General features: G+C 66.8%; 40 protein-coding genes and 1 pseudogene. 15 read left to right on the top strand and 26 right to left on the bottom strand.

The features are described 5' to 3' along the window. Nucleotides 1–666 (bottom strand): WXG100-like domain-containing protein (locus LR394_RS39540; RefSeq protein ID WP_231449859.1); only part of this gene is annotated, 666 nt, incomplete at its 3' end. 155 nt (nucleotides 667–821) lie between these two features. On the opposite strand from LR394_RS39540, the gene LR394_RS39535 reads away from it, so the two are divergent. The 8 genes from LR394_RS39535 (at nucleotide 822) to LR394_RS39500 (ending at nucleotide 12,288) form a co-directional block, all read left to right on the top strand. Beyond that, nucleotides 822–1,235, top strand: a complete 414-nt coding sequence (locus LR394_RS39535) for a YbaB/EbfC family nucleoid-associated protein (protein WP_231449858.1) — start codon at nucleotides 822–824, stop codon at nucleotides 1,233–1,235. A gap of 707 nt (nucleotides 1,236–1,942) precedes the next feature. Then, nucleotides 1,943–6,355 carry an AAA domain-containing protein gene (locus tag LR394_RS39530; RefSeq protein ID WP_231449857.1) on the top strand — a complete coding sequence of 1,471 codons (4,413 nt, stop codon included), beginning with the start codon at nucleotides 1,943–1,945 and terminating at the stop codon, nucleotides 6,353–6,355. A gap of 133 nt (nucleotides 6,356–6,488) precedes the next feature. Then, a complete protein-coding gene (locus tag LR394_RS39525) occupies nucleotides 6,489–7,292 on the top strand; it encodes a hypothetical protein (RefSeq protein WP_231449856.1) in 804 nt (267 codons plus the stop codon). A gap of 36 nt (nucleotides 7,293–7,328) precedes the next feature. Continuing rightward, on the top strand, nucleotides 7,329–8,561 hold the full coding sequence (locus LR394_RS39520; RefSeq protein WP_231449855.1) for a hypothetical protein: 1,233 nt from the start codon (nucleotides 7,329–7,331) through the stop codon (nucleotides 8,559–8,561). Next, nucleotides 8,539–8,685 carry a hypothetical protein gene (locus LR394_RS39515; protein WP_231449854.1) on the top strand — a complete coding sequence of 49 codons (147 nt, stop codon included), beginning with the start codon at nucleotides 8,539–8,541 and terminating at the stop codon, nucleotides 8,683–8,685. The genes LR394_RS39520 and LR394_RS39515 overlap by 23 nt, the downstream gene beginning before the upstream one ends. Nucleotides 8,686–8,775: 90 nt before the next feature. After that, nucleotides 8,776–9,351, top strand: coding sequence for a hypothetical protein (locus LR394_RS39510; protein ID WP_231449853.1), 576 nt, complete (start codon nucleotides 8,776–8,778; stop codon nucleotides 9,349–9,351). Between the two features lie 47 nt (nucleotides 9,352–9,398). Continuing rightward, entirely contained in the window at nucleotides 9,399–11,903 is a 2,505-nt protein-coding gene (locus LR394_RS39505; protein WP_231449852.1) for an AAA family ATPase, read from the top strand. Continuing rightward, nucleotides 11,896–12,288 (top strand): hypothetical protein, encoded by a 393-nt coding sequence (locus tag LR394_RS39500; RefSeq protein ID WP_231449851.1) that lies wholly within the window; start codon nucleotides 11,896–11,898, stop codon nucleotides 12,286–12,288. The genes LR394_RS39505 and LR394_RS39500 overlap by 8 nt, the downstream gene beginning before the upstream one ends. A 484-nt stretch (nucleotides 12,289–12,772) precedes the next feature. On the opposite strand, the gene LR394_RS39495 is transcribed toward LR394_RS39500, so the two are convergent. The 7 genes from LR394_RS39495 to LR394_RS39465 form a co-directional block, all read right to left on the bottom strand. Beyond that, on the bottom strand, nucleotides 12,773–14,794 hold the full coding sequence (locus LR394_RS39495) for a glycoside hydrolase family 31 protein (RefSeq protein WP_231449850.1): 2,022 nt from the start codon (nucleotides 14,792–14,794) through the stop codon (nucleotides 12,773–12,775). A 32-nt stretch (nucleotides 14,795–14,826) separates the two neighbouring features. Further along, the gene (locus tag LR394_RS39490; protein ID WP_231449849.1) at nucleotides 14,827–15,654 is read right to left on the bottom strand and encodes a carbohydrate ABC transporter permease; all 828 of its coding nucleotides are present in this window, start codon (nucleotides 15,652–15,654) and stop codon (nucleotides 14,827–14,829) included. Then, nucleotides 15,651–16,574, bottom strand: a complete 924-nt coding sequence (locus LR394_RS39485) for a carbohydrate ABC transporter permease (RefSeq protein WP_231449848.1) — start codon at nucleotides 16,572–16,574, stop codon at nucleotides 15,651–15,653. The genes LR394_RS39490 and LR394_RS39485 overlap by 4 nt, the downstream gene beginning before the upstream one ends. Nucleotides 16,575–16,590: 16 nt before the next feature. Further along, nucleotides 16,591–17,805 (bottom strand): sugar ABC transporter substrate-binding protein, encoded by a 1,215-nt coding sequence (locus LR394_RS39480; RefSeq protein ID WP_231449847.1) that lies wholly within the window; start codon nucleotides 17,803–17,805, stop codon nucleotides 16,591–16,593. Nucleotides 17,806–17,990: 185 nt separating this feature from the next. After that, entirely contained in the window at nucleotides 17,991–18,995 is a 1,005-nt protein-coding gene (locus LR394_RS39475) for a LacI family DNA-binding transcriptional regulator (protein WP_231449846.1), read from the bottom strand. A 29-nt stretch (nucleotides 18,996–19,024) separates the two neighbouring features. Then, entirely contained in the window at nucleotides 19,025–20,371 is a 1,347-nt protein-coding gene (locus tag LR394_RS39470) for a family 43 glycosylhydrolase (RefSeq protein WP_231449845.1), read from the bottom strand. A 479-nt stretch (nucleotides 20,372–20,850) separates the two neighbouring features. After that, nucleotides 20,851–22,029 carry an FAD-dependent monooxygenase gene (locus tag LR394_RS39465; RefSeq protein ID WP_231449844.1) on the bottom strand — a complete coding sequence of 393 codons (1,179 nt, stop codon included), beginning with the start codon at nucleotides 22,027–22,029 and terminating at the stop codon, nucleotides 20,851–20,853. Between the two features lie 121 nt (nucleotides 22,030–22,150). Here LR394_RS39465 and LR394_RS39460 point away from each other — a divergent pair, with 121 nt between their 5' ends. From LR394_RS39460 to LR394_RS39450, 3 genes are all read left to right on the top strand, one after another. Then, entirely contained in the window at nucleotides 22,151–22,738 is a 588-nt protein-coding gene (locus tag LR394_RS39460) for a TetR/AcrR family transcriptional regulator (RefSeq protein WP_231449843.1), read from the top strand. A 421-nt stretch (nucleotides 22,739–23,159) separates the two neighbouring features. Continuing rightward, nucleotides 23,160–23,717, top strand: coding sequence for a type 1 glutamine amidotransferase domain-containing protein (locus LR394_RS39455; protein WP_231449842.1), 558 nt, complete (start codon nucleotides 23,160–23,162; stop codon nucleotides 23,715–23,717). A 14-nt stretch (nucleotides 23,718–23,731) separates the two neighbouring features. Continuing rightward, a complete protein-coding gene (locus LR394_RS39450) occupies nucleotides 23,732–24,568 on the top strand; it encodes a helix-turn-helix domain-containing protein (protein WP_231449841.1) in 837 nt (278 codons plus the stop codon). An 863-nt stretch (nucleotides 24,569–25,431) separates the two neighbouring features. Here LR394_RS39450 and LR394_RS39445 read toward each other — a convergent pair. Next, on the bottom strand, nucleotides 25,432–25,794 hold the full coding sequence (locus LR394_RS39445; RefSeq protein WP_231449840.1) for a winged helix-turn-helix transcriptional regulator: 363 nt from the start codon (nucleotides 25,792–25,794) through the stop codon (nucleotides 25,432–25,434). Nucleotides 25,795–25,984: 190 nt separating this feature from the next. Here LR394_RS39445 and LR394_RS39440 point away from each other — a divergent pair, with 190 nt between their 5' ends. Both LR394_RS39440 and LR394_RS39435 read left to right on the top strand, forming a co-directional pair. Then, nucleotides 25,985–26,458, top strand: coding sequence for a nuclear transport factor 2 family protein (locus LR394_RS39440; RefSeq protein ID WP_231449839.1), 474 nt, complete (start codon nucleotides 25,985–25,987; stop codon nucleotides 26,456–26,458). A gap of 302 nt (nucleotides 26,459–26,760) precedes the next feature. Next, on the top strand, nucleotides 26,761–27,549 hold the full coding sequence (locus LR394_RS39435; protein ID WP_231449838.1) for a glucose 1-dehydrogenase: 789 nt from the start codon (nucleotides 26,761–26,763) through the stop codon (nucleotides 27,547–27,549). Nucleotides 27,550–28,022: 473 nt separating this feature from the next. Here LR394_RS39435 and LR394_RS39430 read toward each other — a convergent pair whose 3' ends face one another. The 16 genes from LR394_RS39430 to LR394_RS39355 form a co-directional block, all read right to left on the bottom strand. Beyond that, the gene (locus LR394_RS39430; protein WP_231449837.1) at nucleotides 28,023–28,640 is read right to left on the bottom strand and encodes a hypothetical protein; all 618 of its coding nucleotides are present in this window, start codon (nucleotides 28,638–28,640) and stop codon (nucleotides 28,023–28,025) included. 96 nt (nucleotides 28,641–28,736) lie between these two features. After that, a complete protein-coding gene (locus tag LR394_RS39425) occupies nucleotides 28,737–29,318 on the bottom strand; it encodes a class II glutamine amidotransferase domain-containing protein (RefSeq protein WP_231449836.1) in 582 nt (193 codons plus the stop codon). A gap of 133 nt (nucleotides 29,319–29,451) precedes the next feature. Further along, the gene (locus LR394_RS39420; protein WP_231449835.1) at nucleotides 29,452–30,309 is read right to left on the bottom strand and encodes a hypothetical protein; all 858 of its coding nucleotides are present in this window, start codon (nucleotides 30,307–30,309) and stop codon (nucleotides 29,452–29,454) included. A 124-nt stretch (nucleotides 30,310–30,433) separates the two neighbouring features. Further along, a complete protein-coding gene (locus LR394_RS39415; RefSeq protein ID WP_231449834.1) occupies nucleotides 30,434–30,973 on the bottom strand; it encodes a DUF3846 domain-containing protein in 540 nt (179 codons plus the stop codon). 35 nt (nucleotides 30,974–31,008) lie between these two features. After that, entirely contained in the window at nucleotides 31,009–31,869 is an 861-nt protein-coding gene (locus LR394_RS39410; RefSeq protein WP_231449833.1) for a hypothetical protein, read from the bottom strand. Nucleotides 31,870–32,014: 145 nt separating this feature from the next. Further along, nucleotides 32,015–33,043 carry a C40 family peptidase gene (locus LR394_RS43505; protein WP_231449832.1) on the bottom strand — a complete coding sequence of 343 codons (1,029 nt, stop codon included), beginning with the start codon at nucleotides 33,041–33,043 and terminating at the stop codon, nucleotides 32,015–32,017. Next, on the bottom strand, nucleotides 33,036–33,749 hold the full coding sequence (locus LR394_RS39400) for a GGDEF domain-containing protein (protein WP_231449831.1): 714 nt from the start codon (nucleotides 33,747–33,749) through the stop codon (nucleotides 33,036–33,038). The genes LR394_RS43505 and LR394_RS39400 overlap by 8 nt, the downstream gene beginning before the upstream one ends. A gap of 230 nt (nucleotides 33,750–33,979) precedes the next feature. Next, nucleotides 33,980–34,852: a hypothetical protein gene (locus LR394_RS39395; protein ID WP_231449830.1), complete on the bottom strand. Its 873-nt coding sequence runs from the start codon at nucleotides 34,850–34,852 to the stop codon at nucleotides 33,980–33,982. Nucleotides 34,853–35,060: 208 nt separating this feature from the next. After that, entirely contained in the window at nucleotides 35,061–35,648 is a 588-nt protein-coding gene (locus LR394_RS39390; RefSeq protein ID WP_231449829.1) for a hypothetical protein, read from the bottom strand. A gap of 327 nt (nucleotides 35,649–35,975) precedes the next feature. Beyond that, nucleotides 35,976–37,028, bottom strand: a complete 1,053-nt coding sequence (locus tag LR394_RS39385; RefSeq protein WP_231449828.1) for a replication-relaxation family protein — start codon at nucleotides 37,026–37,028, stop codon at nucleotides 35,976–35,978. Between the two features lie 283 nt (nucleotides 37,029–37,311). Beyond that, on the bottom strand, nucleotides 37,312–39,990 hold the full coding sequence (locus tag LR394_RS39380) for a type IV secretory system conjugative DNA transfer family protein (protein WP_231449827.1): 2,679 nt from the start codon (nucleotides 39,988–39,990) through the stop codon (nucleotides 37,312–37,314). Further along, nucleotides 39,987–41,780: a VirB4 family type IV secretion system protein gene (locus LR394_RS39375; protein ID WP_231449826.1), complete on the bottom strand. Its 1,794-nt coding sequence runs from the start codon at nucleotides 41,778–41,780 to the stop codon at nucleotides 39,987–39,989. The genes LR394_RS39380 and LR394_RS39375 overlap by 4 nt, the downstream gene beginning before the upstream one ends. Before the next feature lie 47 nt (nucleotides 41,781–41,827). Continuing rightward, entirely contained in the window at nucleotides 41,828–42,940 is a 1,113-nt protein-coding gene (locus tag LR394_RS39370; protein WP_231449825.1) for a PrgI family protein, read from the bottom strand. Between the two features lie 88 nt (nucleotides 42,941–43,028). Further along, on the bottom strand, nucleotides 43,029–44,705 hold the full coding sequence (locus LR394_RS39365; protein ID WP_231449824.1) for a type IV secretion system protein: 1,677 nt from the start codon (nucleotides 44,703–44,705) through the stop codon (nucleotides 43,029–43,031). Then, entirely contained in the window at nucleotides 44,705–45,295 is a 591-nt protein-coding gene (locus LR394_RS43500) for a pilin (protein ID WP_231449823.1), read from the bottom strand. Before LR394_RS43500 ends, LR394_RS39365 begins: the two co-directional genes overlap by 1 nt. A 574-nt stretch (nucleotides 45,296–45,869) precedes the next feature. Beyond that, nucleotides 45,870–46,529, bottom strand: a complete 660-nt coding sequence (locus LR394_RS39355) for a hypothetical protein (RefSeq protein WP_231449822.1) — start codon at nucleotides 46,527–46,529, stop codon at nucleotides 45,870–45,872. Nucleotides 46,530–46,985: 456 nt separating this feature from the next. Here LR394_RS39355 and LR394_RS39350 point away from each other — a divergent pair. Both LR394_RS39350 and LR394_RS39345 read left to right on the top strand, forming a co-directional pair. Then, nucleotides 46,986–48,116: pseudogene (locus tag LR394_RS39350) on the top strand (IS701 family transposase); the annotation flags it as partial. Between the two features lie 809 nt (nucleotides 48,117–48,925). Next, nucleotides 48,926–49,504: a hypothetical protein gene (locus LR394_RS39345; protein WP_231449820.1), complete on the top strand. Its 579-nt coding sequence runs from the start codon at nucleotides 48,926–48,928 to the stop codon at nucleotides 49,502–49,504. Between the two features lie 50 nt (nucleotides 49,505–49,554). Here the strand turns inward: LR394_RS39345 and LR394_RS39340 are convergent. Then, the coding region (locus LR394_RS39340; RefSeq protein WP_231449819.1) for a NucA/NucB deoxyribonuclease domain-containing protein at nucleotides 49,555–50,519 on the bottom strand (965 nt) is incomplete at its 5' end.

Here is a 50,519-nt window from a genome sequence, read left to right as displayed (position 1 = left end):
CTCGACCACTTCGCTGGAGTACGTGTCGATGGTCTGGGCGTGGGTGGTGACCTGGTCGGGGTCCATGGTCATGGTTCCGTTGGAAGTAGCGACCGCGGCCTTGGCGAGTTGCTCGTAGACCAGCCCGGACACGGCCGCCTCGACCTTCTCTTCCAGAGGCCCGACCGCGGTGAGGATGAGCTGGCCGGTGATGTAACCGACGAGCTGGGTGGTGAGCCAGTTGGTGGTCATCCGCGCCGCAGCGATGGCCGCGGCGGAGGCCGCCTGGGACAGGCCGAACGTGGCCACGGTGGCGGCCTGGGCGGCCGCGACGGTGGTGGCCAGCATGGTCAGGTGGGCGACCGCGGCGGCCTTGGTGAGCTCGATCATCATGGCGGTGCTCTCGAGACCGAGCGCGCAGCCCTCACAGGCGGTCAGCATGGCGCTCATGTGTCCGGAGGAGGCGTTCGACCAGGAAGCGGCAAGGGTGTCGTAGCTGCCACCGGTGTAGGCGGAGCCCACGCTGGAGATCGTGCCGGTCGCCGTGTCCTGCCCGGCCAGCAGGTCGTCACCGAACTGGCGCACGTGCCCGGCCAGCTCACGCACGGCGTCCTCGTCGATGTCAGGCCAGTACACCCCGGCCAGCCCCAGCAGCCAGGTCACCGGTTCCGGCAGATCGATCGACACCCCACGCCCCTCACAGCTCGCCACCATCGTCACCGAACGAAACCGTCAGATTTCGATCGGATTGGACGCTACCAAGGTCGTCCCGGGGCCGATAAGGCATGATCGTCGTGACGATCACGACGTACAGGCTGGGCAACAGGCGTGGAGGAGCGGGCGTGAAACTGCCGGACATCGAGGACCTGAACCCCGATCATCTGAGCGTCTACCGCGAGCGCGCCGCCGCCGCGACCGAGCAGTGGCACGCCATGCGGTCGAACACCGATGCGCTGCAACAAGAACTCGCTGCGGTACGCGGTACCGCCACCTCCCCTGACGGTTACGTGAGCGCCGTGGTCAATCTGCAGGGGCTGCTGCAGGAACTGGATCTGGACCCGCGGATCTACCGCTATACCGACAGCGAGGCGCTTGCAGCGTCGGTGAAAAACACTGTCCAGAAGGCCACCGAAGACGCGACCCAGCGGGCACAGGCCGCCATGGATGCTCGAGGGCCGGGACACAGCCTCGTTGGTCTGATGCGCGGGGAGATTCCCGATTTCTCGGGTGGGGACGGGGCATCCGCCGCATTCTGATGCGCAACCCGGTTGCGGAGAGGAACGCCGCGGTGGCCTCCGGCCGTGATTAGCACGATCACTCCACGATTACCGTGTCGGAGATCCGAGGCTTCCATTAGCCGACACATCATCGCGAGCAAGAGCACCGCAGGATGCTGCTCCCAGCTCGCGGGCGAGCGCGCCGGTGTGCAGGACTCACGGCCGGTGCGCCCGCCTGGCCCTGGCCAGCACCTTTCCAAGGGCGACATGGTCGACATCGCCGCTGCGCGCTTCTTCGAGCGAGGCGCTGGAAGCGCCAATCACACCGGGCCTGACGCTACCCGGCGGCCGTTGAACGATCGTTGCCGTGGGCACGGCTGACGAGGTACAACCCGGTTGCAGCTCACGATGCCGTCGCTCCCTCCTGATGGCACCAGCCTGGGTCCATGAGCATCGAGCGGCACCGTGCCCCCTGACCGAGACCACCGCGGGCGCGAACAAGGGGGAGCGCAAGACCCTCGGAGCTTGGACCCGCCGGTTGCCCGAAGGGCAATGACTCGACGACAGCTGTCATCGACTGGGACTGCTGATCATAGTCTCCAAAACCACCGAATCCGGATACAGTTCGGGTGATTTACCGGTATTGCCGTGTTCTCATCCTGATCAGTGAGCTGGGCTGCCGGGTTCTTGGCCACGCCCGCTCCCACGCGAACACCAACCCATGTCACGAAGGTGAGGATCCACAGGTGCCCGACCGGCAACGCAGCGCCGAACAGGATGTCGTGCTCGACCGCACCAGGCGTTTCCTGGACTACCTGGGCTCCGTCGCTCGCGAGCTCAAGACGAAGGCTGAGCGGGATCTGCGTCAGGCCGCCGCCGGCACCCCGCTCTGGCCGGACGTCGTCCCAGTTCATCACGCTGTCACGCTGGGCCCGGCCCAGGGGCGCGATGCCTGGCTGACAGTCAGGAAGGTCAGCGAGCCCGCGCGGCCGGCGTTGCCCAGGCAGTTGACCGATCACGTCGACGCAGTCTCACTCGATGACCTGGACGAAGGCCCGAGTCAGCGGGCCCCGGAACCCCTGGTCGGGCCGGAACCGTCGGAGGACGCCGAGCCGGAGCAGTTGGAGGCATGGCAGGCACAGCAGCAACTGCACGAGGCGTGGAGGGAACGTCAGGAGCAGCTCGAGACCTGGACCGAACAGGTCTGGAAGCCGTGGGCCGAGAGCATTCCGCCCGCTCGTGCTGCCCGCGCACTGTACTCCCACCTGTTCGATCTGAGCCTGCGGCTCAAGGAGGACCAGGCAACGCACGAGCTGACCTGGGGTCACAGCATCCTGGGTTGGCAGGTCGGCGAGCAGACGATCTTCTCCCCGGTGGTCACCACCCGGATGACGATCGAGAGCGACAGCAGGGACGGCACCCTGCGGGTGCTGCCCGAACGCGGCAGCGAACTTGAGCTTGACGCTCTCGAGGGCCTGGGCATCCCCGCCATCGCCGAGCTGACCGCCTTGCGCGAAAGACTGCGCGCCAACCCTTTGGACCCGTGGCTCGCCGACTCCCTGAACAGCATCAACAGCAGCGTTCTGGCGCCTCTGGGTCTGGACGCGAAACTGAACGAGTCCGGTGAGGTCGTGCAGCCGAACCGGCATCCGGTGCTCACTCCGACCTGGGTGCTGTACTCGCGCAAGCGGGCTCTTCGGCAGGAACGCTTCTACCAGGAGCTCGCCGATCTCATCGACGAGAAGGGCTTCATTCCGGAGGGCGTGGCCGCCATCGTGGCGGACGAGGAGACCATCACGGCCGATAGGGAGGCCGGGTCTACCGGTTACGGCAACCAGAACACGGCCGAATGGACGGCTGTGGCGGACTTCCCGCTGCTTCCGCTGCCCTCCAACGACGATCAGGACCGCATCATCCGGCAGCTGGGTCGCAGTCCTGGGGTCACGGTGCAGGGCCCACCCGGCACCGGAAAGACTCACACGATCGCGAACCTGGTCAGCCATCTGGTCGCCCACGGCAAGCGGGTTCTGGTCACCGCGCAGAAGGAGCAGGCGCTCGAGGTTCTCAGGGACAAGATCCCGGAGGAGCTGCGGGATCTCAGCGTGGCGATGCTGGGCTCTTCGCCCGAGGCGATCGACCAGGTGCACTCGGCGGTCCAGGCGATGAGCAGCATCGTCAGCCGGCTCGACGTGGACCGCGAGACCAAGAAGATCGCCGAACTGAAGACGCAGGTGGAGGACTTGCGGATCAAGATCCGCCAGACGGACCTGAAGTCGGTTGAGGCGATGCGTTCCGAGCAGAGCGAGTTTCCGCTGCCCAACGGTCCGGCCAAGGCCGGTGAGGTGGCCCGCTGGGTGCATGGACAGGCCGATGTGCTGGGCGTGGTTCCGGACCGCGTCCCGGCCGACGTGAGCCTTCCCTTCTCCCCGGCCGAGTGCATCGAACTGCACCGTCTCTGTCGAGATCTGGCTACCAGCGATCTTCGCGCCCTGCGTCAGGACCGGCCCAAGCCCGGGCTTCTTCCGGTCGGCTCGGAGTTGCGCCAGGATCACGAGAAGCTGGACCGGGTGCGGGACAAGCTGGCTGATCTGGAGGCCGAAGGCGTCGACTTCGACGGTATCGATCTCCTCGGCGAGGTCGAACTGACAGCGCTGGCCGAGGTCGCCACCACCGAAGCCGATCGAGTGGGCAAGCTGGAGGAGACATGGCTTCTGGGCATCCGCTCGAAGGTGAGGAGCTCACCCGATCTACAGGAGTACTGGGCTGAGCAGGCCGAGCAGTTGCGGGCCCGCGCCTCCCGGCTCATCGGGCTGCGAAAGGAAACGGTCCGCAACACGTTCGACGTTCCCGATGGTGACGTGCGCACGCATCATGATCTTCTGGACCAGCTGGAGAAGCGGTTCGCCAAGAACAAGGGCGTCCCCCGATTCTCCGGAGGTGGCCTGCGGGACTTCCATGCGAAGACCAGGATCGACGGTGGCGAGATCCGGAGCCTCAAGGAACTCAACCTCGTGCGCTCCTGGATCGACTTGCGCAGCGAGACCACCTCCACCGTGAAGTACCTGGAGCACCTGGCCGACGAGTGCGGTCTGCCTGTCCCGGCGACCGGCGGCACCTTCACGTCAACCGTCGGTCAACTTGCCCAGCAGCTCAAAGACGCTCTCACATGGGAAGAAACCGACCAGCAGGCGGTTGTGAATCAGTTACGCCGGGCACTCCCGGCGCTCGGTAGCATCCTGGACAGCCAGGCCCTTTCCAACGCACAACGACTTCTCCGCGCGGCTGCGGAGCGTCGCCAGGAGCGCGCGTTGACCGCTGCTCTCGAATCTCGCCGTGACCAACTGGACCTTGAGCGTCAGGGCACCACGGCGTCTCCCATTTGGGATCAGTTGTATACGGCCTTCCTGCAGCGCTCCTGGGACGACTGGGACACCGCGCTGAACGAGAACGCTCGTCTCAACAACCTTCTCCCGGATCTGGACCAGTACGACCACCTCCTGGGCTGCCTCACCCCGATCGCCCCCGGATGGGCCGAGCGCCTCGTCGCCCGAACCCATGTTCTGGCACCCGAGCGCTGGCCGGACGCCTGGCACTGGGCCCAGGCCGAAACCTGGCTCCAGGATCTGCGCACGAAGGGTGCTCTGGAGCACTGGCAGCGACGTAGCGAGGAACTCCGCCAGGAACTGGCTTCCACGGTGATCGACATGGCCCGTCGATCAGCCGAGATCGGTCTTAAGCACAACCTTCGCGATGGGCAGCGCCGTGCCCTGAAGGCCTGGCTCAGCGCGCTGGGCAAGGTCGGCAAGGGCACCGGCAAGACCGCACCGCACTGGCAGCAGACCGCCCGTGAGCAGATGCCCGAGGCGATGGGTGCCGTTCCGGTATGGATCATGCCGATCCACCGGGTACTGGACAACTTCGATCCCCGCCGCAGCGACCTTTTCGACGTGGTCATCGTCGACGAGTCCAGCCAGTGCGACCTCCTGTCGGTGGGGGTGCTCGCACTGGGCAAGAAGGTCGTGGTGGTCGGCGACGACAAGCAGACCAGCCCGCCCGGCGTGGGCGTGCTGCGCGAACGGATCATCGGTCTTCAGCAGGCGCACCTCGCCGGCGTCCCGCAGAAGGAACTGCTGACAGTCGACGAAAGCCTTTACGGCATAGCCGAGCGCGCCTACGGCGACGTGGTCATGCTGCGCGAGCACTTCCGTTGCGTTCCGGAGATCATCGACTTCAGCAACCGGTTCTACGACAACCGGATTCTGCCGCTGCGCGAACAGACCCGCACGGACATCGGACCGGCGCTACGTGCGGTCCAGGTTCCTGACGGAGCGTGTATCGGTTCGCCGGCCACTCGGATCAACCGGCCGGAAGCCACAGCCCTGGTGCAGCAACTGGTCACCTGCGCCGATGACCCGGCCTACAAGGGGCTCACTTTCGGGGTTGTCGTGCTGCTCAACTGCGGACAGCGGAAAGAGATCGAGAACCAGCTCAAGGAGCACCTCGGGCTGGAGCGCTTTGCCGAACTGAAGCTCCGGGTCGGCGACGCTGCAGCCTTCCAGGGTGACGAGCGAGACGTCATCTTCGCCAGCGTTGTCACCGACAACAGCAGCTACGCCGCGGTGCAGAAACGTGACAAGCAGGCCATCAACGTCGCTGCATCACGGGCCCGCGACCAGCTCTGGATCTTCCACACCGTCGATCCAGGCACGCTGAACGCCGAGGACCAGCGGCGTTCTCTCATCGACTATGCGCGCACCTACCGTGACGTTCGGCGGGAGGCCCAGGACCTGCGGGAGCGATGCGACTCCGGCTTCGAGCGCGATGTGCTGGACCAGTTGCTGGCCCACGGCTACAAGGTCACGGTCCAGCACCCGGTGGGCAACTACCGCATCGACATGGTGGTCCATGGCGAGAAGGACCGGCTCGCAGTCGAGTGCGACGGCGACCGGTTCCACGGCATCGAGCAGTGGGACGACGACCTGCGCCGCCAGCGGGTGCTGGAGCGTCTGGGCTGGAAGTTCTGGCGTGTACTCGCCTCTACCTACTATCGCTCCCCCGATGAAGCGTTCGCCGCTCTGGTCACGCGCCTCGACCGACTGGGCATTTCCCCCATCGCCCCAACCGAACCGCTCGCCCCTGGCGTTGCCCCGGAGCGCTGACCGCCCGCACGAGGCGACCAGCCCGTCGCAACCGGGTTGCAGCACCGAATAGTTCGGCCGGCGAGCGAGTCAAGAGGTAACGACCGCCTCGCCGTGAGCCGATGAAGCACCCCACCGAAAGGTTCCCGTTCTCATGACGCTGCAGGAAGTCACGGATCAGCAGGCCACCGCGTTCTTCGTCCGTTCGGCCGCGTGGCACGGTCTCGTCGAAACCGACTGCAACCTCGCTCCCGACGCGCAGGGCACCGATGCCTGGTTCATCCTCGAGTCGCCCTGGCCGGACATCAACCGCACGGCACGATTCCTGCAACTGTTCGACCGTGAGCTCAGACGGGCTCACCGCGCCTGGCAGAACGCCTTTCCCGAGGGCGTCCAGGCTGCCTTATGGGAGAGCGACCTCCTCGAGATCCGCGCCGAAGAACTGATAACGACGAAGTTCATGGACGCCCTGATCGAGTGCCCACCACCGCTGAGCGATGGGCACCTGGAAGTGGTGCAGTCATGGACCGAGGGCACAACCAGCGTGATCGCTGTCCCGACCGACGGGCTGCGGTCCTTCCTCTTTCAGATGCCCTTTTCAGCGTTCGCCTACGCGGTATCCGTTTTCGCTCACCCGATGCACATGCGATTCCACTCGCAGTGTGATGTTGAGGGCATCCGGTATGCAACCGGTGCTGCAGTTGGCCGGGAACTCAGCGGGCTGCTCAACGGACAGTGGGCCGGCTCCAACCGAGGCGAATTCCACGAGGCAGAAATCAACGGCCGGCCTACCGTTCGTGGTCCGATCGGTGCACCACCGAACGGGCGCACCGCTCGGCTGGGTCTCGTAACCACCTCCAGCAGGCCGAAAGACAGCTGCGTTGTCACAGCAACTCTCGGTACCGAGCCCGTTAACATCCTTCATTACCGGGGCCAGATCCTGGCCGCAGGCAAATGATCCAGGTCGGATCCAGCCTCATCGACGGGAGATCTCATGAGCGACGAACTTGAGCGCATCAACGATGGCGAGGGCCTTGCGGTCGTCGGGCCGCCATCTGTAGTTGATCGGCTCCTTCGCGAGGCCGGGTTACTCGCCAAGTCGGTCGATCTCGGGCTCTCCAGACTCGGCGACCTGCTCGGCCACGGGTCCACCGTCATCCAGGGGATGGCAGAGATCTCGGCCAATTCCGGGCGCTATCTGAAGATCGATGCCGAGACCGCCGAGCGGATTGCGAAATTCGGTCTGATCAAGACCGACACGCCGGGAGTGAGCTGGGCGATGATCGGCAGCCCGGGCGATATCGCCAGCTGGATCAAGGTCCAGACCGACGTCGGCTCGCTCCTCACCAACCCTGCTGTTCTGGGCGGGATCTCGGGGATGATGGATCAGGCCGCCTCCCAGCAGCAGCTGAAGGAGATCGCCGCCGCGCTGGCCAGGCTCGATGAGAAGGTCGACACCATCCTGAAGCGCCAGGACGATGCGGTGCTCAGCGATCTGATCGGTGTCGGAGCCGCTCTCGACCTGGAGACGCGGATCCGGAATGAGAGCCTCAAGGTGAGCGACAGCGCCTGGGCCACGGTCAGTCAGTCGCTGCAGAAGGTGGAGGCCGGCCGGGCCATCGCGCAGTCCCGGATCCACGAGTGCACCGAACGCTGGGCGAAGGCCGCTGGAGCCAGCTCCATCGGGTGGTCAGGCTTCGGCACGGCGAAGCAGTTGACCAAGGAGCTTGAAGCCGAGGAAAAAGCGCTTCGCAACTGGCTTGCAGTCCTGATTCGCTGTGCCGAAATGGATCACAAGTTCTTCCTACTCCGGCTCGAGCGCGCCCTCGCCGAGGCTCCGGAACACGTCGAGGGATGCCGTCGAGCGATTGCCGAGCACCAGACGGAACGGGAGGCTGCCCTCGCGGAGAACATCTCCAAGTCCTTCGAGAACGTGAACACCGCCCGACAGAAGGCGAACGCCTGGATGATCCTGGACCGGACACGATCTCTGGTGGTCATCGAATCGGCGAACCGACTGGCCGCGGAGCTGGACCAGTTCTGCCAGCTCCTCCAGTTCACTGTGGAGGAACGTTCCTGGGAAACCCGGGAGCTGGGTCGGGCAGCCCGGCTCAGCGCCCAGACCGTTCAGGCGGCGAAAGACTACGGACCCATCGCCGGGGCCCTGGGAGTAGCCGCTCTCCTCGTCCAGAAGACTTCTGGCGATGGAGAGGGAACTGCGACGTAGCCCACAGGCCGCGGTTCAGCAGAAGCTGAACGACATCTCCGCCGCGTTGGCCGGGCTCGACGAGGGGGTCGACACCATGCTGATGTGTCAGGACGACGCCGTGCTCAGCGGAGTGGTGGGGTGAGCAGCACTCTCGAACGAAGCGCGTTCAGGTCGCAACCGGGTTGCAGCGCTGAATGATGTTCCGTCAGAGTCGCTCCCTCAATCTGGACCCATGAGCAACGAATGGCAGAACGCCCCCCGCCACACCAACCCCGGCCAGTACGAGTCCGGCCCCGCCCCGCAGTACTACGGCGGGCCGCAGTACCAGCAGCAGCCCCCGAAGAAGTCCCACAAGCTCCGCAACACTCTCCTCGCCCTGACCGCGCTGTTTGTCCTCGGTGGCCTCGGCTCGTGTGCTGCCCTCGTCCTGGTTGCCGGCAACGCCGTCGACGAGGCCGTCACCGCAGTCGAGGAGGAGGACGCCCAGCCCGGCGGCCCTGACAACCCGCTGGAGATCGAGATCGGGAAGCCTTTCGAGGTGGCCGGTTTCGAGTACAAGAAGGGCTGGAAGGCGAGCGAGGACGTCCTCGGGAGCGTCGACGTCCGCAAGCTCCGGGTGACCAACAACCGCGAGGACAAGGACTCGGCCCTCATCGACATCAAGTTCTGGAAGGGCACCGAGGTCGTCGCCACGACCAGCTGCACCTCCGACCCCATCGACGTCGGCACCACCGTGACCCTGAGCTGCCTCTCGGGAGACGACTGGGTGAAGGGTTTCGACCGGGTCACCGTCAACGACACCTTCTGATCGCAGCACGGGGGCTCCCCGGCAGCAGTTCCGGCGAAGAGCCGCTGATGAGTCGCTGGCCTGCGGCGGCGAGCCGCGGGTTAGAACAAGGGTCGAGAACTTCGAACAGGGGAAAAGCAATGTCGAAGGATCTGATCTCCACCGTCGTCGATGCCCTCAGCAGTCAGGGCATCAGCGACGAGGTCGGGGTGCTGGTGGTCGCGGCGATGCAGGGCGAGAAGGAACTGTACGAGTGCATTGAAGGGGCAGAGGACGCGCGTCCCGAACCGATCGCGCAGCTCACGGAGCCTGCTCCCGAGCCGGCGCGGGCCTACCTGGCCGCGATCGAGGTTGAGGGGTTCCGGGGTATCGGGCCGACCTCCCGCCTGGAGCTGCCGCTGGGACCTGGTCTGACCGTGATCTCGGGGCGCAACGGCTGCGGCAAGTCCAGCTTCGCCGAGGCGCTGGAGGTCGCGCTGACCAGCAACAGCTACCGCTGGAAGAACCGCAACGCCGCCTGGAGAGAGTCCTGGCGCAACGTTCACCAGACCGAGAACACCCGTATCACCATCGAACTCGCGGTGCAGGACCAGCCCCTGACCGCCGTCGGTGTCGAGTGGGAGAAGGACACCAAACTGCAGGACGCCCGCACCTGGACCCAGGCGCGCGGCCAGCGACGCCAGCCCGGCCTCTCAGGTCTGGGGTGGGGTGCCGCGCTGGAGGCCCACCGGCCCTTCCTCCCCCACGACGAGCTCAGTTCTCTGGTCGCTGAGCCGAGCAAGCTCTACAAGGCGCTCTCGCCGATCCTGGGCCTGGAACAGATCACTGACGCTCAGTCGCGGCTGAAGCAGGCGCTCGGGAAGGTGCGCGCACCCAAGGAGTCGGCGAACGACAAGCGCGCGGCGCTCGCACCGCTGCTGCGAGGAGCAAAGGACGAGCGTGCTCAGCAGGCGTTCGATCTCACCCACCAGCGGTACCCGGATCTGGATGCGGTGGCCGAACTCATCATCGGCACGAGTGCGGTGGACCAGCGCGGTCCCTTGGCCACGCTGGCTTCACTGCAGTCCCTGAAGTGCCCGGCCGCCGAGATTCTGCAGCAGGCGATCACCAATCATCACGCAGCACAGCTCGAGCTCAACTCTGCACAGGCAGACTTCGAGGATGCCGCAGCCCGGCGAGTACAGCTGCTCGGGCTGGCCCTGGAGCACCACGACCAGGCCGGCGACACCGCGTGCCCGGTCTGCGAGACCGGCCGCTTGGACGCCGATTGGGCCGAGCGCACCCGGGCTGAGCTGGTTCAGGATCAGGTGCTGAGCAAGCGGCTGGGCCGGGCCCGCACAGCTGCGGCGAACCACAAGCAGGTCTTGCTGGGAATGGCCAGCCCCCCGCCTGCGACGCTGACCCAGCCGATCGAACTCGGCGCGGAGTTGGCGGACGCCGTTCAGCAGGCTCGCGCTGCCTGGTCGGACTGGGCTGCTCTGACCACTGTCGAGCAGCTCGCCTCGGGCGGCGCCGTCGTTCTGAACCAGTTGGCCACGGCCCTGGGCGAGTTGCACAAGGTGGCGCAGGCCGAGATCGAGGCGCGTCAAGACGAGTGGCAGCGCTTGGCTCTGCTCCTGAGCGACTGGCACACCGACATGACGGCCGCAGTCGCCGCCGAGGATCAGATCCGCCTGGTCGACGCTGCCCACGCCTGGATCAAGAGCCAGGCCCAGGCACTGCGGGCAGAGCGCATGCGACCGCTGTCCGAGCGCACTCAGTCCATCTGGTCGCAGTTGCGACACGAGAGCAACGTCGACATCGCCGACGTTGTCCTGCAGCCCTGGGCATCTTCGGGCCGTGTGCACTTCCCGGCGACCGTTGACGGTGAAAAGGTCTCCGCGTTGGGCGTACTGAGCCAGGGCGAGGCCAATGCGCTGGCCCTGTCGGTGTTTCTGCCCAAAGCTACGCTGACCGACAGCCCGTTCGGGTTCCTGATGATCGACGACCCGGTGCAGGCCATGGACCCGGCCAAGGTCGACGGGCTGGCCAAGGTGCTGCACGAGGCCGCCCAGGACCGTCAGGTCATTGTGCTCACCCACGACGACCGGCTCGCCGAGGCTGTCCGGCGGCTGGAACTGCCGGCCACGATGCTCCAGGTAGCCCGTGACCTTCGCTCGGTGGTTCGCGTGCGGGAGAACAGTGACGAGGCCAGGAATCTGCTGGCCGACGCCCGGTCCGTAGCCAAGGACCCGGACATGGACGACAAGGTCCGCCGTCTGGTCCTGCCCACACTGGTCCGCGCCAGCATCGAGTCGCTCTGCCACACCCTGTACTTCAACCGCAGGCTGCGGGCCGGCACCAGCCGGGTCGAGGTGGACGCCGGCTGGGCCAAGGCTCACACGACCAGGGGCATGGTCGATCTGGCTCTCTCGACGGGTGACGTCGATACCTGGAAGCGAGCCAAGCCTCACCGGACCAGGGTCATGGCCATCTGCGCCGCCGGACACCACAAGGGCCTGAACGGCAATCCGCTGACCGCCGTCGACGATCTGCGCGACACACTCGCCGATTTGAGGGCTCACCGTGGTTGAGCACCAGAACCCGGCGCTGACCTTGCTGAGCGCGGCGCGCACGGCGCTTGGCGATCAGTCACCGTTCCCAGTGGATCGCCGGGCCAGAGCAGCCGCCACGCTGACTCGTGCCGCCCTGGAGCATGAAATTGATGATTGGCTCAATACTCTCGGACGAGCCAACGGTGCGGGACCACATGGACCCCGCACCCGATGGGCAAGCAAGCTCGTCGCTCTCCGCGCTCTTGATGGCACCCCGGCCTCCCGGGAGGCGACCTATGCCTGGAACGCCCTGTCGAGCGCCTGCCACCACCATGCCTACGACCTGTCGGCGACCGTCGCCGAAGTTTCCTACCTGACAGCGCTTGTCGAGGAAATCGTCAGCAACCGAAGTTCACGTACCTAACCAAGGAGCTGCACTGCCATGCCGCACCCCACCACGCCGGAACGCCTCGAGGACGCTCTGGCGGCACAGCTCAGCATCGACCGCGACCAGTTCCTGGACGTCTACGGCGCCGCCTGGGAAGTACTCGAGCAGCCGCTGGACCCTGGGGACATCGACCAGGACGACTCCAAGCCTTGGTACGTCGCTGGCAGACCCCTTCAGCTGATGCTCCAGATCGATGGGCCCAGGGCTCTCATCGCGCGCCCGGTGGGCCGCTGGCAGGGCGTCTACCCGCTCGTTTACGGTCCCGCCGACGCGAAGGAGATCAGCGGAGACCCCGCCACCGACAAGCAGATGGTGGCAGCGTTGCTGAAGGCGCGAAGAGCGACCTTCCGGTTCTGCTCCCTGCGCCGTTCGCAGAACGCCCCGGAGTGGATGACCGGGAGCACCTGCATGGGTTGCGCATCGCAGTGGCTGGGTGTCGTGTATACGGGCGGATGCCAGCTCATGCCGGAACACCGATCAACTCGGGAAGGGCACCGTCCCGGGCGAACACCGGGATGCTCTCCAAGGGAGCAGCGACCGTGATCGTGATTCCGCCCTGATGCTCGGTACCGTCGCGCAGGTCGGTCCAGCTCGATCCGGCCGGCAGGTAGACCTCTCGGGAGCGAGCTCCGGGTTCCATGACCGGGGCGATGAGCAGGTCCGGTCCGAAAAGGTACTCGTCGGCCACGTCCCAGGCCGCAGGGTCGTCGGCGAACTCGTAGAACAGTCCCCGCATCACCGGCTGCCCGTCTTCGTGAGCCTGTCGCATCTGCTCGCGGGTGTAGTCCCGTAGGCGTTCCCGTAGCCGCACCAGGCCCTGAAGGATGTCGTACGCCTCTTCGCCGAAGCTCCAGATCTCGTTGTCGGCACCGGTCGCCACCCGGGGCGATCCGTCGGCGGCGATCACTGAGGTGGAGGGCTGGCGGTCACCATGTAGTCGCATGACCGGGGAGAAGGTGCCGAACTGGAACCAGCGCACGAGCAACTCGCGGAAATTCGGGTCGCGGGAGTCGCCGCTGTGGAAGCCGCCGATGTCGGTGGTGAACCAGGGGATGCCGGCCATCCCGATCTGGATACCCGCTACCACCTGACGGCGTAGATCCTCGAAGGTTGATCCGATGTCGCCGGACCAGACCAGGGCGCCGTAGCGTTGGCTGCCGGCCCATGCTGAGCGCACCAGGTTGACGATCTGGTCCTGCCCCGCGTCCGTCATCCCGTCGTGAAAGGTGCGCGAGAACATCTGTGGGTAGAGGTTGCCGATCTGCACGTTGGGGCCGAGGTGGTAGCGGTAGTTGTCGAAATCGTAGACGGCGTATTCGGGTTCGGCCTCGTCGAGCCAGAACAGCTTGATGCCCAGGTCGTAGTAGTTCCGGCGGGCGAGCTGCCAGATCGCCTCGCGAGCGCCCGGGTGGGTGACGTCGACGAATGCGCTGCGCCCACCGAAGGCCATGTGCACATCCAGTCCTCGCTCGGCCCGCACCAGGTGGTTGTTGCGTCGCAGTTCGGCGTAGTTCTCCGAGTCCAGGGCGATCTGCGGCCACACCGAGACCATCAGTTCGATGTCGAGCTCTCGCAGTTCGTCGACCATCGCCTGGGGGTCGGGCCAGAACTCCTCCTCGAAGCGGAAGTCGCCCATCTTCGGCCAGTGGAAGAAGTCGGCGACAATGACGTCGATCGGGATGTCGCGGCGCCGGTGCTCGCGGGCTACTTCCAGCAGTTGCTCCTGGTTCCAGTAGCGCAGCTTGCACTGCCAGAAGCCGAGCCCGTACTCGGGCATCATCGGAACGTGGCCGGTGGCGTCGGCGTAGGCGGCCGCGATCTGCCGCGGGGACCCGGCTGCGGTGATCCAGTAGTCCAGTTGCTCGGTGGATTCGGCGTGCCACTCGGTGCGGTTGTTCCCGAAGGTGGCCCGTCCGATGGCCGGGTTGTGCCAGAGGAAACCGTACCCGGCGTCCGAGACCACGAACGGAACCGAGGCCTGGGAGTTGCGGTGTGCCAGTTCGAGGGTGCTGCCCTTCAGATCCAGCACTGTCTGCTGGTACAGGCCCATGCCGACCAGGTGCTCGTCGCGCCGGGACTGGAACGAGGCGGTGAGCCGGAATGCCTTAGAGCCGATGATGGGGCGGTAGTCGCGGGCCCGCAGCTTGAGGGCGCCGCCGGCCTCGGCCTCACGCAGCAGCACCTTGCCGTCGGCGTCGAGGTAGGTGATGTCCAGACGGTTGAGCGCGTAACCGGTCTGCCAGTCCAGCGTCTCCTCCTGGGTGAGGACGACGGTGAGGCGGCCGTTGACGATTCGGGCGGTGTCGCCGTTCACATCGATCGTCACCTCGCAGGGCTTGGGGGGCAGCAGAGCGAAGTCGTGGTCCGCCACCTCGGGAGCGAAGGTGGCCCGGGTGCGGACGCTGTCGCGCCCCCAGGCATCGACCTGCACCAGTTCTCCACCGCCACGCCAGGTGAGCGAGGTGGACGTCTTCTCGAACATCAGTGAACTCCAATGAAGCTGAGGGAAGCAGATCAGTCCTTGACCGCACCAGCGGTCACGCCGGCGGCGACGTAGCGCTGCGCAAAGATCAGCAGCACGGTCGCGGGCACTGCCGCGATCACGGCCGAGGCCATCACGGCGTTCCAGTCCTGGGTGTTGGCGCCGATGAAGCGGAACAACCCGAGGCTGAAGGGGACGATGCTGTTCCCGGTGGTCAGGGAACGGGCGTTGAGGAAGTCACCCCAGGAGGCCAGGAAGGTCAGCAGCGAGGCAGTCAGGATCGCGTTGCGGCTGAGCGGAACGACAATGGCCCAGAAGGCCCGCCACTCCCCCGCGCCGTCCAGCTTGGCCGCCTCGATCAGCTCGTCCGGGATCTGCAGCATGAAGGCCCGCAGAATGAACACCGCTACTGGTACCGCGCCGGTGGCGTTGGCCAGCATCAGCCCCGGGTAACTGTTGAGCAGCCCGATCTGCTGGTAGATCGCGAAAAGAGCCATCACCATGACAATTCCGGGAATCATCTGGGCCAGCAGGAAGATGAACATGATCAGGCCGCGCCCAGGAGCGCGCAGCTTGGACATGCCGTAGGAGGCGGGCAGGGCGATGGCCAGGGTGATCAGGACGGTCCCGAACGCGATGATCAGGCTGGTCACCAGGTTGGGCAACTGGGTGTCGAGGGCATGGCGGTAGCCGTCGAACGTGGGATCGGTGGGGAAAAGGTGCGGCGGCGTGGAAATCACGTTCTGCGGTTTGGTCAGCGAGACGTTGACCATCCAGTACAGCGGGAAGAGCATGACCCCGCAGACCAGGACGCCGACGAGGGTCAGCAGCCAGCGCTGCCGGCGGAAGATGGCTGTCACAGGTCGTTCTCCCGTCGCTGGGCGCGGATGTGCAGCAACCCGAAGATCAGGGCGATGATCACCAGCAGCTCGCCGATCGCGGTGCCCAGGCCCAGCTGGTGATCGCCTTCGAACGAGATCCGGTAGGCCCAGGTGGCCAGGGTGTCGGAGCTGTTGATCGGGCCGCCCTTGGTGATCACCCAGATGATGTCGAAGGCCTTGACCGTGTACACCAGCCCGAGCAGCAGGGTGATGCCGGTGACCGGGCGCAGCAGCGGCCAGGTAATGGTCCGGAAACGCTGCCAGCCGGAGGCGCCGTCGAGCGCGGCCGCCTCGTAGAGGGTGGCCGGAACGCCCTGCAGGCCGCTGTAGAGCAGGACCAGGTTGAACGGGACCCCCAGCCAGATGTTGGCGATGATGACCGCCGGCAGTGACCAGTTCGGGTCCGAGAGCCAGCCGATGTGGCTGCCCAGTGCGGCGTTGACGATGCCGTAGTCGGGGTTGAACATCCATCGCCAGACCGTGGCCGAGACCAGGACCGGAAGCAGCCACGGCAACAGCAGCAGCGATCGCAGGAGCCCGGACAGCGGGAAGTAGCGGTTGAAGAACAACGCCAGGGCCAGCCCGATGACGAACTGCCCGGCCAGCGAGGCGACCGTGAAGATGACCGTCTGCAGGGCGATGTCGCCGAACTCAGGACGGCCCAGCGCGGTGGTGTAGTTGTCGAACCCGATGAAGGGGGCCTCGCCGGTGATGAAGGACGCGACGGTCCAGTCCTGCGTCGACAGCCACAGGCTGCGCACGATGGGGACAACGAAGAAGATGACGACGAACAGCACGACCGGGGTGATGAAGCCGATGGCCGTCAGCTGCCGGAGGCGGCGCGCCCGCAGGCGCGCCGCGTTCTGGTCAGGCAGATCGGTCCGGGGGGACGCGGTCAAGGTCGAGGACACTGGATCAACCCAGGGCGTCGGCGCCGGCCTTGAGGGCCTCGGCCGGCGTGGCCGCCCCGGACAAGGACTTCTGGATGGCGGTCCAGATCTGCTCCGAGGTCTTGGGGTAGTCCGCGCCCAGATCGGCCGTGCGCCCCTTGGCCACGGCAATGGCCTCGACCCAGGGTTTGAGGGCCGGGTTGTCGGCCGCCTGCTGATCGGCGGCCTCCTCGGTGGGCAGGATGTAGCTCTGGCCCGTCGCCCAGGCCTTGAGGTTCTCCGGATCGACCATGCACTGCGCGAACTCGCCGCTGGCCTTCTGGTGGGCTTCGTCGCTAGCCACCACCTCGATGAACTCCCCGCCCAGGGGGCTGGGGGCCGGGCCACCGTCGGCGGCCGGCACCGGGACGACCGTGTAAGGGGTACCGGCCTCGTCCAGCCCGGCCAACTGCCAGGTGCCGTTGACCATCATGCCCAGCTTGCCCGCGGTGAACTGGTCGTTGATGTCGCCCTGGTTGGCACTGACCACGGCCTTGGAGGCGGATCCGTCGTTCACCAGGTCGGTCCACAGCTGCAGGGCCTGGATCGCCTGCGGTGAGCCGATGTCAGTGAGTGCGGCTCCGGCACCCCAGAAGAACGGCTCGAACTGGAACGTCCCCTCCTCGGTGTTGATCGCCGAGAAGCCGATGCCGTTCACGTCGTCCTTGCTCAGCGCCTTGGCTGCACTGCGCAGTTCGTCCCAGGTGGTGGGCGGTTCCAGCCCGGCCTTGTCGAAGAGTTCGGTGTTGTAGAACAGCGCCAGGGTGTTCGACCCCAGCGAACTGCCATAGACCTTGCCGTCGACCTCCGCCGCCGCCAGCACGTTGGGGCGCACCTCGGAGGTGTCCAGGCCGGTCTGGGAATTGTCCACCAGCAGACCAACATTGGCGTAAGTCGCGATCGACGGGTTGTCGACGATGGCCAGGTTCGGCAGATTACCGGAGCTGGCCCCCTGCAGCATCGTGTCCAGATAGGCCTGATCGGCGGTGCGCTCGATGGTGATGCCGGTCTCGGTCTCGCAGGTGGAGATGAGCTGGCCGTAGGCCGAGTTGTCGTCGTACTGGGTGAAGGCGTCCCAAAGGGCCAGCGAGGTGACCTCACCGCCCGCAGGCGCATCCTCATCACCACCGCAGGCAGCCAGCCCCAAGGCGAGACCGACAACTGCAGGAACGACGAGCAGGGCGCGTGGCGACTTCATCATCTTGTGCTCCTCACTGAGCGATGAGCGGCGCGGATCGAGCGGACCGCCACCGGAGAACCGGTTCTCCAACGCGACCGTAAGGGGTGGAGAACCGGTTCGCAAGAGTCGTCCCGGGCCGTGGCCAGCCCGTTCACCGCCGAAGCGGGACAAATGCCTCAGGGAATTGCGAGGGAAGGCAGAGCGGTCTAGCGAGGAGACCTCGAGGCCAGCGAGCCCCGATCATGGAAAGTCGTCGGCACCAGTTCGAGTACTCCAGGCGCGGCACCACCGAGCTCGTCCAAGGCTCGATTCACAGCGACGTCCACCATCTGGTGACCAGGGATGTCCAGGACGCTGATGGCGGGAAAGCTTCGGGCGAAGTCCTCGGCCGGTGCCAGGGCCAGTAGCGACAGGTCATCCGGCACGACCCGGTTGCGCCGGGCCAGTTCCTCGAGGAGGAGGTCCAGCACACCGACCGCCATGACCACTACCCCACTCACCTGCGGCAGCCGCGTCTGCACCCCGTCCAGCCAGGCCCCAACCGCATCGCGGGTGAGTCCGCACGGGATGAACAACCCCTGCACGGAGCGGGATTCACAGCGCTGGAGGAAGGCCTCCCGAAAGCGCCGTCGGTACGCGAACTCCCGGCCATCAGATTCATCGGGGGTGGCCATCACCACGATCTGACGGTGCCCCAGATCGGCCAGGCGATCCACGGCCTTCTGCGCCGCCCCGGCGAAGTCCAGATCCACCGCGCTCAGACCCAGGGAATCGGGCGGATTGCCGATCAGCACGGTCGGGATCCCCAGGCCGCGCAGCACCGGCAGGCGTGGGTCCGCGTGCAGGATGTCCATCACGACGAGGGCGTCAGCCAGGACGTCGCCCTGCAGTTCGTCCTCGCCTCGGCCCATGGCCAGGACGTCGTAGCCGCGCGGGCGGGCCGCGTAGAGCGCGGCCCGCATGAAGCGCATGAAGATGTCGATGTCCGCGTCCGGGGCTCCGATGTTCACCGACGCCAGAAAGCCCAGGATATTGGTCCGTCCCAACGCCAGCGCCCGGGCGGCCGAGTCCGGCCGGTAGCCCAGTTCGGCGATGCTGGCCATGACCCGCTCCACGGTCGCTGCCGGGTAGCGCTTCTTGCCCCGCAGAATGTAGGAGACCGTGCTGGGCGCGACGCCCGCGGCTGCAGCGACGTCGCGGATGGTGGCCATGCACACGATTCTAGGGCGCAGGCCACCGCTCAGAGCAGGACGGGTTGTCCACCTTTCCAGCCCGGCAGCCGTCGCAGTCCGGTGTGCCGGGCCGGCTCATGCGGGTCGGACTTGGCATGAAACGCGAGGATGAGGTCCTCGCCCTGGTGGGCAAAGCTGACGTGACCCGGCCCCCACTGCCCGGCCACGCTGTGCGAGTCCAGCAGTGGAGCGCTTGCCCGGGTCCAGACGCTCGGGTCCATCAGATCGGCACCCCGTGGGGCCCGCAGCACGCCGGTCGCATAGTGCGGACCGACTCCACCCGCGGCATAGACGAGCGCGACCTCGTCCTCGCTGACCAGACCATAGGGCCCCTCAACGCAGTTCGAGTCGTTGGTCAGCTCCCAGCTCAGGCGCGCCGTCAGCAGACACACCATCGGCGAGGTCAGCCGATGGGGTTTCGCCGGGTCGATCTCAGCGATCCACAGCTCCGCGTCACCCACGAACTCCTCTTCCACGACGCGCTGGGACCACACCACCAGGCAGCGTCCGTCGACCTCCAGGTAGGTCATGTCCAGAGAGATGGCCGGGCGGCCAGGCTCGGGACTGAGCGGGCGACCCGTCATGTCCAGGACTGGGACGGGGGTGCTCCAGTCCTGAGCGCGCTCGGGGTCGCCGCCCGGAGACAGGGTCATGACGTGGCACTGCACAGTGCTCCAGCTCGCTTGCCCCACGCTGGGCGCGAAGAACAACCGCAGCACACCCCCCACCTCGTGCACCTCGGGGGCCCAGAAACAGCCGCCCAGCCCGGCCTCCCCCCGGCTCAGAATGACGTGATCCGGCGCCTGCGCAAGGCCCTGCAGGTCCGGCGCGCTCCGGATCAGCAGGGCAGGCACGTTGATGTTGTCGCCGTTCGTGTCGTCACTGGCCACCAAGTACCACCGGCCGCCATATGAGAAAACCTGTGGATCCGCGCGCTCACGCACCAGCGGGAACGGTTCCACCACCGGCCCCTTTTTCCGCTGGTCGAGCAACGTAGCTGCATGTTCAGGTGAGATCAACACGGGAGAGGGTGAGGACACCGGCGACGGACTGACTTCCGTGACGACGAACGCTGAATCGGTGCCGTGGATCGCCGCCGACCGAGCCGCCCCCGCCGCATCCCTCCAGCTGAGCAGGCACCGCTCGCCACCCCCGACCAGCGAAGCAGCAGTGACCGGCCCCGGGCCAGGCAGGTCCACCACGACCGCCTCCGAGATCTGCACCAAGTCCTCAGAGAATCCGACGAGCACCTGCGCACTCGGCAGTTCATCACCCGCGGCAGAAATCGGTACCGCCACCGCCAGGAACCCCTCCCCCACGCGGGCCAGCATCGGATCCCGCAGCGCCCGCGCCACCTGGCGCCCATCGGCGCCCGTAACGGAGGTAGCGAACCACACCCCGCTGCCACCGTGCACCACCCACTCCTGCCCGGCGCTGCGCAGCCGCAGGTGCATGGCCCCGGTGAGCGTGATGGGTTCACCGGCATCACCGACAGCCCGCGTGAACGGCACGACCTCGACCGGCCCCGACGCCTTCGAAAACTTGGCCTCTCCTGGAATCACTGCCATGTCCCTCATCCAACCCCATTCCATCAGCGCGTTCAGACCATGGACGTGATGCCACCGCCCCGGTGCACGTCGGGATGCAGGACGCCGGCGGCATTGGCGTCAAGCAGATACCGGAAGCCGTCGCGGCCGAAATTATGCTCCAACGTGGCCATTTGTAGCATCGGGCGCTTGCGCAGCTCGAACTCCGCTCGCGAAAACGTTTCTCAGCGGCACTATCTGCACGACAACGCGCCGACGGTACCGCCTGTACTGCTGCAGCGGACGGATCAGACCAGGCTCGGCGAACCAACCAGACGCTTCCGGCCGCTCTGAGACAACAGGAGAGGGAACGCCTCAAGCGCCTCGGAAACACCACTTCCCAGAGTCTTCCAACGCTGGTCGGGCTTCGTGACGTATTCGAGCACGTGCGATGTGCTCCGCTGCACGATCCGCACGAAGGGCTGCATCTGTCGCTGGTAGGCCTCGAAGGCCTCCGTCATCTCTGCGCCGCTGCGCTTGTGCAGCTCGTGGGCAAGCGTCGCCGCCGCCAGAAGCGCCCCGTGCCCGCCCATGCCGGAGAGCGGATCGATGCAGTGGGCCGAGTCTCCCACCAGAACGACCCGCCGGGTGTGCCAGCGAGGAAGCCTGACCTGAGAAAACCTGGTAAGCCTGACATCATCCGAGGTGAGAGCCGCGTCGGCGACTGCCTGCAGATCCTCGCCCGTACGACGAACGACTCCCGCGATGTGCTCCACCAGGTCCCGAATCGGCGGAGCCGGATCAGCGACGGGAAGCGCGGCGACGAGCAAAGCACCAGAGTCCGACGGGTAGGGATAGATCTGCGTCACCATGCCTTCCCGTGTGGAGATGACAGCGCCTGAGCCAATTTTCGCAGATACATTGATCCACACGTGGGAGATGCCATTGTGGTAGACGCTCTCAGCATCCGAAGCCAGCGTGAGGCGCCTGACCGTGGAGTGAAGTCCATCAGCCCCGACCACCATGTCGAAGTCATCGACGGAGCCGTCCTCAAAGCGGGCACGGACATGGTCATCCCGGTTCTCCAGACTGACCAGAGCCGCGCCCAGCCGCTGCTCGACTTCGCCGGGAACGTGCTGGAGCATGGCCTGCGCAAGGGAACCCCGTCGGGCTAGCCGGCTCTCTCCGGCACCCACTGTGATTTCCCTGGGCCTTGGACCACCTTTCCATCGGAAGGCCGTGGCCGGGCCGGGGAAGGTGGCCGCCGAGATCACCGATTGGGCGCCCATCGACTCCAAGATCTTCAGAGCAGTTTCGTCCAGTTGGATGATGAAGCCTCCGACGTGAGGAACCTGCTCAGCATCGACGAGGGTCACCTCCCACCCCGTGCTGTGCAGCCACCAGGCAGCCGAACTCCCGGCAATCCCGCTACCCACCACCAGCGCCCGCTGTCCCCCGCCTGATCCCGCCTGGTTTCGCTTAGCCATGTCTCCCTCGTCCCGTCTCGTTGACAGTTCAGCCAGCCCACGCCGGCTGCTTCCGCTCGGGAACCCCGCGATTGCTCTCAGTGCCGAGCGCGACGTCTTACAAACAAGCTAACATGTATGTATGAGACGTACTGCTGCTCAAGCCGAGCTCACCCGACTCGCTCTACTCGACCGAGCGCTGGACGCTTTCGAGGAAAATGGCTGGCAGGGAGCGACCTTCGATGACATCGCGCGACGCGCGGGCGTGACCCGAGGCGCTCTGAATCACCATTTCAAGAACAAGGCGGAACTACTGACCGCAGCGCTTGATCACGGCTGGTCCATCTATGGTGCGATTCTGTTCGCAGATTTTGGCGAAGGACACGACCCCCGAGAGTTCCTACGCTCGATGCTGGTGCGCTACGTCCAGCTCCTGCAGACCGATCCGAAGTTCCGTACCCTCGCCTGCACCACAGTGATGGTGGTGCCTGAGGCATCGGGCTTGACCGAGTACGTTGCAGCGCCCCTGGACGGGTGGCAAGACTATGTCGCTCCGCTGATTCCGGAGGGTCTCACTGCGCCTGGACTGTCGGTCGAGGCTTCGTCAGGTCTGCTGCTCACCATTCTTCAGGGCTTCACCGTCACTGCCCGCAATCGACCCGAAGCGCTCCCCCAGGCCGACCAGCTCATCGCCGCAGCGGCTGCAGTCGTGCGAGGAATTCTCCCCTGACCCGTCGGCATGCGGGAAAGGCATCGGTGAAGACACAGGTCAGTCGCAGATCACCTGGCGGATAATGCACCCCGGCCTCCCAACCTTGAAACGAATGATGGGCGAGCACATTGATCGTCCCGGAGTCGTCGCTGACGAGGAGATGCGGATCTCGCACGAAACGGTCTAACCGATGGCGGAGAACAAACCCGCCACCGACACTCTGGTCGAGCAAGCCACCGGCTACGTGCTCCCGCTACACCTTCCATTTCCGGACTCGCGAACGGGCCGCTATCTGACGAAGGTGCCGTCCGGACAATCTCGGCGGTACACCAAAGGTGGTCCTGGCAGACCTAGGTTGGACCGCCGGGGTCTGCACGGGCCTGGTACACCCGGCCACGCTGCCCCAGAGCGGAGATCCAACCGAATGGAAGGACTTTTCGTGAGTGACATCCGGAACAAGCACGTCCTGATAATCTCCCACGGCCACGGCGTCGAAAGCCCGGAACTGGTAGATCCTCTCAACGGCCTGCGGAAGGCTGGCGCCAAGGTGAGCGTGGCCTCACCCGGCGGCAAGACCGTGCGCACCCTGATCATGGACGACGCGGCCGGCCCGGAGGTCGAGGCCGACGTGGCCATCGAGGATCTGGACAGCAGCGGCTTCGACCTGCTCATCGTGCCCGGCGGCACGATCAACGCCGACGCCCTGCGGATCAACCCCGACGCCGTCCGCCTGGCCAACGAGTTCGCCAACAGCGGCCGCCCGATCGCCTCCATCTGCCACGGCCCTTGGCTGCTGGCCGAGGCCGGGCTCTTGGTCGGCAAGACCATGACGTCCTGGATCAGCATCCGCACCGACGTTACCCACGCCGGGGCCACCTGGGTGGACCAGGAACTGGTCGAGGACGCCACGAACGGCTGGACGCTGATCACTTCGCGCTACCCGGACGACCTGCCTACCTTCGTCCCCGCGGTCCGGGACCACTTGGCTCAGCTCTGATTTCTCGTGTCAGGATGGGTCGGGCCCACCCGGGTCCGGCCACCCTGGAGAACACCATGCTCAATCACCGAAGCACCGAGGTCAGCGCCTTTCTGAAGTCCCGGCGAGCCCGGGTCTCCCCCGGCGAACTCGGTTTTTCGGCCGAACGGCGCCGGGTGCCCGGCCTGCGACGCGAAGAAGTGGCCACGAGAGCCAATCTCAGCGTCGACTACTACACCCGCCTGGAACAGGGCCGAGCCCTCAACCCCACTCCCGAAGTCCTCCAGGCCGTCTCCAAGGCACTGCTCCTCGAACCCGACGAATACGTCTATTTCAGCGGACTGTTCGCCCAGCCCAAGCCTCCACCGGCCCAGGAACTGCGCCCCCAGCTGAACTGGATCCTTGACGCCCTGCCCCTGGCGCCCGCAGTCGTCCTCAATGCCGACCTTGATGTCCTGGGCGTGAACCAGGCCGCCCGGGTGCTGATCGCGGACTTCGACACCATGGACGAGCCGAACTTCGCGCGCTTCGTCTTCGCCGACCCGAAAGCCAAGGTCAGCTACGTCGACTGGCGCACCAAGGCGGAGAACATCACCGGGATGCTGCGTTACGGCATGCCCGGCAACCCCAGCCTCGGCCAGCTCTCGGACGAGCTGTGCGAGCAGAGCCCGGCGTTCCGCAAGCTCTGGTCCGACCACACAGTGCAGGAGAAGACGTTCGGGCCCATGCGGCTGCGCCACCCCGACGGTGAAGCACTCGACACCCACTTCCAGCACCTCTACGTCGCCGGCGACCAGGGTGTGAGCATCTCCGTCTACAGCCCACCGACCGGCTCCCCCAGCGCCGACCGGATCAGGGAACTGCTCTCCTGAAGAACGTTGGGGCGACGAGCGAGCGTGCATCCCGGCTTGACAGGGCGTCGTCCTGCACCGGGGGCGGATGGTGAGGACGCCGATACGCCCGCTTGGGTCGCCGGTCTGGGAAGGTGATCCACAACGGCGCCGCCGCACCTCATCAGACTTGGAGCCCTTTTATGGTCTTGCCCGTCGTCATCCTGCGGCTCTGGTCGGCGGGGCCTCCATGCTGAGCGTGGTCCTGGTGCCTCTGCTGCTCAGCGCCGGCTCGGCCCAGGCAGCCAAGGGCGGGGGCAACGGCCCGGGTGGCCGCCGATGACGACGGAAACCGGGACGAGTTCATGATCGTCCTTAGGGTCTGGCTGGCGATCGGCATCGTCCTGGTCTTCATCGGCACCCAACGGGCACATCGACGGGATAGGGCTGAGACCACCATCGCGGAACCTGCTCCAGCCTGACCAGTAGGTCGGCGACTGCCCTCATCACCAGAGCGGCCGGCTGATCCATCAGTAGCAGGATCGTGACCCCCTCGGCGCCGCCGCTGCATCTGGTCATCAAGGTCGACCGCGACCAGATACAGCGGCATCTGGCAGTCCGCTCGAGGTGGGCTGCTCCCTGCTTCCGGGCCTGGTCGCCGATGAGGTGTGGGTCGGCGCCGACGGCGACGAACTGATCATCATCGCGAACCTGAATGCGTTGTCCACTCGGCCAGCCTGGACCATCTTCGAGCAAACCTGTTGCGCCCTGCTGCTCCGGCTTCGATGGGCCAGGCATGGACGCTCGTCCCCGGTGGCGCCGACGGCCTGGAATGGCTGCTGGTCAAGGCGTTCAGCGAGGACCCGGTCGACGCTGGTCGGGCCTGCCGACCCAGCCTCGCTCTGCTATAGGTGCTCCTTGGCCCAGCGGGTCAGCTCATCGATGGCCGGCCGCATGGCATACCCGTGTTCGGTCAGCTCGTAGCGCACCCGCCCGCCACCGACGTCCACCGTGGTGCGGGCGACCAGCCGCAGGTCGACCAGTTCGAGGAGCCGTTCGTTCAGGATGCGGTCGTTGATGCCCGGGATGGCGCGCTTGAGCTCGTTGAAGTACATCGGCCCGCCCATCAGTGCGCTCAGCACCACACCGGCCCAGCGTTTTCCCAGCAACGTCATGACCTGCGACAACGGCTCACTGAGCGTTTCACACGGACTGTCCGGAGCGGACTGTCCACCGGTGTCGGAGGTGACCGCAGACACTCCGGGCATGCGCCCTCCTTCGCTTACCTGTTGTGCGTTGCTTGTCGAAACTCGCCAACCGACGTTCCGGCACCAGTGTGCCTCACGGTCTCCGGGCAGCGCGAGGCCGATTGACAACACCGCCGCAATCAACTTACTTTTTTAAAGCAGACGATGAAACATAGCCATGCCGCATGGTTCGGCCAGAAGGGCTTCCCTCATGTCCAACGACACCCTCCTCCGGCGCATCCAGCGCCTCGAGGACCGCACCGAGATCATCGACGTCGTGATCAAGTACGCCACCTCCATCGACGCCGGGGACTGGGATGCATTCGCCTCCGTCTTCACCGAATCCGTCCACATCGACTTCTCCGAAGCTGGCCTTCCGCCGGCGGATTTCGCACGCGAGGCGTTCGCCGGATTCGCCCGTCAGGGCCTGGAGGCCTGGGACGCCCGCCAGCACATCAGCCCCAATCACGTGGTCGAGTTCGACGAGCAGGACTCCGACCGGGCCGTGTGCCACTCGTACATGTACGCCCAGCACTACAAGCAGGGTGCACCCGCCGGCGAGCTGTACCTGATGCGCGGCTCCTACGATCATCATCTGGTGCGCACCCTCGAAGGCTGGAAGATCACGTCACTGACCCAGCACATCTCATGGATCGAGGGCAGCCCCGAAGCCGCCGGGCAGTAGGGCCCAACGGGCGTTCCGCCCGAGTATCTCGCGCGGAACCAGAACCACCGAAGCGATGAACCTGCCGGGCCGGCAGCCGACCGGCCCGGCAGGATCGAGACTCAGGGGCGCATCGCCGGGCTGAGCTCACGTCATTCCGGCGGTAGGCGGTGAGTCAGATCACCACCCGAAGGCCCACTCTCGAGTTGTCTTCACGTCGAGATACAGGCGTAGCCTAAGCGACAGTTGTCGGTCAACGGCAGCTGGGTTCGCTGGTCGCCGACCGGCCTCCGGGCCCTTCGAAGACGAAGTGGGAGCACTCCATGTCTGCCAACAGGTTCGCTGAGCGCGTCGTTCTAATCACCGGAGGCGGATCCGGCCTGGGCCGCGCGAGCGCCGTGCGTCTCGCCTCCGAGGGCGCCAAGCTCGCCCTTGTCGACATCGCGGAGCCTGGTCTCAAGGAGACCGCGGAGGCCGTCTACGAGGTCGCCCCGCAGGCGGAGGTCCTGACCATCACCGCTGACGTGTCCAAGGAAGCGGACGTCGAGGCGTACGTGGCCAAGACCCTGGAGCGGTTCGGCCGGATTGACGGTTTCTTCAACAATGCGGGCATCGAGGGTCGGCAGAACCTGACCGAGGACTTCTCCTCGGCCGAGTTCGACCGGGTCGTCTCCATCAACCTGCGCGGCGCCTTCCTCGGCCTGGAGAAGGTGCTGAAGGTGATGCGTGAGCAGGGCTCCGGCATGGTGGTCAACACCGCCAGCGTCGGCGGCATCCGGGGTATCGGGAACCAGTCCGGGTACGCCGCGGCCAAGCACGGCCTGGTCGGCCTGACCCGCAACTCGGCGGTCGAGTACGGCCGGTACGGCATCCGGATCAACGCCATCGCCCCCGGAGCGATCTGGACACCGATGGTCGAGAACTCGATGAAGCAGATCGACGCCGAGAACCCGCGCGCCGCCGCCGAGCAGTTCATCCAGCCGAACCCGGCCAAGCGCTACGGCGAAGCCCCGGAGATCGCCTCGGTCGTCGCCTTCCTGCTGTCCGAGGACGCGAGCTACGTCAATGCCCAGACGATCGCGATCGACGGCGGCCAGTCGCAGGCCTACTGAGCCGATTGTTCGACAACCGCTACGGACTGGAGGAAGCCGGCTGCCGGTGCAGTCCTCCAGTCCGTTCCTGCTGCGGGCGGTCACCATGCTTGGCGGACCGCTGTGCCTCAAACCCTCGTCGGCCGACGACGTTCCAGCAGCAGAGCCAAAACGCAAAAAGGACGCGCTTTTCAACGCCTCGACCCTTGGTTCGGAAAGCGCATCTACGCGTTCGATCGGGTCGGCCTTCGGAGTAGCCATCGCTGTTCAGGTTCTGCGTTCCAGAGGTGGAACGCGAGATGGCCCAGGCCACAGGGCCGGGCCATCTCGCGCGTGAATCGGGCTGAGCTACCGCCCAGGTCTTTCGGCAGACGGCCCGCGTCGCTGCGGTCCAACGCGCAGGACGTCCGCGAGTTCAGCGGTCACCTTCTCCGCCTTAACGAACAGTCCGTCGAATCCGTTGTTCCTGGTTCGCATCTAGCCTCCAGGTCCGGTCACTGGTTGCCGAGGTTCGGCAGGCGGACGGCGATCGCGCAGAGGGCTTCTGGGTCGCTGGCGTTCAGCTTCAGGATCAGGCGGCCGGTGTCGGTGATCTGAAAGGTGCCGGTGAGCGTTCCCTGGTCGAAGGTGACCCGGTATCCGCCTGCCTGGCTCTCGACGTTGCCCCCGCACATGCCCGCGATGTCGTCGGCCAGTTCCTGATTGACCCTTTTCGCGCAGATTACGCAGGCCGATCGGGCTTTCTGGTGGCCGAGATCGTCAGCGCCGTAGGCGGGTCGCAGGTGGCGGAGGATCTGGGTTGCGCTGTTCCAGACGCCGACGTTTGCGCTGAGGGTCAGGAACCGGTGCGGGCCCTTGTCAAGCCACGGGTGTACTCCGGTGACGGTCAGCGGTCCCTGCATGGGGGCCGAGTCGTACTGGAGGGAAACGATCTCCTGGCCGGCTCCGAAGAGGACGGCCGAGTTCGTGGTGATGCTTTCCTGGTCCAGATGCCAGCTGTCGTTGGACTGTTTGCTGAGCGCCCATTCGATCGAGGTCGCGTGCGAGCGGACTGCGTTGTGCAGTCGCCGGTTTCGCCGTCGCTGCTGCTGGGACGTGAGCGTTTCGGTCATGATCGGTGGTCCCTTCTCTGATTTTGGACGTGCGGGGTCGCCGGACGCCGTGGGCGCCCGGAGGTCGAGAGGAAGGTTCGGAAAAGAGCGGCCGTGCTACGTGGCGGCGGCGTCGTCCGTGTAGGGCTGGAAGTCGTTGCTGGAGTACCAGACGCCTTCGTGCCAGGTGCCGACGTCTTCGTGGATCAGGTAGCCCAGCCCGCCGAACGCGTCGTGGGTGAGGATCACCGCGGTGCAGTCCCTGGGGAGCCACCGCTCGAGGTCGACGCGGTTGCGGCGCCAGCTCAGAGGTTCGAAGGCTGGGATGAATTCCTCGGCTGCGATGCGGGCTTTCGAGCGCAGGTCGGTGCGTCGTTGGTGGACCTGGCGCGGCAGCGGTCCGTCCTGGGCGATGACGGTGTCGTGGTGGTGATCGATCGCGAACGGGTGACAGTTGTCCACGATCCCCCAGCCCTGGGTGGCTCTCAGGGAGTGAAAGAGGGCTGGCGCTCTGGGAAGCTCGCGGCGCAGGACCTCGAGGTCGCGCAGTAGGGACTGGTAGGCGAGTGCGCGGCGGATGATGATGCCCTCGGCGGCGGCCACGGCGAATCCGTGTCCGTCCGGATTGGTGTAGGAGCCGCGGCGGATGGCGCCTTCGTCCAGGACTGCGCCGGCGGGGAGGTAAGTCAGCAGGCTCATGCCGGTGGCTGCCCTGTGTCGGGTCCTGGGTCGATAGTGGTCATGGTTCCTCTTTCTGGTCGGGTCGGGCGTTCCGCAACGACGAAGGGCCACCCAGAACGCTGTGGGGTGGCCCTTCGTCGAGCGCGGAGGATCAGTTCTGGTCGTCTGCTGCCTGCTGGTGGGTCAGCTTCATGACGTAGGCGGCGAAGGTGCCGTCCTCGATGTGCGGGAGCGGTGGTGTGACAGTGAGGGCGTGGTCGTTGCGGATAGCCACCCAGTGCTGTCCGTCGTCGGAAAGGCTGACCAGGCAGAGGTCTCGCCAGTGGAACCCGCTGCCGGCAGGGATCGGGCCGGTCCGGATCTGCTCGGCCAGATCGTCGATTCCGGTGCAGCTGAGGATCTTGATCGGGTTCCGGGTATCCTCGCTGCCGGGCGGGTCCAGGAGTCCCTGGTCCTCGATCTGGGCCAGGTGCTCGAGCTGCCTCGTGGACATCGCGGGAACGACCCGCAGGAGCCTGCTCTGCTGTTCAGGTGAGCGGGCGGTGTAGGTGAGCATCCACTGGTAGGCGCCGAACCAGTCGTCGTCCTGGCCCAAGGAACGCCAGGGACCCTCGGCTTCGGTACTCTTGATTTGCATCTGCAGCCGTCCCGCGGGCATGAGCAGGTTCACCAGTTCTGCTGGGGCGGTGGTGATCATGCCGTCGCCGTTCAGTGCTCCGGTGACCAGAACGGGTCCGTGGAGCACCCCGCGTTCCCGGTGCATTCCGGGGTGGTGGTTCCAGGCCAGGACGGTGGCTCGCCGGTTCTGGGCGAGATGCTTGCGGGCCTCGGGATTGCGGGCGATGAGCAGTGCGTCTGGCCGGTCCAGAACCCACAGGTCGAGGGATCCGGAGAAGTCGCTCCCGTCCTTGCGCACCTCCGCGAGATCCATCAGCGTGATCGGCTGGTGCGGGCCGGCCGGGATGTGGATCCCCAGCCTCGTTTCGGCGCCGGACACTTGGTTCTCCATGGCTTCGTTCTCCTTGCTGTTGTGGTGTGCCGCGCCCGGCCTGGGCCTGACCAGGCCAGGCGCGGGCATGGAAAAGCGCCCCTCGGACGAGGAGCGCTGGATGTGGATGAGGGACGCTGAGCAGTCAGCCCCGGTCGACGGGCCGGACCCGGATGTCGTGGATTCTGTGGTTGTGCATGAGCATCCCGACCGCGAGGGTGTAGGCCTCGTGCCAGGACGTCCAGCCGTCGCTGGTGTCCAGCCAGATGCCGGGCCGATCGCGGTACTCGGCTTGGAGCTGGAAGTGCTGCGCCGAGACCAGTAACTGGCTCAGCTCGGCTGGGACGCTGCGGTTGCGGCCGCCCTCGGCGGGTCCAAGGATGACCGCGTCTGCGGCCACCTGGGTCTTTCCGCGTTCCGCGGGAGCGTGTGCCCAGGCCAGCAGGCGGGCGCGGTCGTTGGTCGGCAGCCCCTGTTCTGCACCCTCTTCGTTGATGTGCAGGGTTGCTTTCAGGGCCGGCAGCCCGATCGAGGCGCTCGTACCACGAACGAGTCTCTGCAGGGCGCGGATCTGCTGCCCTTCGAGAACCGTCAGCCGGACGGGGTCCGCCTTCTGCGCCGGGATGACGAGTGCTGCCACGCGCTCGTGCCACGCGTGGTGCAGTTCTGGCAGTGGTTGTGCCATGGGTCTTCTCCCTGGGTTGTCCGGTCGGTTCTGGGTCAGAGGTCTTCCAGCAGGATGGTCAGGGGTTCCTGGGTGTTCAGCAGGAACTCCAGGACGTCGGCGAGGGCCCCGAGGGCGATGAGTGGGCGCAGCGGGGTGAGCCGATGCGTGACGCCGTCGTGGATCAGCAGCCATTTCTCGTCCCCGTCGGCAAGATTCACCAGGCACAGGTCGAAGAAGGCGAAAGCGGTCCCGGCCGTCAGCGGTCCCTCGGTGATCGCGGTCGCCAGTTCGTCCGCCTCGTAGTGGCAGACGATGTCCTGCGCCGACAGGGGCTGGTTCAGATGCGGGTTGGCCAGAGTCGCCCACTGTTTCTTCAGTTCGGTGCTGGGCTCGGGCACGATCCGGAAGGTGAGCTTCCGTTGGGCCATGCGGTTCGCCTCGATCCCGGCGGCGGCCGTCGTGAACCAGTCGGGGCAGGCGAACGGGAGGTTGTCCCACCGGCTGTGCTCTTTCCTTGCCTTGACCTGCAGACGAAAGTTGCCGTCTTCCAACAGCATCTTCAGATGCTCCGAGTGGACGCTGCTGTACCGGCCTTCGACGGATGGTCCGAGCAGGACCGCCGCGCCGGTCAGGTGCGCTACCGCAGGAACATCCGGTTTACCGCTGGTCCACTCCAGCAGGATCGCGCGCTCGTTCACCCGTTGACCGGATGCCGGTGGCAGCTGGCGCTCGTTCACCACGAGAGTGGCCGGCAGCTGGCTCAGTTCCAGGCAGTGGACGGCTCCGCCCACCAGGTCCTTCAGCTTGCGGTGGGGGTCGCCGATGATGGTGACCTGCTGCATCGGCGCTCGCGGATCCGCCGGGATCACCAGCACCTTCAGGTCTGCCGTTTGCCGTGAAAGTTTCTGCGACATGCTGATCCTCCTGATCGACATCATGAAAAGAGCTCGCCGCCAGGATTGGGCGACGAGCTCGAGTGACCGTGCTCAGTTCTCCGGTGGTGAGACCGGTTCCTCCTTTCTGTTCACCCCTGGGGGACGTGGGTGCAGACGGCGAGAGTCAGCCGACAGTTGGCCGGGTGGCTCCCACGAGCGTGGACCGGCGGTGGTCCTCGACGCGCACGAGCGTGCCGCTGCGCGGCGCGTTGATCATGCGGTCACCGCCGATGTAGAGCCCGACGTGGGTGACGTTGCCGGGGCCGGTTCCGAAGAAGACCAGGTCTCCGGGACGTAGTTGTGTCACGGACACTCTCGGGCCGTGGTCGTACTGCTGCTGCGCGGTGCGCGGCAGGGTGATGCCGCCGGCCTGGTAGGCCGCCTTGGTCAGTCCCGAGCAGTCGAAACCTGACTCGCCAGCGTCTGGTCCGTCTCCACCCCACAGATACGGCTGGCCCAGGTGCCGGTTCGCGTAGGCGATCGCCCGCTGGACGGCTCCGGTGGCTGGAGCAGTGCTACACAGACGGTCGGCCCGACGGGCTTCTCCCCCGCTGCCCGAAGCCATGACCAGAACGGTCGCGGCTGCTTCGTGCCGGGCGTAGGCATCAGGATGGGCGGAATGCTGGACGCTCTGGGCTGCCTCGGTCAGGGACATCCGTTCGTCGGTGTAGGGGATGTCCTGCAGCCCCGGTTGCCCGCCCTGACCGCCGAGGTAGAACATCCGGGCTGCTTCGGCCGGCGTCATTCTGTCCTGGAGGGAGCCCCAGGCCGCCCGTTGCTGGAACAGACCGCGGGAGTCGGGCCCGGCGCTGTCGCCATGGGCGACGTTGCGCAGGCTCGACTCCTGGATGGCGGTGGCCACCGCGATGACCTGGCCCCACAGAGGTACCCCGAGTTCCCGTCCGGTGCGGACGATGATGCGCGCATTCGCCCGCTGCTCGGCGTCGAAACTGCCGGCCGCTGAAGGGCGGGCGGTTGCTCGGCCGGAAGGGCACCCCGCGTCTGATCCGGTGAGCAGGGCCCGGCCGATCAGGGAACCTGGGTCGTCGGCCGCAGCCGTGTACGCGCCTTGGACCAGGAGCGCGACGCCGATCATGGCGGCTACGAAGACCGTCACTCCGGCCAGGGCGAGCTTGCCGACGCTGTCACCCACGGCAGTTCCCGCTGCCCGGCCGCGACTGGTCACCGAGGAAACGCCGCGGCCCCTGCCGTCGCTCGTGACCGACAACCCCTACCCGCACCCGAGTCTGCCTTCCAGCGGTAGCCGCGGGCCGACGTCCCCCATTGGGTTCTCGAGGGTCATCGGCGCGTGAGGTAGTGGATGGCTGGGACCGCTTGCAGATGTACAGGGCTGCGTCGGCCGTGCGGGTCAGGTTCTCGGTGCTGCCCGCGTCGGTGTTCAGCGCCAGGCCGATGCTCGCCTCGATCTTCAGCAGGTGCTTGTCCACCTGGATGGTGGGCCCGACGACGTCGTCCAGAAGATCGTGGGCCTCTTCGGTGGGCCGATCGGTGGCGTCCCACCAGATCACCGCGAACTCGTCTCCGCCCATCCGGTACGCGCTGATCCGATGCCCGGCCGAGACGGCCTGCAGTCGCTGCGCGATCGTGCGCAGAACCTGGTCGCCGGCGTGGTGGCCGTAGCGGTCGTTGACCGGTTTGAACCCGTCCAGGTCCATGATTCCCAGCATGGCGATCGCCGCCCCGGATTCCTGCAGTGCCTCCATCAGCGCCCGGCGATTGCCCAGACCGGTCAGGGCATCACGGCGGGCCTCGTGTCGTGCGGCCTGTAACTGCCTACGCCAGCGCAGGAACACCACGATGTGCCAGAGCACCACGACCACCAGCAGGGTCCCGGTCATACCGTCCTCCCCCGACGTCGCGCTGCTGAAATTCTTTCGCTCACAAGCGCCTCCCCCTAGGAATGGAGGGCCGCGACTCCAGCCAGTAAAGCGCGGCCCTCCTCGACGCTAAAGGCACTCAGGCCATGGGAAAAGGACTGCGGTAGGCCTACAGTCGCCCTCCCATGAGCCCACGGTAGGGAACACCCGACGTGCGGGCGACGTCCCTACAGTGGGCTGATGCAGGGTGCTCAGTAGCGGCCGGCGCGCAGCTTCCTGCGGGTGGCGGACAGCAGCCGGGTGATCAGTTCGGTGAACTGGCCTTCCTCGACCAGGCCCGACAGGGGTGGGACGGGCACCCCGTAGCCGCGCCGGATCGCCAGCCAGTGCTCGCCGTCGTCGACCAGATTCAGCAGGCACAGGTCGCGCCAGTGAAATCCGTCGCCCGCCAGAAGGCTGCCGTCCCGGATCTGCTGGGCCAGGTCATCGATTCCGGTGCAGCTGAGAACCCTGATCGAGCCCTGCACCTGGGGGTTCTCGGACTCCTGCTGCAGCCTGCTGCGGGCGATCCCGCCGACGTCTTCCAGTTCGCCCTGGGACAGCGTCGGCACCAGCCGCACCCGCAGTTTCAGGGTGGTGCGGCTGGCCCGGTACAGGTACTGCAGCATCCACTCGTAGGCGGTGTACCAGTCGTCGTCGCTGCCGACGACCAGCCACGGCCCCTGCTGCGCGTCCTGGAACTGCATCTGCAGGCGGCCGTTGGGGATGATGGCGTTCACCAGCTGTTCGGGTGCCGCGCTCACGTCCCCGTCCACCTCCTGCGGACCCACGAGCAGCGCTGCGCCACCGACCTGCTGCCGCTGCCGGTACATGTCGCTGTTGTGGATCCAGGCCAGCACGGTGGCCCGGCGATTGAACTCCACCGCCTGCATCGCATCCACAGCATGCGTCACCAGCACGGCCTGCGGGTTCTCCAGAGCCCACCGGGTGGCGCCTGCTCGCCACGCCTTCTCATAGCCGTCGCCGACCTCGATCAGCTGGACCGGCTCGTGGATGCTGGCGGGAATGAGGATTCCTGTCCTGGGCTCGTTCTCGTTCCCTGACGACGGGATCGAACGCACCATGGTTTCTTCTCCTTCTGTTTCTCGTGGCCGCCGGGCCCGGTCTCGGCCGGTGGGCATGACAAGAGCGCCCCTCGGGTGAGGAGCGCTCTGACCGCCGGGCCGGGGCAGGCGGGAGTGACTCGTCACCGCATGGGTGGGTGACGAGTCCGTCCGTTTTCATGAACTTTTCAGGTGCTGCTGGACTCTCCTTTCACAGCCGTCGTCGCGGCTATTCAGCGATAGGGCGGATCGGACCCAGACCGGCGGTACCGAAGAGGTCTGCGAAGCGGACGTCTGCGTGCCGGGTGCGGCCCTCGCGGCGGGAGTGACACACGACCGCTACGGCGCACCTGATCCGGGCCTGCTCGTACGCGTTCACCGAGCGCAGCAGCTCGGCGAAGTGGGCCTTCGCTGCGTCCAGTTGTGCCTGGCGCAGCGCGTCCTGGCGTTCGGCCAGTTCGGAGCCGCGGCCGAGCCAGGAGTCGACGCCGGTGAAGGCGTTGCGTTGCTCGTCGTGCCTGACCATCTCGACCAGGAAACGTCGCCAGGCCGGGTAGGTCCGGATGACCTGCCACAGGCTCGGTGCGGTCAGGAAGAAGGTTCCCCAGCAGTGCAGCTGGTACGCCCAGCTGGTCCGTCGGCGCGCCTGCCGGTAGGTCAGCAGCGGCTGCGGTCGGGGTGCCACGATGTAGCTGTCGAGAATGGTCTCCACCTGGGAGTCCCAGACGGCCGAGGCCAGAATGATGTCCTGGTACTCGGGGTCCTTCTGGTTGGCCTGGGCCAGCATCTGGCGGGCCTTGGTCTTCGTGGTGGACATGGCTGTCCTCTGTGGTGTCGAAGGGTCGGATCGCCTCCGGGCGATCCGCTGACGAGTGATCGGTGCGGCGGTTCAGGGATGGGTCACGGATGTCTGGGCTCGACCAGCGATGTGGTGGATGACCGAGAATCCGGTGTGACGGTCCCTGACCTGGTGCTGTGCGAACCGACTCGCAGCCCCGCACGGGGGGAAATTTCTGAGTCAGGACGCTTTTCAAGGTGAAGGACCTATCCTGCGCACGCCCTCGCCGGCCGGCGCCAGACTCCCGAGGGATCCGGCAGGCCTACGGGAGGCCTACGGAAGGGTGCTTTACGCTGCGGTTTTGCCCTACGAGGGCTCGTGCAGCGGATCCTCGTCGGGACCGGCCGGGCCCGGATCGCAGATGGCGTACTCGGCCGGGAATCTCGAAGCCGGGGCGGTGAAGTCGGCCAGGGCGATGCGGGGCACATCCGGGCTGCCGGGCCCGGTCAGGGTGCGCCAGACCGGGCCGGCCGGGCCGTACGGATGCTCCTGGAGGTGTTCACGGCTGGTGGTCAGCACCTTGAGCCGGCTGTAGGCCTGGAGCGTCTCGTGCGACTGGTACGGATGCGCGCCGGACCAGGCCGAATTCCGGGCCTCGGCCGCGGTCTGGTGCAGGTGACGTTCGCGAGTGCTGGTGGGCACGACGATCAGCACGGGCCAGGCCGGGCCGAGGCTGTCGGCGATGATCTGGCGGTAGGCGGGGAATTTGGCGATCAGGCGGGGCAGTGGTTCGGTGCCGCGGTCGTACTCGAGGTAGAAGGGCACCTGCACGCCCGCAGTGGCCCAGACGCCGTGCCCATCGGGTCGCACCCGTTGGTCCATGGCCTTTGCGGTGTGTCGGGCTGACCACCAGCGGGCCAGCCGTGGGGGCTCGCCCGGGGAGTCCTGGGCGAGCAGCCGTGAGGCGGTGATGAGCGCGACGAAGAAGTCGTGGGCTCCGTCGGTGTGCTCGAGCTGGGTGCTGGCGGCGAGTCGTTCGCTGCGGGCTCGGGTCTGGCGGGCTGTGGGTTCGTCTTCTCCGGCGTTGAAGGCTGCCCATCGGCTGCCCCAGTCGTCCAGGACCCAGTGCACGGGCAGGGGGCGGCCGGAGCGCCGGGTGTGAAAGTTGGCGATCCAGCCCTGGCGGCGCAGACGTCCCAGACGCACCCGGGCGGCGGCCGGTGTGGCGAACAGCAAGGCCTGGATCTGGGGGCCGGTCAGGGTGCCGTGCTCGTGCAGCAGCCGCAGTAGGACATGGTCGCGCTCCCGCAGTCGCTGGGCCGCCGGAAGCCAGCTGCCCCGGCCCCGGCCCGGCCCAGACCGGGGCTGGCTCCGGGGCGCATGGGATGGGTCCCGGTCGGGCTGGCCTTCCGCGTTCACGGTTGATGGCCCAGCCGGTGGGTTACCCGCCGTGTCACGGTGAGCGGCCTGTGCCCTCTCCCCTCGTGGGGGAAGCTCCCCTTACAGGGAGATAGTCGCGGTGGCGGCACGGACCTCACCGTGCCGCAGCGGGGCCGTTGACCTGCGAGAACGGCCCTACAAGCGCGTTTGGCCCGGTGTGCGGGTTGATCTGGTGCGGCTCGGGCGGTGGTCGGGTGGTGCTCGCCTGGTGCGCACCTGCCCCCTGGGGCCTGCTGGTCACGGTGGGTGCTCGGCGAGCGCATCACGGGGTCTCGGTTTCGGAGGGCAGGTCTTCGGGGTCGGTGCTGGGTCCGGTCCTGCGGACGTGCTCGCGCACCTGCTGGCGGGTCGTGGCGCCGGGTGCCGGCATCGGGGTGGTGGTGAGGGTGAAGGCCGGCATCTGGCGGTTGCCGGCCATCAGCCGGGTGGCGGCGGTGAAGGCGCCCAGGTGGGAGAGGTCGTGCTCGTTCAGGGTGGGTGTCGTGTGCTCGGCGAGCTGGCGGGCGTCCTCGGGTGAGCAGGTGAAGTAGACCTTGTTGCGGGCGTTCGCGGACAGGCCGGACTGGACCTCTCTCGGTAGCTGGCTGAGGTTCTGGTGGGCCAGGACGAACGACACGTGGTAGGCGCGGGCCTCGGCGAGCATGTCGGTCACCGGTACCGACAGATTGAGGACGTTGTGGGACTCGTCGATGTAGACGGCGGCGTCCTTGCGTCGGGACTCCGGGACGCTCGCGCGGGCGGTGGCGGCCTGCCAGACCGCGGCCAGCAGCATCGAGCCCATCAGTTTCGAGGCGTCTTCCCCGAGTTGGCCCTTGGGGATGCGGACGATCAGGATGCCGCCGTCCAGGACCTGGCCCAGGTCGAACGTCGAGGTCTCGCGGCCGATCGTGGAGCGGACGAAGTCGCGCAGCAGGAAGGAGCGCATCCGGGCCAGGACGGGTCCGATCACCTGGGATCGCACAGCGGCCGGGGCCGAGTCGTACCACTCCCAGAAGCCGCCCAGGCCGGAGGCGTCGTTGAGGTCGGCGGTCAGGGGTGCTCGCACCTGCTTGTTGCTGAGCAGGGCGGGGACCATGCTCAGCCGGGCGCCGGGCCGGCGCATCAGGGTCAGGCAGGCCACGCGCATGGTGTCGTCCATCCTGGGGCCCCAGCTGGTGCCGAAGATGCCGGAGAAGATGGCGGTCAGGTTGTCGACCAGCAGGATCGCGTCTCCCCGGGCCGGTAGCTGCAGTGGGTTGAAACTGGCGGATCCGCTGGGCTGGTCGGGGTCGATCAGGGTGACCCGGGGGATTGCGTGGGTGGGGATCCGGTCCAGGACGTCGAGAGCCAGGTCGCCCTTGGGGTCGATGAGGACCACCCCACGCCCGGCGTTGATGTCGTTCATGATCATCTGGTTCATCAGGGTGCTCTTGCCGACTCCGGTCGCGCCGAGCACATGCAGGTGCTGGCGGCTGTCCGGTACCGAGAGTCCGACAGCCCGGCCGTCCACCAGGCTGTGTCCCAGGACTTTCACGTCCCGGCCTCCGCTGGGCAGGCCGATCGGCGCCGCGACGGTACGGGCCTGAGCACGGTCCAGGCCGGGCACGGCCAGGTCGGTCGGGAGCGCGGCCAGGGAGGCCAGTTCCGGTGTTCCCATCACGAATCCGCTGTCCATCCGCCGTTGTCCGAGGATCCGGGCCGGGTCCGGCAGGGGGCCGGCCCGCAGACCGTTGCGGTCGTCATGGACCATGAGCGCTGCGGCCAGGGCGTGGCAGCGCTGGTGCAGTCCGGCCTGGATCTTCTGCCGCCGCGCTTTCCGGGCCGCGGTCGAACTGGTCTTCTTCGGCTCGGCCACCGTGCGGATGACGCCCAGACGGATCCTGACCTCCCACAGCTGGCCGGTGCGGACCTTGTCCAGTCCTGGCCGCACGTCCTGGTCCTGCAGCGGGTTCGCCCCGGCCGAGCGCACCGGGCCGGACCCACCGGTGGACGAGCGGGTGCTCGGGCGGGAGCGGGGGCCGGCCGAGGGCCCGGTGAGCGTCGAAAAGATGGCCACCAGCATCTCCAGGGCGAAGTCCGCCGCTGCCAGGAACACGCGGACGGCGATGCGGCCGACACCAGCCGCCAGCCCACTGCTGCGCTGAGTTCTTCCGGTTTTCAGGCCGGCTGCTCCTGACCGGATGTGCCACACCCTCCGGCGCGAGAGCGGGCGGACCAGGATCTGCACGCAGGCGCTGTGGCCCGCGCCCAGGCCGGTGCCCTGTTCGATCAGGGCCCGGACCGGGTCCACCCCGTGATCGGTGCGGTGCCGGAAGGTGTACCAGCCTGCCATTTTCGCCGAGACCCATCGACCGGCCTCGAACAGTTCGAAGCCGGCCGGTGCCGACAGCGCACCGTCTTCGTCCACGAGGAGGCTGGCCTGGTCGCTCTGCCCGGCGCGGCTCGTGGACGCGGCCCGTGCCCCGTGACCTGCTGGCCCGGCCAGGACTGTGAGCGGGGTCCGGGCCGCGCGGACCTTGGTGGCTGCGCCGGGCCAGGCCGCCCGGATCGCGGCCACGATGGGGTCGCTCGGGAGGGTGCCGGGAACCCACACGACGTAGGTGAGTTCCTGCTCCTGCCAGCGCAGTTCGAAACCGATGTGGTCGGGGCCGTAGATCAGGCGACGCCAGCCGCTGCGCCGCAGCAGCCCGACGGCTTCGTCCCACCACAGCTTCACGCCGTCGGGGTCGACCTCGGCCGGGGGCAAGATGAGGATCTCTTTCGCGTCCTGCAGACGTCGGCGGTGCTGCCACCTGTGCCAGCGTTCGGCCAGCCGCAGTCCGAGCAGGACCAGCAGCGCCCCCAGCAGCCCGCAGAGCACGATCGGCAGGATCTGGTCCAGACCAATGCCAGGAAGGTTGCCCAGCCACTGCCCCAGCGCCTGGGGACCATCAACAAAAAGCGTCTCCATCGAGGTGGTCATGCGAGCTCCTCCGTTACGGCGAAAGCATTTGCGATGTCGCCCAGTTCGTCGGGCAGGGCGGCGGCGATGGCGTGCTCGGCGGGTGAGGCGACGATGTCCAGGGGCACCCGGGCCCCGGCCAGCAGCAGGGCCTGCCCACGGCCGGCGGTGACCAGGAACTGTGCCTCTCCCGGGCTCAGGGCACACGCGCGGGTGAGCGTCTGGATGGCCTGCGGTGCCTGGCGCAGCAGCAGCACGGTGGCCGCGTTGGCCAGGATCGTCTCCCCCAGATCGCTTCCCAGGACGTCGACCACGTCCGGGGTGATCAGGGTCAGGCCCGCCCGGCGCTTGCGGGCGGTCTTGGCCAGGCGGGCCAGGAACCGTGCTCCTGCGGGTTCGGACAGCAGGAGCGATGCCTCGTCCACCACCACCAGCTGCCGGTCGGGCCGGTTCTGGGTGGTGCGGCGGTCGATCGAGCGCCAGATCGCATCGATGGCCAGAAGCATCCCGACCGGACGTAGTTCCTCGGCCAGCAGCCGCGTCGTCCACACGGTCAGCTGATCCGATGCCGGTGCCTGGTCATCGTCAGAGTCGTCGTGAGGGTCGTGGTGTGCGTTGGGTCGTCCGAACAGTCCGCTGTACGAGCCCGTGACCCACGGCGAGAGCCGCTCGAGCAGACCAGCGGCGACCCCACGTTCGTTGGTGCTTTCTGGGTGGGCAAGCTGGTCGAGCAGGTCCTCGATCGTCGGTGCCCGACGGGTCCAGGTGCGCGGGTCCTGGGTGATCCCCGCGCGGGCGTAGGTGCCGATGACGGCCTGATCAAGAGCCGCCCGCTGGCTCGGGTCGAGCGGTTCGTCGAGCATGACGTCGACGAGGGTGTGCAGAAACAGGCAGCGGCGGGTCAGGGCGTCCGGGTCACCGGCCGGCAGGTGCATCGGGTTGATCCGCACCCCCGGTGCGCCGAGCTCGATCACCCGGCCGCCGACCTGCCGCGCCAGCTCGAGATACTCACGCTCCGGATCGATCACCGAGACCCGCACGCCGTTGTACAGCTCGCGCAGGATCCCGGTCTTGACCGCGTAGGACTTGCCCGCACCGGAGCGCGCCAGGACGACCGCGTTGTGGTTGTCCAGCGCCCACCGATCCCCGGTGACCACCGCCCCGGACACCCGGTTCAAACCCAGCAGAACCGGAAGCCCTGCTGTCCCGGCGAAGGCGCCTGCGTCGTCCTCCATTTCGCTCGGCAGTGGCGCGGGAAGGTCAGGGCCGGCGATCGGGCAGGCGGTGGCGAGTGCTTCGGTGTCCATGACCCGGCGCGTCACGCTGTGGTCGGCTCCGATCGGCAGGCTCGAGGTCCAGCCCTGCAGTTGCCGCCACGTCATCACGTGGGTCTGCAGCAGCATCGAGGCTGCATGGGCGCGCAGGTCTGCGACGTCGGTCTGCAGTTCGGCGCGGCTCGTGGCGTGCACGGTGATCAGGACGCTCGTGAGGAACAGCCGGGACTCGCCGCGAGCGACCTTGTCGGCCAGGCTTTCGGCGTCCTGGCTGACGGCCTCGGTCAGCGGGTCTTCCAGGCCGCCACGTTCGGCCCGCAGCCGCCGGGTCGACTCCATCCTGATTCTGCGCCGGCGCACGCGCGCAGCTGCTGAGGGCGCCGGGATCGGATCGGCGTGCACCACGACGTCGATCACGCCCGGCCAGACGGTCAGTGGTTCCAGCCAGGCCATGCCGACCTCGGGCGGGAATCCCGAGACGGCGATGGTGCTCGACCAGGTGCGTCCGGCCTGGACGTGGTCGGGAGCGACGTGCACGGTTGTGTCCTCTGCGTTCGTCTGAGTGCTGTTCTGGTGCCGTCGGGTCATGCCTCAGTCCCCCGATCGGTGCTCGGCTGGTTCTCGTCTTCTGCAGCCCACCGGGCTTGCCAGTCGGTCTCGTCGGTAAAGCCCCAGGCCTCGGTCAGTCCGTCGAGATCGGGCTCGGTGTCGTTGTTTTCCGCCGGTGAGGCCGGCAGGTGGCAGGCCGACCAGGTGGACGTCAGGACGTGCTGGACCTGGGCGCCGTCGAGGATCTCGGCGCGAACGCCGAGGGCCTCCAACTCCCCCACCGTGCGGGCCGCCCGGCTCAGTGCCTCGGCGCGGGCCCGGGCCGACACCATGACGTCTGACGCGCTGGAGCGCCGGTCGCGGTGGGTGATCTTCTGACGGAGGCGGGCCAGATTCTGCCGTGCCTGCTCAGGCCCGCTCCTGACCCCGCCACCGCAGGCGATCAGGACCGTGCGCTGCAAGGGCCGGTGCGCTTCGTAGGTGTCCAGCAGGGTTTCGGCGTGCTCCAGGGCGAGCGCGGCCAGGGCCGGGTTGGTGATCTCCAGGGCCCGCCGGGTCAGGGCGGTCGCCATCCCCGCCAGGTCCGCGGGCCGGTTGCGCACGACGATCTGCACCGGCCCCGACAGCGAGTTCAGCCACCGGGCCATCCCGGCGGCCAGGATCGCGTCGTCCTGATGGGTCGACAAGGCGGTCGTGATCGTGGTGCAGGCGACCAGGGCCGCATGCCGGCCGTCCGCGTGCACCAAGACCCCGTCGTCGGTGATCCCGGCCAGAGGGCCCACCAGAAACCGCCCGGAGACTTCGGTCTCGAGCCTGGGGGTGAGGTCCTCGGCCACGCTCATCTGGCGGGCGCTCAGCCGGTATCTGAGGGCGGCGACCAGCCAGCGATCCAGGCTCAGCCCGTCACGACGAGCCAGCACCAGCGCCAGCACACCGGCCAGGACGGGGATGCTGGCCCCCAGCAGCACCGGCGCCGGGACCTGACCGGCCAGGGCTCGCCAGACCAGCAGCACCGGAGAACCCAGCGCCACACAGGTCAAGACCTGGCCCGGGCTCAGACCGGCGATCAGCTGGTCGGCGCTGTCGAGGTCGGCGGGGATGCGCGCCCGGACCGGGTCGTCGCGCTCGTCAAGTCCGTGAACAGTCACGGCGCCTCCTGAAGGATGAAGGGGATGGCGGGTCGCCCGGGAACCGTTCTGCACGAGGGCTTCCGGGCGACCGGCCGGGCTTGCGCGATCAGTCGTTCTCGGCCGGGCGGGAGCGTGCTCGCCGTGTTCCGGCCAGGCGCACGGGCCGGTTGGCCTGGGCGGTGAAGGGCCGCAGAGGTCGCTGCGGCCGGCGGGGCTGAACGGGCTGGCCGTGACGGCGGGCAGCTGTCTGCCCGGTCGGGCCGCCGTTGACCGCACGCTGCGTCCGGCTCACCGTGGTGGGCCCACCAGGTGTGGCGGTACCCGAGCGCGTGACCGGACGCGGGTTCGAACGTGCGGCGTTCTGCGGACGGGGCCCGGCGTTTCCCGGTGCCGATACCCGGCTGCGAGACTGACCCGCGCGATCCCTGCGACGGACTGACAAGCGTCCGTTGTTGGCTCTGGAACTGCCACGTACGGACGGTGTGCTCACGGCGGTGGGGTTGCCCGCCGTACGTCCGGGTCGCGGTCGGGGAGCCAGCCGGGCACTGCCGCCCGGTTGTGGTTGTCCGGGCGCACGTTTGCGTCGTCCCAATAGCGTCAGCGCACCGGTGCGCTGCGAGGTCTTGTCATTGCCGGCGATGCGGGGCGACTGCTGACCGGGCTCACTCACCGACCGGCCGGCCAGTACGGCCCGGCGTTGCATCCGCTGACGCCGGACCAGCACGTCGGCATCCGTGGGAGTTCTGACCCTGGAGCGCTTCAGAACGCCTGGTCTCCATCCGGTGGCCGGCCGATCCTGCAGCCTGGAATCGTCTCCGGCCGTCCTCAGCGACTGCCGTCGCTGGAAGCGGTGCGACAGGCGGTCCTGAACCGCGCCCGCCAGGCTGTGCTGGCGGGATCCGGAGCGAAGACCGCGGTTGAGCAGCGAGTACCGCACGACGGTCCCGAACGTTCCCCGTCCGCGGGGCCCGACGGCCGCCGGGAAGACCTGCCGCACCGTCGCCGGCAGCCGGATCACCGCCAGCAGCAGACACAGAATGAGCAGCAGGGTGGTCACGGCATCGCTGCGGTCGGCCTCGGTGGCCCAGGACGGATCCAACTCGGGGGCCAGCAGCAACTGCATCCCGAACTGCAGCAGCGCAGCCTGCCCGACCACGGTGATCAGGATCGCGAACAGCGACCGCCACCACACCGTCGCGACCTCCTCCAGCCAGGGCAGGCCGTGGCAGGCCAGCGCCAGGGGGCCCAGGCCGGCCAGCATGGCCAGGCTCAGCAGCCGGGTCACCCAGCCGATCAGCAGCACCACGAGCAGCGCCAGGACGACGAACTGCAGGGCCAGCAGCAAGAACACCGTCTCCGGGGCCCTAGCGATCTGCTGCACCATCGCCTCAGAAGCGTCCAACCCGCTCAGGCCGAGCTCGCCCTGCGGCAGCAGCGCCCCGCTGAGGGCGTTGACCGCGACAATGCACTTCTCCACGATCCAGCCGGTGTAGTGAGCCGCCGTGAATCCCAGCACCGCCCGCTGCAGCAGCGCCTTGGCCGAGTACTCGCTCTGCAGCCCGCCGTGGGTCATCGTGACGATCCCGGCAACCGTGACCAGCACGACGTAGCTCACCTGGACGATCCCCAGGCTGCGCTCCATCACGTACCGGACCGGCCACTGTTCGGTGACCACCGGGATCTGCACCACGAAGGTGCTGACCAGCATCAGCAAATGCGGCAACGGCTCGAGTACGGCCCGCACGAAGTACTCGAGCACCTCCTGGACCAGCCAGTCCCCCATCAGCCGACCCCCAGGATGTCCTGAAGGATCGACATGATCTGCGGCGCCATCAACGCGACCACGAGACCACCACCGGCCGCAGCCAGCGACGACCGGGCCCGATCGACGTCACCGGGTTCACGCGCCAGCAGCCAGCGGATCCCGGCCAGCGTCCCGAAGAGCACCGCCAGACCCAGGCTCACCCCGCGCAGCCAGTTCGTGGCGTTCGCGATGACCTGCGGCAAGTCATCCGCCTGACCGGGAGCCTCGTCCGGCGGCTCCACCACCGACCGCCGCAGTCCCGTCCCGACCGTCATGGCTGACACCGGCGCCGGGGCCATGACCGGCGCAGAAGCCTCCGCCGGTCTCGACCATGACCGGGCCGCAGCCGCGATGACGGACGGTTCCGTCATCTGACCTGCCGCAATCACCGCCCTCAGGCCGACCTCCGTGCTGACGGGTCTCGTCATGGTTCGCTCGCGCGACGGCTCGGATGACACCGTGATGAACGAGCAGCGCGTCATCGCGCAGGTCGCCGCCGCCAAGAGCGTCACCGCGCCCACCAGCGCCAGCTCCAGAACCACCAGGACGATCACCGCGCCCGCCACCACCCGCCATCCCGACAGCCGTCGTCCCGGCGCCACCGGACTCGTGTGGTCCTGACGAGGCCTGTCAGCCGCGTGCTTGCTGATCCCCGTCCCGTGCCGGGCACCCTCACGCCGGACGCCCGGACCGCGGGGATGACCCGCCAGCCGGGCCCGTCGGTGCACCGGCCCCGGGCTCTGTGACCAGCGCCGCCGAGCAGCCGCCCGCGACCGTCCCCGCCTGGCCCGAACCCGGCGCGCACGCGAGCGCCGATGCAGGACGACCCGCCAATAGTTGTCAGGCAGGTGGTTCCTGCGACTGCGCTTACGACGCCGCTTCTGCTCCCGCTCCTCGGTGTCGTGACGCGACTGCCGGGCGAGCGCCTCGTAGCTGGTCGCAGATGTTGGTGCTGCTTCTTCATCGGGCATCAGGAAACCTCCGCCATGGCCGAACCACGGCTGGGTCGTGAGTGGCCGCCCCGCCGCCAGCCACAGCACGGCGGAGCCTGGACGAGACCCGAAAACGGCCTCACCTAGATACGGCCTCCCAGACCGCCCCGATCATCCGTCCCGGCCGCCCTTCCGGAGGCCTCCTGTAGGCCTACAGAAGGCCTGCTCTCAGGGCTGTGACCAGCGCACTCTCGGCTCGGCGGCGCCTGGACGCCAGGCTCTTGACCGAGAGCTGCGCGCCCTCCAGCCGGAGCGGGCTGCCCTCCAGACGGGTCCGGGCGATCAGGGCAGCATCGCGAGCACTGATCAGCCCCATCCGCACCGCCCGCAGGAGAACCAGCTCAGGATGACCCGTTTCCGCAGCGGCAGGCTCCAGGCCCTCCGGCCACGGAGTCAGACGCAGGCCGATCGGATCAACATCCAACTCCCGCCACACATGACGCACCGCCGCGGCCAGCAGCCGCGAACACACATTCACCTCCGCCCGCGTCTGCAGCAGCGCCTCCCAGAACCCCAGCAGCAGTTCGCTGTCGACGTCCTGCGCCGTCACCCCCGAGACCTTCGCCAGCGCCCGGCGCAACCCCCGAGCCCGCGCAGCCAACCCCGGCAACGCCAGCCACGCACACGGCAGGGCCCACACTTCGCGCTCGCGCTGAGCCAGGCCGGCCAACACCACCCAGACCGCATCCCTGACCTTCTCGTCCGTCCCACGCTCCAACAGCAGCACCCGAAGCTCCGGCAGCGTGTACACCTCGCACGGCAGCCGCAGCCCCGACCCGTGCGCGTCGAACACCGGGAACTCGGCAGTCACGGCACGCTCGACCACCCTGAGCGCACTCCCCCGCCCGAGCCGAAACGCCTGAACGCTTTCTGGGTTCCACGGTCGCGACCGGGCAGACGTTGCGGCTGCACGGTTCGTCTCAGTCCGAACAGACATGGGCACTCCTGCATCACGACGGAACCGAACGGGAGCCCCCGCCGGCACCACCCATTGCTGCACGAAGAACCCTGCAGAAGAACAGATTCGGACGCCTACCGTAGGCCCACCGTGGGCCTACAGTAGGGCTGCTGACCTGCAGAGAAACAGAGCTCGCGACGTCAATCGCCACCGTCCTTGCGCACCTGCACCACGAGGTGGCCTACCCCAACGACGTCGCCCGCATGGCCGGCCGACGACACCCCTTCGACCGGCGGGCGAGGCTGAACCGACCGACTGCCTGAACTGTTCGCATGCTCCGTTGTCCAGCAACCGATCTCAACGGAACCGTCCAACGCGGTCCTGGGTGATGTCCGGGACTGGACGGTGGAGCATCTGGGTGATGAGCGGGCCATTCTGGTGGTCGATGAGACCGGGGATCTGAAGAAGGGCGTTCACACGGTTGGGGTGCAGCGCCAGCACACCGGGACCGCCGGACGGATCGAGAACGCCCAGGTCACGGTCTATCTCGCCTACGCCTCTGAGCGTGGTCACGCGCTGATGGACCGGGAGCTGTATCTACCGAAGGCCTGGACCGAAGACCCCGAGCAGATGGAGGCCGCGGGCGTCCCCGCCGGCACCGCGTTCGCGACGAAACCCGCGCTGGCCCGGCAAATGATCGAACGCACGATCGAGGCCGGCGTCCCGGCGGATTGGGCGACGGGCGATGAGGTCTACGGCCAGGACCCTGCTCTGCGCGCAGCACTGCAACGGCTGGGGCTCGGATACATGCTGGCGGTCGCGAAGGACCACCAGATCCGCACCGGGATCGGCCTACGCCGCGCCATCGATCTGGCCGTCCGCCTCCCGGCGGCGACCTGGCAGCGTCTCTCGGCCGGGCAGGGAGCTCACGGCCACCGCTGGTACGACTGGGCACTCATCGACACCATTGATGAGGAAACCGCTGCGCTCCACGATGATTCCCAGGAGTCGCCGCCCACCGCACCTTCGGTCCGGCACTGGTCGCTGATCCGGCGCAACCGCGGCACCGGTGAGTACGCGTTCTATCGCGCCTACTCGCCCGAGCCGGTCCCACTGCGAACGCTGGTGCTCGTCGCGGGACGCCGCTGGACGATCGAGGAGTCCTTCGCCGCCGGCAAGGAACTGACCGGCCTGGACGAGCACCAGGTCAGAAGCTGGACCTCCTGGCGGCGCTGGAGCGCTCTGGCCATCCTGGCCCATGCCTTCCTTTCCGTCACCGCCGCAACCCAGAATCCGCCAGCCACGACCCAGCCCGACACCACCACCGAATCGATGAAGCCTCTGATCGCTTTGACCCGCAACGAGATCCGCCGCCTCCTCACCTCAGCGACCACCGTCCTGAAGTTCGCCCGGCATGCCCTGCACTGGTCATCCTGGCGCCGCCGACACCAAGCCATCGCCCGCACCAGCCACTACAAGAAAACAGACCGAAATCGACAATCAGTAACGAAGCGTCACTGCAGTACTAGCCGCGAGGCACGTCCGACATGGCAGCATGCGCGCATGAACGCGACCGAGAGCCTGCGCCGTTTTGGCTTCCACCCAGCACCCGGCGACCTGCAGCAGATCCGCGAGCTGCTCCAGGAACAGAGTGAACTGAACGACGAGCAGGACACGATCCTGATGCGGGTGCTCAGTCTTCAGCTCTTCAACGCCGCCAACGCCCCGGACATACTGGCGATCTGGCGGGCCAAGGCGTCGAGCTTTGACGCATATTCGGCAATCGACGTCCAGTTGCTCTGCGGCCCTGGCCTGGAAGCGACGCATGCCTACCTAACGCAGGAGGGTTCCCCCCATGCCCTCGATGCTCGCCAGTACCTTGACGAGTGCATCGCCACCGGAGACTTCGAGGATTTCTCGCCGGACCGGTATGGCCGCATGCTGAATGCGTCTTTCGCGTAAGCCCACATTCTGCGTGGAATGGGTCCGGCGGTCATAAGTCCAGCCCGCCGGACCCAGCACTAGTTACCCTGGCGCGGCCACCACCTGGCCATCTCCCAAACCTGCAGCATAAGACAAGCCGAAATAGACATTTATAACGAAGTGTCACTGCAGTACTAACACCCGATTAGTTCTATCTTTCTTCGGAACGCAACAAATCCGAGACGATTCGTTCCCGATCGACTCGTACAGCGAAACCGACAGAATCCCCGGCCCAGCACCTCAGGGGTTCCGCTCAATTTCCATATCCTGAAGGCCGCGTGGCAGGTGGCCAGTTCTCTCTTGACAGACCTGACATAGTGCTGAACATGCATGGAGGACTGGAGTGGACGGACTACCCGATGAATGTTTCAGTCAGCGCTGTTCCTGGAACGCCCCTAGATGAGCTAATTTCGTGGCAGATATTTTCAGAGACGTGGCAGCCGATAGCGGTGGAAAGTTTGCCTGCTATTGCTTTTGGCCAGGTCGAGCCTCCAGTCGGCGATCATCACATCGTTCTTCATGAACGACCGCAAGGGACGCTCATCTGGGAACCCCAGCGTTCGGAACTTGCCTACGAAAGTAGCATCGGCCAATTGGCTAAGGATCAGAAAAGGCTCATGGGGTCGGTGGTGGGAAACGAAGGCATCGGGGCATCTTTTGCTGTGGCAGATGCGCAGGGATTGGCCGTGGCGGCGTCGAATATCACGCAAGATGAAGTTCGGGGCCATGCCGCGAATGCGTACCGTGCGCAATTTCATGAGTTCGATGTACATCCTGGCGATCTTAACTTCATGCGATGCGTTAATTTCGTTTCCTCGGTGGTTGGACTAGAAATCCTTGCACCACAACTCTGCCCACCCGGTGAAAGATTGCTTTTTGGCTCGTTAGCTACTCATCGTCAGTAGACCGATGGGTGGGTGAAGCCATGGCTTCACCCACCCATCAGTCGGCTATCCTACGCCACTACCTGGACTCGGTACTCTTCGTAATCCATGACTCGGTTAGCGACCGCCCAGCGCCCTAGATCTCCTCCGACCTTCGAGTTCTTGGCTCCCTCGACGTGCCCTCTGGTGCATGGACTTGTCCCTTGCTTAATCACGTCGACCTGATAGACGCCGTCAACTGCGTGCGGCCAAATTTCCCAGCAGGTCGATGGGTCGATACCCAGAGCACCAGCACTCTCCTTGGTGGCGGCGAATGGATACTCGTCACACGAGTCTGTGGTGTGTCCGTATTTCGCGGAGTCTCGCACGAAGGTGCTGTTGCATGTCCTGGTGCGGTTGGTGTTCTGCTGGCCGGCATCACCTTCACGGCGCAAAAGACTGGTCGTGAGACCGGGGACGTTATTTTTACTCCAGAGAATCCCCCACGCTGCTTGGTCGATTGTCGTATCAGATACCGAAAGCACGAAGTCGACTCGGACTGCCGGCACGACGCATCCGGTTGTCCCACCAATGGCATTGTCGCATCGAATGGTTGGGATACTGCGGGGTGATGGCTGATTCGGAAAAGTAGTCTGCCCAGCCGTGTCCAAATATTTAGCTTGTTCAGCAATCACCAGGTTGCGCTGCTCGCCAACGTCAGGCGAGAAGTAGACCGAGAAGGAGGTGGTGTTGTCGAAGGTGCCGGTACTGCTGATGGGAATTGAGTAAGCGGTCCCATTCGTTCGACAACCGGAGCAGGCGAAGGAAAACTCCAGTCTTAGCGTCGCTGGAATGTTCCCCACCTTGTTCGACAGAACGGTGCGATGATGAACCACAATCTCGCCCGAGTTGGCCGACAGCTCGTATTCGATGACCTGATTCACCATGATGCTTCCGGGTGCGGACTGGCCGGTTCCGGTACCGCGGTAATTGAAGGTGGACTGGCTAGCAACACCACAGAGCTTGAACCGTGTCCCCGTCCAGCCAGGACTTTGTT

This window comes from Kineosporia babensis (assembly GCF_021129305.1).
Classification (GTDB): domain Bacteria; phylum Actinomycetota; class Actinomycetes; order Actinomycetales; family Kineosporiaceae; genus Kineosporia; species Kineosporia babensis.
This window is presented reverse-complemented; position numbering and strand designations above follow the sequence as displayed.

Excerpts from the sequence above, each read along its gene's own strand:
- LR394_RS39525 (WP_231449856.1), top strand. The coding sequence starts at position 6,489 with ATGACGCTGCAGGAAGTCACGGATCAGCAGGCCACCGCGTTCTTCGTC.
- LR394_RS39520 (WP_231449855.1), top strand. The coding sequence starts at position 7,329 with ATGAGCGACGAACTTGAGCGCATCAACGATGGCGAGGGCCTTGCGGTC.
- LR394_RS39515 (WP_231449854.1), top strand. The coding sequence starts at position 8,539 with ATGGAGAGGGAACTGCGACGTAGCCCACAGGCCGCGGTTCAGCAGAAG.
- LR394_RS39510 (WP_231449853.1), top strand. The coding sequence starts at position 8,776 with ATGAGCAACGAATGGCAGAACGCCCCCCGCCACACCAACCCCGGCCAG.
- LR394_RS39505 (WP_231449852.1), top strand. The coding sequence starts at position 9,399 with ATGAGTCGCTGGCCTGCGGCGGCGAGCCGCGGGTTAGAACAAGGGTCG.
- LR394_RS39495 (WP_231449850.1), bottom strand. The coding sequence starts at position 14,794 with ATGTTCGAGAAGACGTCCACCTCGCTCACCTGGCGTGGCGGTGGAGAA.
- LR394_RS39480 (WP_231449847.1), bottom strand. The coding sequence starts at position 17,805 with ATGATGAAGTCGCCACGCGCCCTGCTCGTCGTTCCTGCAGTTGTCGGT.
- LR394_RS39475 (WP_231449846.1), bottom strand. The coding sequence starts at position 18,995 with ATGGCCACCATCCGCGACGTCGCTGCAGCCGCGGGCGTCGCGCCCAGC.
- LR394_RS39465 (WP_231449844.1), bottom strand. The coding sequence starts at position 22,029 with ATGGCTAAGCGAAACCAGGCGGGATCAGGCGGGGGACAGCGGGCGCTG.
- LR394_RS39460 (WP_231449843.1), top strand. The coding sequence starts at position 22,151 with ATGAGACGTACTGCTGCTCAAGCCGAGCTCACCCGACTCGCTCTACTC.
- LR394_RS39450 (WP_231449841.1), top strand. The coding sequence starts at position 23,732 with ATGGGTCGGGCCCACCCGGGTCCGGCCACCCTGGAGAACACCATGCTC.
- LR394_RS39445 (WP_231449840.1), bottom strand. The coding sequence starts at position 25,794 with ATGCCCGGAGTGTCTGCGGTCACCTCCGACACCGGTGGACAGTCCGCT.
- LR394_RS39440 (WP_231449839.1), top strand. The coding sequence starts at position 25,985 with ATGTCCAACGACACCCTCCTCCGGCGCATCCAGCGCCTCGAGGACCGC.
- LR394_RS39435 (WP_231449838.1), top strand. The coding sequence starts at position 26,761 with ATGTCTGCCAACAGGTTCGCTGAGCGCGTCGTTCTAATCACCGGAGGC.
- LR394_RS39430 (WP_231449837.1), bottom strand. The coding sequence starts at position 28,640 with ATGACCGAAACGCTCACGTCCCAGCAGCAGCGACGGCGAAACCGGCGA.
- LR394_RS39425 (WP_231449836.1), bottom strand. The coding sequence starts at position 29,318 with ATGAGCCTGCTGACTTACCTCCCCGCCGGCGCAGTCCTGGACGAAGGC.
- LR394_RS39420 (WP_231449835.1), bottom strand. The coding sequence starts at position 30,309 with ATGGAGAACCAAGTGTCCGGCGCCGAAACGAGGCTGGGGATCCACATC.
- LR394_RS39415 (WP_231449834.1), bottom strand. The coding sequence starts at position 30,973 with ATGGCACAACCACTGCCAGAACTGCACCACGCGTGGCACGAGCGCGTG.
- LR394_RS39410 (WP_231449833.1), bottom strand. The coding sequence starts at position 31,869 with ATGTCGCAGAAACTTTCACGGCAAACGGCAGACCTGAAGGTGCTGGTG.
- LR394_RS39400 (WP_231449831.1), bottom strand. The coding sequence starts at position 33,749 with ATGACCGGGACCCTGCTGGTGGTCGTGGTGCTCTGGCACATCGTGGTG.
- LR394_RS39395 (WP_231449830.1), bottom strand. The coding sequence starts at position 34,852 with ATGGTGCGTTCGATCCCGTCGTCAGGGAACGAGAACGAGCCCAGGACA.
- LR394_RS39390 (WP_231449829.1), bottom strand. The coding sequence starts at position 35,648 with ATGTCCACCACGAAGACCAAGGCCCGCCAGATGCTGGCCCAGGCCAAC.
- LR394_RS39380 (WP_231449827.1), bottom strand. The coding sequence starts at position 39,990 with ATGACCACCTCGATGGAGACGCTTTTTGTTGATGGTCCCCAGGCGCTG.
- LR394_RS39365 (WP_231449824.1), bottom strand. The coding sequence starts at position 44,705 with ATGGGGGACTGGCTGGTCCAGGAGGTGCTCGAGTACTTCGTGCGGGCC.
- LR394_RS39345 (WP_231449820.1), top strand. The coding sequence starts at position 48,926 with ATGCATGGAGGACTGGAGTGGACGGACTACCCGATGAATGTTTCAGTC.